At 72.9% G+C, this 57,462-nt stretch carries 53 protein-coding genes and 1 pseudogene (1 of these 54 running past the window's edge); 44 read left to right on the top strand and 10 right to left on the bottom strand.

All coding sequences use genetic code 11. From position 1 onward, the window contains the following. The 13 genes from ASD06_RS08225 to glmM form a co-directional block, all read left to right on the top strand. Positions 1–436 carry the 3' portion of a branched-chain amino acid ABC transporter permease gene (locus tag ASD06_RS08225; RefSeq protein ID WP_056675529.1) on the top strand. It extends 401 nt beyond the left edge of the window, so only the last 436 of its 837 coding nucleotides appear in the window; its start codon lies off the left edge, out of view; it ends in the stop codon at positions 434–436. A gap of 2 nt (positions 437–438) precedes the next feature. Continuing rightward, complete coding sequence (locus ASD06_RS08220) at positions 439–1,524, top strand: branched-chain amino acid ABC transporter permease (protein WP_056675527.1); 1,086 nt, start codon at positions 439–441, stop codon at positions 1,522–1,524. Beyond that, positions 1,479–2,105 carry a GntR family transcriptional regulator gene (locus tag ASD06_RS08215; protein WP_056675523.1) on the top strand — a complete coding sequence of 209 codons (627 nt, stop codon included), beginning with the start codon at positions 1,479–1,481 and terminating at the stop codon, positions 2,103–2,105. Before ASD06_RS08220 ends, ASD06_RS08215 begins: the two co-directional genes overlap by 46 nt. Positions 2,106–2,164: 59 nt before the next feature. Further along, positions 2,165–3,847, top strand: coding sequence for an ABC-F family ATP-binding cassette domain-containing protein (locus tag ASD06_RS08210; protein ID WP_056675522.1), 1,683 nt, complete (start codon positions 2,165–2,167; stop codon positions 3,845–3,847). After that, positions 3,844–4,326 (top strand): hypothetical protein, encoded by a 483-nt coding sequence (locus tag ASD06_RS08205; protein WP_056675519.1) that lies wholly within the window; start codon positions 3,844–3,846, stop codon positions 4,324–4,326. Before ASD06_RS08210 ends, ASD06_RS08205 begins: the two co-directional genes overlap by 4 nt. A 108-nt stretch (positions 4,327–4,434) precedes the next feature. Next, the gene (locus ASD06_RS08200; RefSeq protein WP_056675518.1) at positions 4,435–4,959 is read left to right on the top strand and encodes a hypothetical protein; all 525 of its coding nucleotides are present in this window, start codon (positions 4,435–4,437) and stop codon (positions 4,957–4,959) included. A 93-nt stretch (positions 4,960–5,052) separates the two neighbouring features. After that, entirely contained in the window at positions 5,053–10,863 is a 5,811-nt protein-coding gene (pulA, locus tag ASD06_RS08195) for a pullulanase-type alpha-1,6-glucosidase (RefSeq protein WP_056675515.1), read from the top strand. 4 nt (positions 10,864–10,867) lie between these two features. Next, complete coding sequence (locus ASD06_RS08190) at positions 10,868–11,404, top strand: GNAT family N-acetyltransferase (protein WP_056675513.1); 537 nt, start codon at positions 10,868–10,870, stop codon at positions 11,402–11,404. Positions 11,405–11,551: 147 nt separating this feature from the next. Then, positions 11,552–11,884, top strand: coding sequence for a putative quinol monooxygenase (locus tag ASD06_RS08185; protein ID WP_056675510.1), 333 nt, complete (start codon positions 11,552–11,554; stop codon positions 11,882–11,884). A 31-nt stretch (positions 11,885–11,915) separates the two neighbouring features. After that, on the top strand, positions 11,916–12,551 hold the full coding sequence (locus ASD06_RS08180) for a LysE family translocator (RefSeq protein ID WP_056675507.1): 636 nt from the start codon (positions 11,916–11,918) through the stop codon (positions 12,549–12,551). Between the two features lie 217 nt (positions 12,552–12,768). After that, complete coding sequence (rplM, locus tag ASD06_RS08175) at positions 12,769–13,212, top strand: 50S ribosomal protein L13 (protein ID WP_056675503.1); 444 nt, start codon at positions 12,769–12,771, stop codon at positions 13,210–13,212. Positions 13,213–13,263: 51 nt separating this feature from the next. After that, a complete protein-coding gene (rpsI, locus tag ASD06_RS08170; protein ID WP_056675501.1) occupies positions 13,264–13,761 on the top strand; it encodes a 30S ribosomal protein S9 in 498 nt (165 codons plus the stop codon). A gap of 107 nt (positions 13,762–13,868) precedes the next feature. Then, positions 13,869–15,224, top strand: a complete 1,356-nt coding sequence (gene glmM, locus ASD06_RS08165; protein WP_056675499.1) for a phosphoglucosamine mutase — start codon at positions 13,869–13,871, stop codon at positions 15,222–15,224. Here the strand turns inward: glmM and ASD06_RS08160 are convergent. Further along, the gene (locus ASD06_RS08160; protein ID WP_056675497.1) at positions 15,211–16,173 is read right to left on the bottom strand and encodes a DUF389 domain-containing protein; all 963 of its coding nucleotides are present in this window, start codon (positions 16,171–16,173) and stop codon (positions 15,211–15,213) included. The two genes, glmM and ASD06_RS08160, sit on opposite strands and share 14 nt — an antisense overlap. Positions 16,174–16,244: 71 nt before the next feature. Here ASD06_RS08160 and ASD06_RS08155 point away from each other — a divergent pair, with 71 nt between their 5' ends. Next, positions 16,245–17,276 carry a GNAT family N-acetyltransferase gene (locus ASD06_RS08155; RefSeq protein ID WP_056675494.1) on the top strand — a complete coding sequence of 344 codons (1,032 nt, stop codon included), beginning with the start codon at positions 16,245–16,247 and terminating at the stop codon, positions 17,274–17,276. A 78-nt stretch (positions 17,277–17,354) separates the two neighbouring features. Here the strand turns inward: ASD06_RS08155 and coaA are convergent, their stop codons facing one another. Next, positions 17,355–18,338 (bottom strand): type I pantothenate kinase, encoded by a 984-nt coding sequence (gene coaA / locus ASD06_RS08150; protein WP_056675491.1) that lies wholly within the window; start codon positions 18,336–18,338, stop codon positions 17,355–17,357. Between coaA and glmS the strand changes: the two genes are divergently transcribed. The 12 genes from glmS (at position 18,337) to ASD06_RS08090 (ending at position 29,655) form a co-directional block, all read left to right on the top strand. Further along, the gene (gene glmS, locus ASD06_RS08145; protein WP_056675489.1) at positions 18,337–20,193 is read left to right on the top strand and encodes a glutamine--fructose-6-phosphate transaminase (isomerizing); all 1,857 of its coding nucleotides are present in this window, start codon (positions 18,337–18,339) and stop codon (positions 20,191–20,193) included. The two genes, coaA and glmS, sit on opposite strands and share 2 nt — an antisense overlap. A 4-nt stretch (positions 20,194–20,197) precedes the next feature. After that, complete coding sequence (locus ASD06_RS08140; protein WP_056675487.1) at positions 20,198–20,551, top strand: holo-ACP synthase; 354 nt, start codon at positions 20,198–20,200, stop codon at positions 20,549–20,551. After that, a complete protein-coding gene (locus ASD06_RS08135; protein ID WP_056675484.1) occupies positions 20,548–22,014 on the top strand; it encodes an NAD(P)H-hydrate epimerase in 1,467 nt (488 codons plus the stop codon). The genes ASD06_RS08140 and ASD06_RS08135 overlap by 4 nt, the downstream gene beginning before the upstream one ends. A 28-nt stretch (positions 22,015–22,042) precedes the next feature. Beyond that, positions 22,043–23,206 (top strand): alanine racemase, encoded by a 1,164-nt coding sequence (gene alr / locus ASD06_RS08130; protein WP_056675481.1) that lies wholly within the window; start codon positions 22,043–22,045, stop codon positions 23,204–23,206. Between the two features lie 7 nt (positions 23,207–23,213). After that, positions 23,214–24,284, top strand: a complete 1,071-nt coding sequence (locus ASD06_RS08125; protein ID WP_056675478.1) for an alpha/beta fold hydrolase — start codon at positions 23,214–23,216, stop codon at positions 24,282–24,284. A gap of 121 nt (positions 24,285–24,405) precedes the next feature. Next, positions 24,406–25,035 carry a hypothetical protein gene (locus ASD06_RS08120; RefSeq protein WP_056675475.1) on the top strand — a complete coding sequence of 210 codons (630 nt, stop codon included), beginning with the start codon at positions 24,406–24,408 and terminating at the stop codon, positions 25,033–25,035. Next, positions 25,032–26,105, top strand: coding sequence for an SGNH/GDSL hydrolase family protein (locus ASD06_RS08115; protein ID WP_056675472.1), 1,074 nt, complete (start codon positions 25,032–25,034; stop codon positions 26,103–26,105). The genes ASD06_RS08120 and ASD06_RS08115 overlap by 4 nt, the downstream gene beginning before the upstream one ends. 45 nt (positions 26,106–26,150) lie before the next feature. Then, complete coding sequence (gene tsaE / locus ASD06_RS08110; RefSeq protein ID WP_056676382.1) at positions 26,151–26,648, top strand: tRNA (adenosine(37)-N6)-threonylcarbamoyltransferase complex ATPase subunit type 1 TsaE; 498 nt, start codon at positions 26,151–26,153, stop codon at positions 26,646–26,648. 5 nt (positions 26,649–26,653) lie between these two features. Then, on the top strand, positions 26,654–27,322 hold the full coding sequence (gene tsaB / locus ASD06_RS08105) for a tRNA (adenosine(37)-N6)-threonylcarbamoyltransferase complex dimerization subunit type 1 TsaB (protein ID WP_056676379.1): 669 nt from the start codon (positions 26,654–26,656) through the stop codon (positions 27,320–27,322). Continuing rightward, positions 27,319–27,777, top strand: coding sequence for a ribosomal protein S18-alanine N-acetyltransferase (rimI, locus tag ASD06_RS08100; RefSeq protein ID WP_056675470.1), 459 nt, complete (start codon positions 27,319–27,321; stop codon positions 27,775–27,777). The genes tsaB and rimI overlap by 4 nt, the downstream gene beginning before the upstream one ends. A gap of 18 nt (positions 27,778–27,795) precedes the next feature. Then, positions 27,796–28,842, top strand: a complete 1,047-nt coding sequence (gene tsaD, locus ASD06_RS08095; RefSeq protein WP_056675467.1) for a tRNA (adenosine(37)-N6)-threonylcarbamoyltransferase complex transferase subunit TsaD — start codon at positions 27,796–27,798, stop codon at positions 28,840–28,842. An 18-nt stretch (positions 28,843–28,860) separates the two neighbouring features. Then, a complete protein-coding gene (locus ASD06_RS08090; protein WP_056675464.1) occupies positions 28,861–29,655 on the top strand; it encodes an SDR family NAD(P)-dependent oxidoreductase in 795 nt (264 codons plus the stop codon). Between the two features lie 21 nt (positions 29,656–29,676). Here the strand turns inward: ASD06_RS08090 and ASD06_RS08085 are convergent, their stop codons facing one another. Continuing rightward, complete coding sequence (locus tag ASD06_RS08085) at positions 29,677–30,228, bottom strand: pentapeptide repeat-containing protein (protein WP_056675461.1); 552 nt, start codon at positions 30,226–30,228, stop codon at positions 29,677–29,679. Between the two features lie 21 nt (positions 30,229–30,249). Next, positions 30,250–30,732: an NUDIX domain-containing protein gene (locus tag ASD06_RS08080; protein WP_056675459.1), complete on the bottom strand. Its 483-nt coding sequence runs from the start codon at positions 30,730–30,732 to the stop codon at positions 30,250–30,252. A 155-nt stretch (positions 30,733–30,887) separates the two neighbouring features. Here ASD06_RS08080 and ASD06_RS08075 point away from each other — a divergent pair, with 155 nt between their 5' ends. From ASD06_RS08075 to ASD06_RS08065, 3 genes are all read left to right on the top strand, one after another. Beyond that, positions 30,888–31,388, top strand: coding sequence for a hypothetical protein (locus tag ASD06_RS08075; RefSeq protein WP_056675456.1), 501 nt, complete (start codon positions 30,888–30,890; stop codon positions 31,386–31,388). 72 nt (positions 31,389–31,460) lie between these two features. After that, complete coding sequence (hrpA, locus tag ASD06_RS08070; protein WP_056675452.1) at positions 31,461–35,249, top strand: ATP-dependent RNA helicase HrpA; 3,789 nt, start codon at positions 31,461–31,463, stop codon at positions 35,247–35,249. After that, positions 35,246–36,481, top strand: a complete 1,236-nt coding sequence (locus ASD06_RS08065; protein WP_056675451.1) for a trans-acting enoyl reductase family protein — start codon at positions 35,246–35,248, stop codon at positions 36,479–36,481. The genes hrpA and ASD06_RS08065 overlap by 4 nt, the downstream gene beginning before the upstream one ends. On the opposite strand, the gene ASD06_RS08060 is transcribed toward ASD06_RS08065, so the two are convergent. After that, the gene (locus ASD06_RS08060) at positions 36,471–37,961 is read right to left on the bottom strand and encodes an MFS transporter (protein ID WP_056675450.1); all 1,491 of its coding nucleotides are present in this window, start codon (positions 37,959–37,961) and stop codon (positions 36,471–36,473) included. The genes ASD06_RS08065 and ASD06_RS08060 overlap by 11 nt on opposite strands. A 194-nt stretch (positions 37,962–38,155) precedes the next feature. Between ASD06_RS08060 and ASD06_RS08055 the strand changes: the two genes are divergently transcribed. Further along, a complete protein-coding gene (locus ASD06_RS08055) occupies positions 38,156–39,448 on the top strand; it encodes an MFS transporter (protein WP_056675449.1) in 1,293 nt (430 codons plus the stop codon). Here ASD06_RS08055 and ASD06_RS08050 read toward each other — a convergent pair. Beyond that, positions 39,445–40,662, bottom strand: a complete 1,218-nt coding sequence (locus ASD06_RS08050) for a hypothetical protein (protein WP_056675447.1) — start codon at positions 40,660–40,662, stop codon at positions 39,445–39,447. The two genes, ASD06_RS08055 and ASD06_RS08050, sit on opposite strands and share 4 nt — an antisense overlap. A gap of 18 nt (positions 40,663–40,680) precedes the next feature. Next, positions 40,681–40,902, bottom strand: a complete 222-nt coding sequence (locus ASD06_RS08045) for a biotin/lipoyl-binding carrier protein (protein ID WP_056675445.1) — start codon at positions 40,900–40,902, stop codon at positions 40,681–40,683. A gap of 196 nt (positions 40,903–41,098) precedes the next feature. On the opposite strand from ASD06_RS08045, the gene groES reads away from it, so the two are divergent. Both groES and groL read left to right on the top strand, forming a co-directional pair. After that, on the top strand, positions 41,099–41,395 hold the full coding sequence (gene groES / locus ASD06_RS08040; RefSeq protein WP_056675443.1) for a co-chaperone GroES: 297 nt from the start codon (positions 41,099–41,101) through the stop codon (positions 41,393–41,395). A gap of 105 nt (positions 41,396–41,500) precedes the next feature. Then, positions 41,501–43,126 (top strand): chaperonin GroEL, encoded by a 1,626-nt coding sequence (gene groL, locus ASD06_RS08035; RefSeq protein ID WP_056675440.1) that lies wholly within the window; start codon positions 41,501–41,503, stop codon positions 43,124–43,126. 145 nt (positions 43,127–43,271) lie between these two features. On the opposite strand, the gene ASD06_RS08030 is transcribed toward groL, so the two are convergent. Then, positions 43,272–43,586, bottom strand: coding sequence for a WhiB family transcriptional regulator (locus ASD06_RS08030; RefSeq protein WP_056675439.1), 315 nt, complete (start codon positions 43,584–43,586; stop codon positions 43,272–43,274). 284 nt (positions 43,587–43,870) lie between these two features. Between ASD06_RS08030 and ASD06_RS08025 the strand changes: the two genes are divergently transcribed. From ASD06_RS08025 to ASD06_RS08000, 6 genes are all read left to right on the top strand, one after another. Continuing rightward, complete coding sequence (locus ASD06_RS08025) at positions 43,871–44,833, top strand: MerR family transcriptional regulator (protein WP_200941971.1); 963 nt, start codon at positions 43,871–43,873, stop codon at positions 44,831–44,833. Between the two features lie 123 nt (positions 44,834–44,956). Beyond that, complete coding sequence (locus ASD06_RS08020) at positions 44,957–45,571, top strand: response regulator transcription factor (protein WP_056675435.1); 615 nt, start codon at positions 44,957–44,959, stop codon at positions 45,569–45,571. A 58-nt stretch (positions 45,572–45,629) separates the two neighbouring features. Continuing rightward, complete coding sequence (gene shbA / locus ASD06_RS08015) at positions 45,630–46,241, top strand: RNA polymerase sigma factor ShbA (RefSeq protein ID WP_056675434.1); 612 nt, start codon at positions 45,630–45,632, stop codon at positions 46,239–46,241. Next, positions 46,238–47,347: a hypothetical protein gene (locus tag ASD06_RS08010; RefSeq protein WP_056675431.1), complete on the top strand. Its 1,110-nt coding sequence runs from the start codon at positions 46,238–46,240 to the stop codon at positions 47,345–47,347. The genes shbA and ASD06_RS08010 overlap by 4 nt, the downstream gene beginning before the upstream one ends. A gap of 37 nt (positions 47,348–47,384) precedes the next feature. Then, a complete protein-coding gene (gene guaB / locus ASD06_RS08005; protein ID WP_056675427.1) occupies positions 47,385–48,896 on the top strand; it encodes an IMP dehydrogenase in 1,512 nt (503 codons plus the stop codon). A 64-nt stretch (positions 48,897–48,960) separates the two neighbouring features. Then, positions 48,961–49,299 (top strand): hypothetical protein, encoded by a 339-nt coding sequence (locus tag ASD06_RS08000; protein ID WP_056675424.1) that lies wholly within the window; start codon positions 48,961–48,963, stop codon positions 49,297–49,299. A gap of 31 nt (positions 49,300–49,330) precedes the next feature. Here the strand turns inward: ASD06_RS08000 and ASD06_RS07995 are convergent, their stop codons facing one another. Continuing rightward, positions 49,331–50,593, bottom strand: coding sequence for an FAD-binding protein (locus ASD06_RS07995; protein WP_056675422.1), 1,263 nt, complete (start codon positions 50,591–50,593; stop codon positions 49,331–49,333). Positions 50,594–50,671: 78 nt separating this feature from the next. Continuing rightward, positions 50,672–50,947, bottom strand: a complete 276-nt coding sequence (locus ASD06_RS07990) for a hypothetical protein (RefSeq protein ID WP_157371591.1) — start codon at positions 50,945–50,947, stop codon at positions 50,672–50,674. A 239-nt stretch (positions 50,948–51,186) separates the two neighbouring features. Between ASD06_RS07990 and ASD06_RS07985 the strand changes: the two genes are divergently transcribed. From ASD06_RS07985 to ASD06_RS19140, 6 genes and pseudogenes are all read left to right on the top strand, one after another. Further along, on the top strand, positions 51,187–52,308 hold the full coding sequence (locus ASD06_RS07985; protein WP_056675416.1) for a GuaB3 family IMP dehydrogenase-related protein: 1,122 nt from the start codon (positions 51,187–51,189) through the stop codon (positions 52,306–52,308). A gap of 83 nt (positions 52,309–52,391) precedes the next feature. After that, positions 52,392–53,981, top strand: a complete 1,590-nt coding sequence (locus tag ASD06_RS07980) for a succinic semialdehyde dehydrogenase (RefSeq protein WP_056675412.1) — start codon at positions 52,392–52,394, stop codon at positions 53,979–53,981. Beyond that, complete coding sequence (locus ASD06_RS07975) at positions 53,978–55,756, top strand: FAD-dependent oxidoreductase (RefSeq protein ID WP_056675409.1); 1,779 nt, start codon at positions 53,978–53,980, stop codon at positions 55,754–55,756. Before ASD06_RS07980 ends, ASD06_RS07975 begins: the two co-directional genes overlap by 4 nt. Positions 55,757–55,766: 10 nt before the next feature. Continuing rightward, positions 55,767–56,717: an oxidoreductase gene (locus tag ASD06_RS07970; RefSeq protein WP_056675407.1), complete on the top strand. Its 951-nt coding sequence runs from the start codon at positions 55,767–55,769 to the stop codon at positions 56,715–56,717. 5 nt (positions 56,718–56,722) lie between these two features. Next, on the top strand, positions 56,723–57,007 hold the full coding sequence (locus ASD06_RS07965) for a DUF427 domain-containing protein (protein WP_056675404.1): 285 nt from the start codon (positions 56,723–56,725) through the stop codon (positions 57,005–57,007). A 98-nt stretch (positions 57,008–57,105) separates the two neighbouring features. Further along, a pseudogene (locus tag ASD06_RS19140) lies at positions 57,106–57,462 on the top strand (hypothetical protein); the annotation flags it as partial.

Below are 57,462 nucleotides of genomic sequence, written 5' to 3'. Positions count from 1 at the left end.
CACGGTGGTGGCCGTCGTCGTGCTGGCCAGCGTCGTCGCGGCCCTGCTCTTCGGTACCCGGACCGGCCGGCAGCTGCGGGCAGCCGCGGACAACCGCACCCTGGCCGCCGTCACGGGCGTCGACCTCAGGGTCGTCGGTCTGCTGACCTGGGGGCTGGGCGCCGCACTCGCGGGGATCGCTGGCGTCCTGCTCGCCGCCGACGGCCAGCTCACGCCCACCATGGGCTACCTGACGCTGTTCCCCATCATCGCCGCGGTGCTCATCACGGGCGGCCGCAACCCGTTCGCGGCGGCGCTCGGTGGGTTCGCGATCGGGCTCGCCAGTGAGCTCGCCGCCCGGTACGTCGGCAGCGCGTACAAGCCGGCCATGGCCATCGCCGTGCTGGCCGTCGCCCTGTACCTGTCCGCCACCCTCAGCAGGAAGGTGCGTGTGTAGTCGTGAGCCTGGACTTCCTGCTCAACGCCGCCGTGATGGTCGGGATCTACTACCTGCTCGCGTCCGGCCTCAACCTGCAGTACGGAGTCAGCGGGCTGCTCAACCTCGGCGTGCACGGCGTCTTCGCCCTGGGCGCATACGGCTACGCGCTGCTCACCCAGCCGCCTGGGTCGCTGACCGCATTCGCGCTCGGCCTTCCCTGGCCCCTCGCCGCGCTGGTCGCGGTCGTGCTGTGCGCCGCCGCGTCGGTGCTGCTGGTGCTGCCGGCGGCGGTGGTCGACTCACGCAGCCGCAACGCCTACCTGCTGCCGATCCTCATGCTCGCGGTGTCGGAGACGTTCGTCGTCGTGCTCTCGACCCGCAACGGCCTGGCCGGCGGCTTCGCCGGCCTGTTCGGCATCCCGCAGCCGCTCGCCGACCTCACCGCGACCATGCCGCCGGAGCGGGCGGCTGCCGTCTACCTCGGACTGGTGCTCGCGGTCGGCGTCGTCGTGACGCTCGCCGCCGGTGCCCTGGTCGGCTCGCCCTTCGGCCGGACGGCCAAGGCCGTGCGCGACGACGAGGTGGAGGTGCGCGCGCTCGGCCGTTCGCCCCTGCGCTTCCAGCTGGTCTGCGCCGGCATCGGCGGAGCGCTCATGGGGGCGGCCGGCGTGTTGTGGGCCGGGTACCTCACCACATTGCAACCGTCTGGCTTCACGATCAGCGAGACGCTCATCGTGCTCATCGCCGTCATCGCGGGCGGGCGCGGCAGCGTGGTGGGCTGCGTCCTCGGGTCGGTGCTCGTCTTCGGGGTGCTCGACCAGGCGACCCGGTTCCTGCCCTCCGCGATCACCACGGCGGTGCCAGGTGCCCGCCAGATCCTGCTCGGCGTCGTGCTCGTCCTGTTGCTGCGCTACCGGCCGGCCGGGCTGTGGCCGGAGCGTCCGCGACGTTTCCGCCGGGCCTGGGCCGCCGCGCCGCAGCGCGCCACGGCCGCAGCTGCCTGCGCCGACCGGCAAGATGGGGCGGGTCGAGCAGGTCACGAGGACGACGGGAGCCGCGGGTGGGGCGAGACAACGCCAGTGCCTACGAAGGCATCAGGGAGCTGATTCGCAGCGGCGCCTTCCAGGGTGGCCAGCCGCTGCGGGAGGCTTCGCTCGCCGAGCGTCTGGGGGTGTCGCGCACACCCGTCCGCGAGGCGCTGAGGCGGCTGGCTGCCGAGGGCATCGTCGAGCTGCGACCGAACCGCGGCGCGCGGCTGGTCGAGATCAACCCGGCCGACGTCGACGAGATCTTCACGCTGCGCGCCCTGCTTGAGCCGCACGCGGCGTGGCGGGCGGCGGCGCACGTGAGTGCGCAGGCGCTGGCCCGGCTGGGTGAGCTGGTCGAGCTCATGGACAGCGCGGTCGCCGCGGGGGAGTCAGCGCTCGACGAGCTGGCGGAGTACAACCAGGAGTTCCACCGCACGATCGTCGCCGAGGCGCACTCCCACCTGCTCGCCGACGCGCTCGCGGTGGTGGTGCGCGAACCGCTGGTGCACCGCACGTTCCACTCCTACAGCCAGGAGCAGCAGCGGCGCTCGCAGGCGCACCATCGCGAGCTGGTGGCGGCCCTGGCCGCCGGTAACTGCGACTGGGCGTCGGCCGTGATGCGCTCGCACATCGAGGCGGCCCGCAGCGTCTTCACCTGAGCCGCGGCAACGCGAAAAGCAGGTGCTCCGCGCCAGAGCCCACGCCACACTGGCTACTCGTGGGACACGTCGACGTCAACACCGTCAGCTTCCGTCTGCCGGACGGCAGGCCGCTGCTCGACGACGTCACCTTCCGCGTGGGCGACGGCGCCACGGTGGCGCTCATCGGCCCCAACGGCACGGGCAAGACGACGCTGCTGCGCATCATCGCCGGCGACCTCGACCCGCACGGGGGAGCGGTGACCCGCAGCGGTGGGCTCGGCGTCATGCGCCAGTTCGTCGGCCAGGTGCGCGACACCTCGACCGTGCGCGACCTGCTGCTCACGGTGGCGCCACCGCGCGTGCGAGTGGCGGCCCACGCGCTGGAGGCGGCCGAGCTGGCGATGATGGAGTCCGACGACGAGCCGACCCAGATGCGGTACGCCCAGGCCATCGCCGACTGGGCGGACGCCGGTGGGTACGACGCCGAGACGCTCTGGGACGTGTGCACCGTGGCCGCGCTCGGCGTGCCGTTCGAGAAGGCGCAGTGGCGCGAGGTGCGCACCTTGAGTGGTGGCGAGCAGAAGCGGCTGGTGCTCGAGGCCCTGCTGCGCGGCCCGGACGAGGTGCTGCTGCTCGACGAGCCCGACAACTACCTCGACGTGCCGGGCAAGCGGTGGCTGGAGGACCGGCTGCGCGAGACGCCGAAGACGGTGCTGCTCGTGAGCCACGACCGCGAGCTGCTCGACCGTGCGGCCGACCGGATCGCGACCCTGGAGCCGAGCGCGGCGGGCAGCACCGTGTGGGTGCACCCGGGCCGGTTCTCGACGTACCACGACGCGCGCCGCGAGCGGCTGGCCCGGCTCGAGGAGCTGCGGCGCCGCTGGGACGAGGAGCACCAGAAGCTCAAGGACCTCGTGCAGTACTACAAGAACAAGGCCGCCTACAACTCCGACATGTCGAGCCAGTACCACGCCGCTGAGAAGCGCCTGCAGCGCTTCCTCGACGAGGGGCCGCCCGAGGCGCTGCCTGCGCTGCAGAACGTCCGGATGCGGCTGCAGGGGGGCCGCACCGGCAAACGGGCGGTGATGTGCGAGCAGCTGGAGCTCACCGGCCTGATGCAGCCGTTCGACCTCGAGGTCTGGTACGGCGAACGGGTGGCCGTGCTGGGCTCGAACGGCTCGGGCAAGTCGCACTTCCTGCGGCTGCTCGCGGCCGGCGGCTCCGACCCGGACGCCGAGCACCGGCCGGTCGACGACATCGTCATCGCGCCGGTGGTGCACACCGGCCGGGCGCGGCTGGGCGCGCGGGTGCGCCCCGGCTGGTTCGCCCAGACCCACGAGCACCCGCGGCTGGTGGGCCGCACGCTGCTGGAGATCCTGCACCGCGGCGACGACCACCGCGACGGCCTGCCGCGTGAGCAGGCGGCCCGGGCCCTCGACCGCTACGAGCTGGCGCGCGCGGGGGAGCAGGTGTTCGAGTCGCTGAGCGGGGGCCAGCAGGCACGCTTCCAGATCCTGCTGCTCGAGCTCAGCGGGGCGACCCTGCTGCTGCTCGACGAGCCGACGGACAACCTCGACCTGCACTCGGCCGAGGCGCTCGAGGAGGGGCTCGCGTCGTTCGAGGGGACGGTGCTGGCCGTGACGCACGACCGCTGGTTCGCGCGCGGCTTCGACCGGTTCCTGGTGTTCGGAGCCGACGGGCGGGTCTACGAGTCACCGGAACCGGTGTGGGACGAGACGAGGGTGGTCAGACAACGATGAGCCAGACGCTGCAGGGGGGCCGGCCGCGGTCGAAGGAGCAGGTGCGCGGCGTGGTGGCGCGCGTGCTGCTCGTGACGGCGGTGGTGCTGGGAGTCGTGCGGGTGCTGCTGGCGCAGTACCGGCACGCCGACTTCGTCCAGGCCTACGGCGAGTTCAGGCACCTTGACATGACGACCTTCCTGGGTCAGGAGATCGCCAAGCGCGAGGTGCCCGGGCACGTCGACTCGGCCATCTTCAGCCTGCTCTGCGCCGGGCTGCTGATCCTGCCGCTGCTGCGCAAGGTGGTGGGCGGCCAGCCGTGGGCGCGCTTCGTCGCGCTGGCCCTCAGCGCGGCTGGTGGCCTCAACACGCTCGGGTCGGTCGCCGTCCCCTCACCGTGGTGGTACCACCTGCTCACCCTCGTCATGGTGGCGATGACCGCTGTGGTCGTGTGGCTGCTGTGGCGGGCGCCGGTCGAGTACGACTACCTGGCCCGCTGAGGCGGCGACCGGTGCAGAGGCTGGCGCGTCTCCGTTCGGTCACGATGTGGGGCGCGGTTCGGTCACGACCTCTGACGCGCGGCCGCGCGCCGTCCTAGCGTCACCAGGGTGCGCGACGTCCGCGACCTCGAGGTCGCGTCCGTGGGCGGCGGTGCGGACACCACCCCGGACGCGGTGCGTGCTGCCTGCGGTCTGCTGGTGCCCCTGGTCGCGCTGATGCTGCTGCGCGTGTGGATGGTCGGCTTCGAGTGGTCGGCGTTCGTGCGGGCCTACGGGACGGCGCACCGGCTCGACATGACCTCGCCGTCCGGCTGGGTGGTCGCCGAGCTGCGGACGCCGGGGCAGTGGGGCGTGGTCGTCGACCTCGCCACCGCGCTGGTCAGCGCCGGGCTCATGGTCGCGCTGGTGCGGCGCTGGTGGGGCGCCCGGGTGCTGCTGCTGGGTGCGACTGCGGCGGGAGGCATCGACGTCGTCGCCTCGCTCGCCTACCCCGTGCCGTGGTGGTTCCTCGTCGCGGGGGTGCTGACGGCGGCGACCGAGCTGGTGCTCGTCGTGCTGCTCTGCCGCCCGGCGACGTCGATGCACCTGCAGCCGGAACCGACATCGCTGAAAGAATTTGCAGAAAGTTGCTGAGGGGGCCTTCCATGCAGGGGTCGTGCAGGTCTAGGGTCGCGACGAACTGGACACCTCGGACGACGCCGTCCGCCCTGCTGGGAGAGCCCGCCCATGTCTGCACTGGCCCTTCGATCCGTGTCGTCCTCGAGGTCGCGTCGCCCCTGGGCGGCGGTGCTCGTCGCCGTGCTGGCGCTCGCGCTGCTCGCGGCGGCCCCCGCGCGGTCGGCCCGGGCGGCCGAGAGCCCGCTGCCGTCGTCCGTGACGCTGGTCGGCAGCCTGCAGAGCGAGCTGGGGTGCTCCGGCGACTGGCAGCCCGACTGCGCGAAGACGCACCTGGAGCGGGTCGGTGACACCCCCACGTTCGCGGGCCGCTTCACGCTGCCTGCGGGCAGCTACGAGCTCAAGGTCGCCCTCAACGACTCGTGGGACGAGAGCTACGGCCTGGACGGCGGCGGGGACAACATCCCGCTCGTGCTCGCCGGCCAGGCGACGCTCGACTTCACGTACGACCACACCACCCACCGCGTCGGCATCGCACCCACCGACCTGCCGGGGCCGGTCACCGCAGCCGACAAGCAGCTGGCGAGCGCGAGCCTGCGCGCCCCGCTGACCCGCGAGCGGTTCTACTTCGTGATGGCCGACCGCTTCGCCAACGGCGCCAAGGCCAACGACACCGGCGGGCTCACCGGTGGGCGGATGGAGACGGGCTTCGACCCCACCGACAAGGGCTTCTACCACGGTGGCGACCTCAAGGGCCTGACCAGCAAGCTCGACTACATCAAGGGCCTCGGCACGACGGCGATCTGGCTCACGCCGTCGTTCAAGAACCGTCCCGTGCAGGGCAGCGGCAGCGACGCCAGCGCCGGGTACCACGGCTACTGGATCACCGACTTCACCCAGATCGACCCGCACCTGGGCACCAACGCCGACATGAAGGCGCTCATCGCCGCTGCGCACGCCAAGGGCATGAAGGTCTTCTTCGACATCATCACCAACCACACCGCGGACGTCATCGACTACACCCAGCAGAAGTACTCGTACGTCAGCAAGGCGGATGCGCCGTACAAGGACGCGGCCGGCAACACCTTCGACGACAAGGACTACGCGGGCACCGACACGTTCCCGCAGCTGAACGCCCAGTCGTTCCCCTACACGCCGACGTTCCGATCCGAGGCCGACAAGACCGTCAAGGTGCCGGCGTGGCTGAACGACCCCACGAAGTACCACAACCGCGGTGACTCGACCTTCGCCGGCGAGAGCGCCGAGTACGGCGACTTCGTCGGGCTCGACGACCTGTTCACCGAGCAGCCCGCCGTGGTCAAGGGCATGACCGACATCTACACGCAGTGGGTCGACTTCGGCATCGACGGCTTCCGCATCGACACCGTCAAGCACGTCAACATGGAGTTCTGGCAGAAGTTCTCGCCGGCGATCCTGGCCCGCGCGAAGGCCGACGGCAACGACGACTTCTTCATGTTCGGCGAGGTGTACGACGCGCGCCCCTCGTTCATGTCGCAGTACACGACCACCGGCAGGCTGCCCGCCACGCTGGACTTCGGCTTCCAGGCCGCGGCCAAGGACTTCGCCGCCGGAAAGGCCACCACCGGTGTGCGTGACCTGTTCGTCGGCGACGACTACTACACCGACACCGACTCCAACGCGTACGAGCTGCCCACCTTCCTGGGCAACCACGACATGGGCCGCATCGCGATGATGCTCAAGGGTTCTGGGGTGCCGGCTGACGAGGTGCTGAAGCGTGACGAGCTCGCGCACCAGCTGATGTACCTCACCCGCGGCCAGCCGGTCGTCTACTACGGCGACGAGCAGGGCTTCGCCGGCGCCGGCGGCGACAAGGACGCGCGGCAGGACATGTTCGCCAGTCAGGTCGCCCAGTACAACAGCGAGGACGTCGTCGGCGGCCCGTCCGGGAGCCGTGACCGGTACGACACCAAGGCTCCCCTCTACCGTGCGATCCAGCAGGTGGCCGCCCTGCGTGCGGCGAACCCGGCACTCGCTGACGGCACGCAGGTGCACCGGTACGCGTCGTCGTCCGCGGGGATCTACGCGTTCAGCCGCGTCGACCGCCAGACCAAGGTCGAGTACCTCGTCGCGGCCAACAACGCGACCACGGCCAAGTCGGCCGAGGTGGCCACCTTCGTCGATCACGGCACCTTCAAGCCACTCGCCGGCTCGCGGGCGTCGTTGCGCACCAACAAGGAGGGCCGCGCGACCATCACCGTGCCGCCGCTGTCGGTGGCGGTATGGAAGGCGACCCGGCCGGTCGATCACCGCCGTGCCGCACCGGCTGTCTACCCCGCGTCGCCTCAGCCGGGGGCGGTTGTCGGGGGACGCACTGAGGTCGGGGTGTCGGTGCCCGACAACGCCCTGGCCGAGGTGACCTTCGGCTACCGACCGGTCGGAACGGCTGCGTGGCAGCGGATCGGCACCGACGACAACGCGCCGTACCGCGTCTTCCACGACACCACGGGCCTGGCCAAGGGCACGCTGGTCGAGTACCGAGCCGTGCTGCGCGACAGCAGTGGCAACTACTCGGCCACCTCCACCTACGGCATCGTCGGCACGCCGGCACCCAGCGGCGGCGGGGGCGGCGGTGGCGTCGGCCCGGTGACGCAGCCGGACGCCGTCAGTGTTCCGGGAAATCACAACAGCGAGATGGGCTGCACCGGTGGCGCGAACGCCGGCGACTGGATGCCGGACTGCCCGCAGGCCCAGCTGTCGCTCGACCCGAACGACCAGGTCTGGAAGGGCACGTACACGCTGCCCACCGGCTCGTACGCCTACAAGGCGGCGATCAACAAGAGCTGGGACGAGAACTACGGCGCCGGCGCGGTGAAGAACGGTTCCGACATCAGCTACACCGCGCCCGCCGGCCCGGTGACGTTCTACTACGACCACGCCACCCACTACGTCACCTCCGACGCCCAGGGCCCGATCGTCACGGTGCCGGGGTCCTTCCAGGCGGCCCTCGGCTGCTCGGGTGACTGGCAACCTGCGTGCATGCGGCCGTGGCTGCAGGACCCGGATGGCGACGGCGTGCTCACCTGGCGCACCGACCGCATTCCGGCGGGCCACTACGAGGCCAAGGTCACCCACGGGCTGACCTGGGACGAGAACTACGGCGCGGGCGGTGCGCCGGGCGGTGCCAACATCGGCTTCGACGTCCCGGGCGACGGTGTGGTGACGACGTTCTCGTACACGCTGGCGACGCACGTGCTCACGATCACCACGTCGCGCGCGGGTGCGGCGCCCGACCTCACGAAGGCCAAGGCGCACTGGGTGGCGCGCGACCTCATCGCGTGGCCGGCGAACGCTGTGCCCGCGGGCACCTCGCCCGAGCGGCTGCGGTGGCGGCTGCACTGGTCGGTAACCGGTGGCCTGGCGGTCGACGACGAGGCCGTGACCGGTGGGTCGTCCGCGGCGCTGACCTACGACCCCGCCGGGCTGCCGGCGGACGTGGTGGCGAAGGACCCGCAGCTGAAGGGCTTCCTCGCCCTGCGGCTGGCGCGCTCGTCCGCGCGCCAGGTGCCCACGATTCTCAAGGGCCAGGTCGCGGTCGCGCAGTACGACGACCTCGGTCGGCTCACTGACGCGACCGGCGTGCAGATCCCGCGGGTGCTCGACGACGTCTACGCCGGTGCGCGGAGCGAGCGGCTCGGCCTGAGCTGGCACGGCCGCGGGCCGACGTTCGCCGTGTGGGCACCGACGGCGACGGACGTCGACCTGCTGGTGTGGCGTGCTGGCCGTGAAAGCGGTGCGCCGCAACGCGTCCAGCTACGCGCGGATCACGACGGTGTGTGGTCGACCAGGGGGCGCCCCGACTGGCGGGGAGCTCAGTACCTCTACGACGTGACGGTCTACGCGCCGTCCACGCGGAAGGTCGAGCACAACCAGGTGACCGACCCGTACTCCCTGACGCTGACGCCCGACTCGAAGCGGTCGGTGGCCGTCGACCTCGATGACCCTGCGCTGCAACCGAAGCAGTGGCGCACGACGCCGTCGCCGAAGCTGGCCCAGAGCGTCGACTCCACCATCTACGAGCTGCACGTGCGCGACTTCTCGGTGAGTGACCCGAGCGTGCCGGCGGACCACCGCGGCACCTACCTGGCGTTCGCCGACGACGGTGCGGGCACCAAGCACTTGCGGGCGCTGGCGAAGGCCGGTCTCAACACCGTGCACCTGCTGCCGACGTTCGACATCACCTCGATCCCCGAGAAGCGCTCGGAGCAGAAGACGCCCGACTGCGACCTCGCCTCGATGCCGCCGGACTCCGAGCAGCAGCAGGCCTGCGTCACCGCCGTCGCGAAGGACGACGCCTTCAACTGGGGCTACGACCCGTACCACTGGATGGCGCCGGAGGGTTCGTACGCCACCGACCCGGACGGCGCCCCTCGCGTCGCGCAGTTCCGCACCATGGTGGGGGCGCTGCACGCCGACGGGCTGCGTGTGGTGCTCGACCAGGTGTTCAACCACACGTCCGCATCGGGTCAGGCCGACACGTCGGTGCTCGACAAGATCGTGCCCGGCTACTACCACCGGCTGAACGTCAGCACGGGTGAGGTCGAGACCTCGACCTGCTGCCAGAACGTCGCCACCGAGCACGCGATGGCCGAGAAGATGATGGTCGACGCGGTCGTCGTGTGGGCCCGCGACTACCGGGTCGACGGCTTCCGGTTCGACCTGATGGGCCACCACTCGCGCGCGAACATGCTGGCAGTTCGGCACGCGCTCGACGCGCTCACGCTGCGGCGCGACGGTGTCGACGGGCGCTCGATCTACCTCTACGGGGAGGGCTGGAACTTCGGGGAGGTCGCCAACAACGCGCGCTTCTACCAAGCCACGCAGGGCCAGCTCGGTGGCACGGGGATCGGCACGTTCAGCGACCGGCTGCGCGACGCCGTCCGCGGTGGCGGGCCGTTCGACGAGGACCCGCGCATCCAGGGCCTCGGCAGCGGCCTAGCCGGCGACCCCAACGGCGCAGCGGTGAACGGCGATGCGGCCCAGCAGGCGGCGACGCTGGCGCACGCCACTGACCTCGTCGAGCTCGGCATGGCCGGCAACCTGCGGGCCTACCGGTTCCGCGCGTCGTCCGGGGACGTCGTCCGCGGCGACCAGGTCGACTACAACGGCCAGCCCGCCGGGTACGCCGACCAGCCGGACGAGGTCATCAGCTACGTCGACGCACACGACAACGAGACGCTCTTCGACACGCTGACGTACAAGCTGCCGCAGAGCACGTCGATGGCCGACCGCGTGCGGATGAACACCGTCTCGCTCGCCACCACGGCGCTCGGCCAGTCGCCGTCGTTCTGGCACGCGGGCGCCGACCTGCTGCGGAGCAAGTCGTTGGACCGCAACAGCTTCGACTCGGGTGACTGGTTCAACCGGCTCGACTGGACCGGCGCGGACAACGGCTTCGGCCACGGGCTGCCGCCGAAGGCCGACAACGCCGCCAAGTGGGCGTACCAGAAGCCGCTGCTCGCCGACCCCGCGCTCAAGCCGACCGCGAACGACGTCGCCACGGCGTCGGCTGCTGCGGCCGACCTGCTGCGGCTGCGGTCGTCGTCCCCGCTGTTCACGCTGGGCTCGGCCGACCTCATCAACGCCAAGGTGGGCTTCCCGGTGTCGGGCACCAGTGAGGCGCATCCTGGTGTGATCGTGATGCGGATCGACGACAGCGTCGGCTCGGACGTCGACCCCGCGCTCAAGGGTCTGGTCGTGGTGCTCAACGCGAGCGCGTCCGCCGTCGACCAGAAGGTGCCTGGGCTCGACGGGCACGCGCTGGCCCTCTCGCCGGTGCAGGAGTCAGGCAGCGACCGGGTGGTCAAGACGGCCGCCTGGGACGCGACCTCCGGGTCGGCCAGCGTGCCGGCACGCACCGTGGCGGTGTTCGTGGAACGGTGACGGCGTGGAGGTCGTCATCGAGCCCGAGCACCCCACCGACCACGAGGCGATCGGCGACGTGGTGCGGGCGGCGTTCGTCGACGAGCCGAGCGTCGCGCGGCTGGTCGAGCTGATCCGGGCGTCACCGCAGTACCTGCCCGGGCTGGCCCTCGTGGCGCGCTACGGCGGGGAGGTGGTGGGTCACGTGATGATCAGCCGCGCCCAGCTGCTGGACGACGCGAGCGGCCGAACGCACGACGTCCTCACGCTGTCGCCCCTCGCCGTCGCGCCGGCGGTGCAGGGGCGCGGCATCGGCTCGGCGCTGGTGCGGGCGGTGCTCGCCCTCGCCGAGCGCCGTCCGGAACCGCTGGTGACGCTCGAGGGCAGCCCGCGGTACTACCCGCGCTTCGGCTTCCGCGACTGCCGCGACGTCGGCGTCGCCATCGACCTGCCGGACTGGGCGCCGCGCGAGGCGGGTCAGGTCTACCTGCTCCCGTCGTACTCGCCAGCGGTCCGGGGCAGGCTCGTCTACCCGCCGGCCTTCGACTCCTACGACGAATAGCACGACCTGCACCTCTTGCACCTCCTCGACCGCGGACGACGTCGCCACGGCGCCACGCGCCGCAGGCCCCAGGTGGCTCCGCGGTGCTTTCGGGGCCAGGATCCAGGCGGGCCCCGCTCGCTCCCTCACCAGATCCAGGAGGCACCCGTGATCCTCATCGTCGTGAAGTTCCCGATCCGGCCGGACCGGCAGAGCGAGTGGGAGGAGCTCTCGGCGTTCTACGCCGCGTCGGTCAACGCGGAGCCCGGCTGCCTGTTCTTCGAGTTCTCGCGCAGCGTCGACGACCCGCAGACCTACGTCACCGTCGAGGGGTTCCGGGACGCCGCGGCGGGCCAGGAGCACATGCAGCAGGCCCACGTGGCGCGCTTCATGTCCGAGATGCCGGACATCGTGTCGGCGCAGCCCCAGATCATCTACGTCGACGCGCAGGAGGTCAGCGGGTTCGGTCCGATGGGCGAGATCTCGCCGCGAGAAGGGTGAGGCCCGGCCGGGCCAGCTCTACCCTTCGGAGGTGACCAAGGCCGTCCTGGCGTTCAGCGCCGCTGCGGCGCTGCTCGTGGTGCTCCCCGGACCCGACACCATGGTGCTGCTGCGCTCGATCGTGCGCGACGGTCGGCCGCGGGCGGTCTGGACGGCGGCAGGGGGCCTCACCGGTCTGGTGATCTGGGTGTCGGTGGCCGCGCTCGGGCTGTCGGCGGTGGTGCGGGCGAGTGAGCTGGGGTACCTGGCCCTGCGGATCGCCGGTGGGCTCTACCTGCTGTGGCTCGGCGTGCAGAGCCTGCGCCGTCGTCCGCAGCAGGCTTCGGCGCTGGTCGTGGCTGACGCCGGTGCCGGCGCCAGGCTCGCAGCCGGTCGAGGGCGGGCGTACCTGACCGGGCTGCTGACCGACGTCCTCAACCCGAAGGTCGGCGCGTTCTTCGTGAGCTTCCTGCCGGCGTTCGTGCCGGTCGGTCACGCGGTCGGCGCCGGCTCCGCGGTTCTCGGGGGCGTCTACATCGCCGAGACGGCCGTCTACTACGTCGCCCTGCTGGCCGTGTCGGGCACCGTGGTCCGCTGGATGGGCACGCCCCGCGTGCGGCGGCGCCTCGACCGGCTCATGGGGCTGGTCTTCGTGGCCTTCGGCCTCCGGCTCATGACCGAGGCCTGAGCGCGACACCGCGCAGGGCTCGGGCCCGGCGGACGCCGTCCGGCCGCGTTTTGACCCCTGCCGAGCCCGGCGGGTACTCTGGGCTGTCGTCGTGCGGATCCGACGCGCCGTGTCCCAGGGGCATCTTCTCAGGGCTGGCGCCGGACCAGGAGCGCGACACCCCTTGCCAGCGGGCACCGACGTGCCTGACCACGTGACGAGAACGAAGGCTACGACCGTGCGTACGTACACCCCCAAGGCCGGTGAGGTCACCCGCCAGTGGCACGTCATCGACGCCACTGACGTCGTGCTCGGCCGTCTCGCGAGCCAGGTCGCCGTGCTGCTGCGCGGCAAGCACAAGCCGACGTTCGCGCCGCACGTCGACACCGGTGACTTCGTCGTCATCATCAACGCCGACAAGGTGGCGCTCACGGGCGCCAAGCTCGAGCAGAAGAAGGCGTACCGCCACTCCGGCTACCCGGGCGGCCTGCGCTCGCGCACCTACGCCGAGCTGCTGGAGCGCTTCCCCACCAAGGCGGTCGAGAAGGCCGTCAAGGGCATGCTGCCGAAGAACTCGCTGGCCGCCGCCCAGCTGAGCAAGCTGAAGGTCTACGCCGGCCCGGAGCACCCGCACCAGGCGCAGCAGCCGCAGCCGTTCGAGATCACCCAGGTCGCGCAGTAAGCCACGGCCGAACCGACCCACGCATCACTGACCAGGAGTTCGAGGAGAACCGTGGCTGAGCCCACCACCGAGATCGACGTCGACAGCATCGACGCCGACAACGCGCCGAGCAGCTACACCAGCGAGTCCACCGAGGCTCCCGCCCGCCGCGCCAGCGCGTCCGGCCCGGGTGCCGCGACCGGCCGCCGCAAGGAGGCTGTCGCCCGCGTGCGCATCGTGCCCGGCACCGGCCGCTGGACGATCAACGGCCGCGAGCTGGCGAACTACTTCCCCAACAAGGTGCACCAGCAGATCGTGAGCGAGCCCTTCAAGGTGCTCGAGCTCGACGGCGCCTTCGACGTCTTCGCGCGCGTGCACGGCGGTGGCCCCAGCGGCCAGGCCGGCGCCGTGCGCCTGGGCATCGCCCGCGCGCTCAACGAGGTGGACGCCGAGGCGAACCGCCCCGCGCTGAAGAAGGCCGGCTTCCTCACCCGTGACCCGCGCGCCATCGAGCGCAAGAAGGCCGGTCTGAAGAAGGCCCGCAAGGCTCCGCAGTACAGCAAGCGCTGATCCACGCGCGTCCGCTCGAGGACGCCACGAACGACGGCCCCGGGAGTACCGTTTCCCGGGGCCGTCGTCGTCGTGGCTGACGTTCCCCCCGACGAAAGGCAGCACCTGTGGCACGACTGTTCGGCACCGACGGGGTGCGCGGCGTCGCCAACCGCGACGTCACCGCCGAGCTGGCCCTCGACCTGTCGGTCGCGGCCGCTCACGTCCTCGCCGACATCGGCGCCTTCGCCGGCCACCGGCCCTTCGCCGTGGTCGGTCGCGATCCGCGCGCATCCGGGGAGTTCCTCAGCGCTGCCGTCGTGGCGGGGCTCGCCAGCGCTGGGATCGACGTCCTCGACGTCGGGGTGCTGCCGACACCGGCCGTCGCGTTCCTCACCGCTGCCCGCGGTGCCGACCTCGGCGTGATGCTCTCGGCGTCCCACAACGCCATGCCCGACAACGGGATCAAGTTCTTCGCCCGCGGCGGCCACAAGCTCGACGACGCCATCGAGGACGCCATCGAGAAGCGCCTGCGTGAATCCTGGGAGCGACCCACCGGCGCTGCCGTGGGGCGCGTACGCACCGACGTCCGGGCCGCCGACGACTACGTGGCCCACCTGCTCGCCGTCCTGCCGCACCGCCTCGACGGCCTGCACGTCGTCGTCGACTGCGCCCACGGCGCCGCGAGCGCCGTCGCGCCCCGCCTGCTGCGCGAGGCCGGCGCCCGGGTCGACGTCATCGGCGGCGAGCCGGACGGCCTCAACATCAACGACGGCTGCGGCTCGACGCACCTGGAGCCGCTGCAGGCGGCCGTGGTCGAGCACGGAGCCGACCTCGGTGTCGCCCTCGACGGCGACGCCGACCGCTGCCTCGCCGTCGACGCCCTCGGTGACGTGGTCGACGGCGACCAGATCATGGCGATCCTCGCCCTCGCCCTGCGCGAGCGCGGCGCCCTCGCCGGCGACACCCTCGTCGCCACGGTGATGAGCAACCTGGGCCTCATGCAGGCGATGCAGCGCGAGGGCATCACTGTCGAGCAGACCGCGGTGGGCGACCGCTACGTGCTCGAGCGCATGCGCCGCGGGGGGTTCTCGCTGGGTGGCGAGCAGTCGGGCCACGTCATCTTCACCGACCACGGCACCACGGGCGACGGTGTGCTCACCGCGCTCCTGCTGGCCTCGCGGGTCGCGCAGAGCGGCCGACCGCTGGCCGAGCTGGCGCAGGTGATGCAGCGCCTACCGCAGGTGATGGTCAACGTGCGCGACGTCGACAAGGCGCGGGCGGCGGACGACGGCGACGTCCTCGCCGCCGTGCAGGCCATCGAGAGCGAGCTGGCCGGCACCGGGCGGGTGCTGCTGCGTCCGTCGGGCACCGAGCCCCTCGTGCGCGTGATGGTGGAGGCCGGCGAGGCGGCGCAGGCCCAGGCGCTGGCCGATCGGCTGGCCGTCGTCGTCCGCGAGCGGCTGGCCCTCAGCGGCGAGTGACCTGACCCCGGCCGGCCACGTGGATCCGCAGTCCGGCCCGGCGCCACAGCACCCGCTGCACCAGCAGCGTGACCGCGCCGGCAAGCACCATGCCAGCGAGGTTGACGGCGAGCTGCGCCGAGGCACCGGCCATCTCCGCCGGCACCCACAGCGCCAGGGCGAGCGCGAGGTTGCCCGCGGCAGGCACCGTGGTGACGGAGATGAACACGCCGACCAGGGCGTTCGTGCGCCCCGCGGTGAGTGACAGCGTCCCCGCCACGCCGGCCAGCAGGGCCACGGTCACCGACCAGTGGTCGGGCTTCCAGATGAACCCGGTGAGGGGGCGCGGGCGGGTGAGCGAGGACGCGTCGACCCAGCCGATCGCTGCGGCCAGCAGCCCGCAGACCGCGGTGATGGCGATCGCGGCGACGAAGCCCTGCACCAGCAGGCGCACGCTGCCCCACACCAGGCGTCCTTCACGCAGCACCACGCCGAGCGCCAGCGCCGCGACCACCGCGAACTCCGGCCCCACGACCATCGCGCCCACGACGAGGATGGGGGAGTCGAGCACTACGGCGACGCCCGCGATGAGCGTGGCCAGGGTGAGGAACGCGTAGTACGTCCACGAGGGCCGCACCTGGTCGTAGGCGGTGTCGGTGACGAGGTCCCAGACCACGCCGTCGTCCGGGCTGCCAGGTGCGGCGCGCTCGGCGTCGCGGGCCGCCTGGGACGGCGAGGCGGCCACCTCCTGGATCGCGACGGTGCCGCCGTCGTCCAGGCCGAGCGCCCGCAGCCGCGCCAGGACGTCGCTCGCCGCCTCGCGCGCGACGTCGCACGACATCGCGTCACCCGCGGGATCACGGGACGCGCCGGGCAGCACCGTGACGTTGGTGACTCGCGGATCCTCCACGAGGAAGCGCTCCACCTCCTCACGGATGGACGCCGGCACGGCCAGTCGCAGGTGCAGCACGGGGCCATCTTGCCCGCATCGGCGCCGAAAACCCCGTGCGGGCGGCTGCAGTCCGCTGTCAGAGTCCAACCGTGCAGACCTCAGCCGCGCCCGACCTGCAGATCGTCGACCTCGACCCCCTCACCGATGACACCCTGCTCGACGCCTGGGTCGCCGTCGGCGTCGAGAGCAGCCGCCACGAGTTCGGTGACCGCCAGACGCGCTACTCGGCGCAGGAGATCCGCGCGCGCCAGCGTGAGGTGACCGACCGCCGGATCGAGCTGCTCGCGGCCCGCGTCGGCGAGGCGGTCGTGGGGCAGGTGACGCTCCACCTGCCGCTCAAGGACAACCTGCACTTCGCGCACGGTGACGTCACGGTGCACCCGGACTGGCGGCGGCGCGGCATCGGCAGCGCGCTGCTGGCCGAGGTCGAGCAGCGCGCTCGGCAGGCGGGTCGCACGTCGCTGTCGATCGAGAGCGAGGCCGCGGTCGGCCACGCCGACCCCGCCGAGTCCTTCGCACCGGCCCGCGGCTACCGGGCCGCGCTGGCCGACCTGCGCAGCGACCTCGACCTGCCGGACGACCTCGAGCCGCTGCTGCGCGACCTCGAGACCGATGCGCGGGCTCACTCGGCCGGCTACGACGTCCTCACCTGGTGGGACGGCGTGCCCGAGGAGTGGCTCGACCAGCGGGCCGTGCTGTCGGCGCGCATGTCGACCGACGCCCCGCTCGGCGACCTGGCCGTCGAGGAGGAGGTCTGGGACGCCGAGCGCGTGCGCGCGCTCTACCGCGTCGCCCGGGCGCAGGGCCGCCGGGTGGTCGAGACGGTCGCCGTGCACCGCGAGACCGGGCAGGCCGTCGCCTTCACCAACCTCGGCATCGCCGAGCACACCCCGCAGATGGCCTACCAGTGGGACACCCTGGTGCTGGCCGAGCACCGTGGCCACCGGCTCGGTCAGCTCGTGAAGGCCGCCAACCTGAGGGCGCTGCGCGCAGGGCTGCCCGAGGTGCGCCGGGTCGTGACCTGGAACGCCGAGTCCAACGCGCCCATGCTGCGGGTCAACCGCGCGCTGGGCTTCCAGCCCGTGGGCCGCATGGTCGAGTGGCAGAAGTCACTCACCTGACGCCGCTGCTTGCGCCATCCAAGCCGCGGCGCAAGCGCGCAAAGCGGTCTGGGTGGCGCAAAGCGGCCCGGCGGAAGCTCAGGACTTGCGCAGGCGCACGCGCGTGACGGCGTGGTCAGGGCCCTTGGTCAGCACGAGGGTGGCCCGGCCCCGCGTGGGCCGGACGTTCGCGACGAGGTTCGGCTCGTTGGTGCGCGCCCAGATCGCCAGGGCCGTCTCGACGGCCTCGTCGTCCGACAGCACGGCGTACCGGTGGAAGTACGACGACGGGTCGGCGAACGCCGTACGGCGCAGGCGCAGGAAGCGGTCGACGTACCAGCGGCGGACGTCGTCGGTCTTGGCATCGACGTAGACGGAGAAGTCGAAGAAGTCGCTCACCGCGACGCCGGCCCGTCCCTGGGCGTCGACCCGCGGCGGCTGCAGGACGTTGAGTCCCTCGACGATGAGGACGTCGGGCTGGTGCACCACCGCCTGCTCGCCCGGCACGATGTCGTAGGTGAGGTGGGAGTACACCGGCGCGCTCACCTCCGGCCGTCCGGACTTCACGGCGGCCACGAAGCGCAGCAGGGCCCGTCGGTCGTAGGACTCCGGAAAGCCCTTGCGGTGCAACAGGTCGCGTCGCTCGAGCTCGGCGTTCGGCAGCAGGAACCCGTCGGTCGTGACCAGCTCGACCTTCGGGGTCTCGGGCCACGTCGAGAGCAGGTCGCGCAGGAGCCGGGCGGTGGTCGACTTGCCCACCGCCACCGAGCCGGCGACGCCGATGACGAACGGCACGCGGGCCGCGCGCTCGCCCAGGAACTCCGACGTCACCCGGTGCAGCTGCCCGGCCCCGCGCACGTAGAGGTTGAGCAGCCGCGAGAGCGGCAGGTAGACGTCCTCGACCTCCCGCAGGTCGACCCGGTCGCCGAGGCCCTCGATGCGGTCGACGTCGGAGGCGCTCAGCGTCAGGGGCGTCTGAGCGCGGAGCGCGGCCCACGCCGCACGGTCGAGCTCGACGTACGGTGAGGGCAGGCTGGCGCCGTTGCCGTTGGCCACGACGGGCAAGGCTACCCTTGAGCCCATGTGCGGAATCGTCGGGTACACCGGTCCAGCAGGCGGCGTGGACGCCCTCGACGTCGTGCTCGAGGGGCTGCGGCGGATGGAGTACCGCGGCTACGACTCGGCGGGCGTCGTCATCCAGTCCGCGGACGGTCTGGCCACCGAGAAGCGGGCCGGCAAGCTCGCCAACCTCGAGAAGGCGCTGTCGGACCACCCGCTGCCGCCCGGAGTGACGGGCATCGGACACACCCGCTGGGCCACGCACGGCGCGCCGAACGACGAGAACGCGCACCCGCACCTCGGTGGTGGCGGGCGGCTGGCGCTGGTGCACAACGGGATCATCGAGAACTTCGCCGCGCTCAAGGCCGAGCTGGTCGCCGACGGTGTCGAGTTCGCCTCGCAGACCGACACCGAGGTCGCGGCGCACCTCGTGAGCCGCGCGTACGACGAGCTGGGCGACCTCACCGACGCCATGCGCGCCGTGTGCAACCGCCTCGAGGGCGCGTTCACGCTGCTCGCAGTGCACGCGGACGCCCCTGGCGTCGTCGTCGGCGCCCGCCGCAACTCCCCGCTCGTCGTCGGTCGCGGCCAGGGCGCGAACTTCCTGGGTTCGGACGTCGCCGCGTTCATCCAGCACACCCGCGAGGCGATCGAGCTCGGCCAGGACCAGGTCGTCACGATCACGCCCGACTCCATCGACATCGTGGACTTCGCCGGGCAGCCGGCGGTCACGAAGGAGTACCACGTCGACTGGGACGCCTCGGCCGCCGAGAAGGGTGGCTACCCGAACTTCATGATGAAGGAGATCGAGGAGCAGCCCCACGCCGTCGCCGACACCCTCCTCGGCCGCACGGACGCCGAGGGCCACCTCGTGCTCGACGAGCTGCGCATCCCGGAGCAGCTGCTGCGCGCGGTCGACAAGATCGTCGTCATCGCCTGCGGCACCGCGTCGTACGCCGGTCAGGTCGCCAAATACGCGATCGAGCACTGGTGCCGCGTGCCTTGCGAGGTCGAGCTCGCGAGCGAGTTCCGCTACCGCGACCCGGTGGTCAACGAGAAGACGCTCGTCGTGGCCATCTCGCAGTCCGGCGAGACCATGGACACCCTCATGGCCATGCGGCACGCCCGCGAGCAGGGGGCCAAGGTCGTCGCGATCTGCAACACCCACGGCTCGACCATCCCGCGGGAGGCCGACGCCGTGATCTACACCCACGCCGGCCCCGAGGTCGCCGTCGCCTCGACCAAGGCGTTCCTCGCCCAGATCACCGCCTGCTACCTGCTCGGCCTCTACCTCGCGCAGCTGCGCGGAAACAAGTTCGAGGACGAGGTGCGCGAGATGATGCACCAGCTCGCGCAGGTGCCCCAGCAGATCCAGCAGGTGCTCGACACCATCGAGCCGGTGCGGGCGCTCGGCCGCGAGATGGCCGACGCCAAGGTCGTGCTCTTCCTCGGCCGGCACGTCGGCTACCCCGTCGCCCTCGAGGGTGCGCTGAAGCTCAAGGAGCTCGCGTACATCCACGCCGAGGGCTTCGCCGCGGGTGAGCTGAAGCACGGCCCGATCGCGCTGATCGAGGAGGGGCTGCCGGTCTTCGTCGTCGTGCCCTCGCCGCGAGGACGCGACTCGCTGCACAGCAAGGTCGTGTCGAACATCCAGGAGATCCGGGCCCGCGGCGCCCGCACGATCGTCATCGCCGAGGAGGGCGACGACGACGTCGTGCCGTACGCCGACACGGTGATCCGGGTGCCGCAGACCCCCACGTTGCTCGCGCCGCTCGTCACCACCGTGCCGCTGCAGGTGTTCGCCTGCGAGCTCGCGATGGCCAAGGGCCACGACGTCGACCAGCCGCGCAACCTGGCCAAGTCGGTCACGGTCGAGTAGCGCCGTGATCGTGGGCGTCGGCATCGACGTCGTCGACATCGAGCGGTTCGGTCGCACGCTCGAGGCGACGCCGCGCTTGGGCGAGCGCCTGTTCACGCCGGGGGAGCGTGAGCTGCCGCTCGCTTCGCTGGCGGCTCGGTTCGCGGCCAAGGAGGCCCTGGCCAAGGCCCTCGGCGCGCCCGTCGGCCTGCACTGGCACGACGCCACGGTGGTGCGGCACGACTCCGGGCGCCCCGAGCTCGTCGTCACCGGCACCGTGCAGGCTCGCGCCGACGAGCTGGGGGTCGCGACCCTGCACCTGTCGATGTCGCACGACGCCGGTGTGGCCAGCGCGGTCGTGATCGCCGAGTCGCCATGATCCGCGCCCACCGCGTCGACGACGTCCGCCGAGCCGAGGCGGCGGCCTTGCGCCGCGTGCCCGACGGCGCGCTGATGCAGCGCGCCGCCGCGGCCCTCGCGACGGCAGTGGCCGGCGAGCTGGCGGCGTCGGGCCGCCCGGGTCGCAGCGGGGTGTACGGCGCCCGCGTCGTGCTGCTCGTCGGGCCGGGCTCGAACGGTGGTGACGCCCTGCACGCCGGAGCGCGGCTGGCCCGGCGCGGAGCGCGCGTCGACGCCGTGACGGTCGCCGACGCTGTCCACGCCGAGGGCGCCGGCGCCTTGCGGCGGGCCGGCGGCACCGCCGCGGCCGTCACCGGCGACGCGCTCGCTCAGCTGCTCGACCGGGCCGACGTCGTCGTCGACGGCGTCCTCGGTATCGGTGGGCGTCCGGGCCTCACCGGCGCGGCGGCCGAGGCGGTGCAGGCCATCCCACCGCACGCCACGGTGGTGGCGGTCGACCTGCCGAGCGGCGTGGGCCCGGACGACGGCAGCGTGCCAGGCGTCGCCGTCCGCGCCGACGTCACGGTGACCTTCGGCACTGCCAAGCCTGCGCTCCTGCTGCCTCCCGCAGCCCAGCACGCCGGGCGCCTGCACGTCGTCGACATCGGGCTGGAGCCGGCCGTCCTCGGCCCTGCGGCCGTCGCCCGCCTGGAGTCGACCGACCTGGCCGCTGCCTGGCCGTGGCCCGACGCGGGCGACGACAAGTACCGCCGCGGGGTGCTGGGTGTGGTGGCCGGCGGCTCGACGTACACGGGCGCGGCCGTGCTGGCCACCGGGGCCGCGGTGCGCTCCGGGGCGGGCATGGTGCGCTACATCGGCCCCCAGGCGCCCACCGACCTCGTCCGCTCGCACTGGCCCCAGGTCGTGCCGGGCGAGGGGCGCGTGCAGGCCTGGGCCGTCGGGTCGGGCGTCGACCCCGCCGACGACCAGCAGCGACCACACCTCGAGGCAGCGCTCGCCAGCGACCTGCCGTGCCTGGTCGACGCCGGTGCGCTCGAGCTGGTGCAGCGGCGCACCGCCCCCACGCTGCTCACGCCCCACGCCGGTGAGCTCGCCCGCCTGCTGAGCCGGCTGGAGGGCCGGGACTGCTCGCGCGCGCAGGTCGAGGCGGCGCCGCTCGAGCACGCGCGGCGCGCTGCCGACGCGCTCGGTGCCACCGTGCTGCTCAAGGGTGCGGTGACGCTCGTCGTCCCCCCGGACGGCGCCACCGTGCTCGCGCAGGACGACGGCCCGGCCTGGCTCGCCAGCGCGGGCTCGGGTGACGTGCTGGCCGGCCTCGCCGGCACGCTGCTCGCGGCCGGCGTGGAGCCCGCGCTCGCCGGCGCGGTGGCTGCCGCGGTGCACGGCCGGGCCGGCGCGCTGGCCAGCTCGGGAGGCCCGCTGGACGCCGTCCGGCTGCTCGACGAGCTTCCCGCTGCCGTGCGTGACCTCGCGCGCTGCTGAGACCGCGCGCTGCTGAGACACTGGGGGCATGAGCGACCCCACCGGCCCCGTGCTGCCTGCCGAGGCGGTCGTCGACCTGGGTGCGGTGCGGTCGAACGTCGCGGCCCTGCGTGAGCACGCCGCGTCGGCCGAGGTGATGGCCGTCGTGAAGGCCGACGCCTACGGCCACGGGCTGGTGCCCAGCGCTCGCGCCGCGCGGGCCGGCGGGGCCACCTGGCTGGGGGTCGCGCAGCTCGCCGAGGGTCTCGCGCTGCGCCGGGCCGGTGACACCGGGCGCCTGCTGTCGTGGCTGCACGTGCCCGGCGACGACTTCGGCGGTGCCCTCACGGCTGACATCGACCTCAGCGCCAGCGCACCCTGGGCGCTGGACGAGATCGCCGCCGCCGCCCGCGCCACCGGCGGCACCGCCCGCGTGCACCTGAAGATCGACACCGGCTTGTCGCGCGGTGGAGCGACGGCCGACCAGTGGACCGACCTGGTCGAGCACGCCCTGAGGCTGCAGGCCGAGGGCTGCCTGGAGGCCGTCGGCGTCTGGTCGCACCTGGCCTGGGCGGACGCGCCCCAGCACCCGACGGTCGCCCGGCAGCGGGAGGCGTTCGACGCGGCGCTCGAGATCGCGGGCCGGCGGGGGCTGACGCCCCAGGTGCGCCACCTCGCCAACTCCGCCGCGACGCTCACGAGCCCGGCGCTGCACTACGACCTGGTGCGCCCCGGCCTCGCCGTCTACGGCCTGTCTCCCGTGCCCGACCTCGGCTCGCCGGCGGACTTCGGGCTGCGTCCTGCGATGACGCTGCAGGGCCGCCTCGCGCTCGTGAAGGCCGTTCCTGCCGGGTCGGGCGTGTCGTACGGCCACGCGTACACGACCCCGGCTGACACCACGCTCGCGCTCGTGCCCCTGGGTTACGGCGACGGACTGCCCCGCGCTGCCTCGAACGTCGGTCCGCTGCAGGTCGCGGGCCGCCGGCACACCATCGCCGGCCGCGTCTGCATGGACCAGGTGGTCGTCGACCTCGGCGACCGGCCCGACGTCGCGCAGGTGCGCGCGGGCGACCCCGTCGTCGTGTTCGGAGACGCCGGGCGCGGCGAGCCGACCGCGCAGGACTGGGCCGAGGCCGTCGACACCATCTCCTACGAGATCGTCACGCGCATCGGCTCACGGGTGCCTCGCCGGTACGTGGAGGAGGAGTCGTGAGGTCGTCGTGAGGTCCCCCTCGAAGGCGCTCATCGGGGCGGGCGCGGGACTCGCCGCCGCCGGCGTCGGGGCGGCGCTGGGCCTGGCCGCCGAGCGCTGGACCGCAGGACGAGCCCGCCAGGCCGGCGTCGGCGAGGCGTACGGCAGCCTGCGCGGCGTGCCGCAGCGCGTGGTAGCCGACGACGGCACTCGCCTGTACGTCGAGGTCGACGAGCCCGAGCACTTCGGTGGCCGCGCGCCACGCCGCGGTTCCGACGAGGCCGTCACCGTCGTGTTCAGCCACGGCTTCTGCCTCAACCAGGACATCTGGCACTTCCAGCGTCAGTGGCTGCGCGGCCGGTTCCGGCTGGTCTTCTGGGACCAGCGCGGCCACGGACGTTCCGAGACCGGCCCGAGCGAGCACTACACGGTCGACCAGTGCGGCGCCGACCTGCGCGCCGTGATCGAGGCCACCACGCCGTCCGGGCCGCTCGTGCTCGTGGGCCACTCCATGGGCGGCATGACCGTCATGGCGCTGTCCGCTGAGCACCCCGACCTCGTGCGCGAGCGGGTGCTCGGTGCGGCGCTGGTGGCCACGAGCTCTGGTGGGCTCGGTGAGGTGAGCTGGGGCATGCACGAGTCCGTCGCCCGCCTGGCGCACCGGGTGGCCCCCGTCGCGCTGGTGGGGCTCACCCGGGCGCCGCGCCTGGTCGACCGCACCCGGCGCATCGGCAGCGACCTCGAGCAGCTCATGGTCAAGCGCTACTCCTACGCCTCCGACGTCCCGCCCGAGCTCGTGCGGTTCACCGCCGCGATGATCGCCGCGACGCCCATCGACGTCGTCTCCGGCTTCCTGCCGGGCTTCGACATCCACGACAAGGCCGAGGCGCTCGCCGTCCTCGACGGGATCGAGGCGCTGGTGCTCTCGGGGGCCGACGACCTGCTCACCCCGCCCGACCACAGCGAGGCCATCGTGCGCCGCCTCCCCGGAGCCGAGCACGTCGTGGTCCCCGACGCCGGGCACATGGTGATGCTCGAGCACCCCGACGTCGTCAACCTGCACCTCGGTGAGCTCCTGGAGCGCTCCACCCGCTCCTAGCGGCGACACGCCGCCCCGCCCACTCCTCGCGCGACACGCCGCCCCGCCCACCCGGATTTGGGCCCCCGAGTAGTCCCCTGGGCCCATCACGCCCGCGCCCGCGAGGACGACGCTCGGCGCCATGGTGCTCACATCGACCAGGTTCGTGCTCGCCGTCGGGGCGCTGGCCCTGACGCTGACGGCATGCGGCGTCGAGTCGTCCCCGGGCGTGCGGCCGGCGGCGGGCGTCACCGGCTCGCGACCCGCGCAGGCCCTGCTCGTGGCGGCGAGCGACCTACCGGAGGGGTTCCGCGACAGCGGCGGGCAGTCACCGGGCTACGCCCAGCAGGTGTGCGGCGTGGACCTCGAGCCGTCGCCACCGGTGCAGACCGCGGACGCGCGGTTCTCCCAGGGCCCGCTCGGGCCGTTCGTCGAGCAGCGCGTGCGCGTCTACGACGACGACTCGGCAGCGGCGATGATGGCGCGGCTGCGTCGAGCGCTCGCCGCGTGCGACCACTACGACCTGACGGCGAGCGCCACCGCGCCGGCGGCCAGCATCGACGTCGAGCCGCTTCGCCTGCCCGCGCTCGGTGAGGAGTCGCTCGCGTGGCGGCAGACGCCGCGCACGTCGCTGCCCGTCACGACCGACGTCGTGCTGATCCGCACGGGCCGCACCGTCGTGCTGGTGACGTCGTACGCGCTGAAGCAGGCACCGGACGGCGACACCGCCCGCGTCGCAGCGCAGGCCGCGGCGAAGCGCCTGTCGGCATGAGCTCGCAGCGCCTGCGCCGGGGTGAGCGCGGCGCCGGCACCGTCGAGTACGTCGGCATCTCGACGCTCCTCGCGGTGGTCGTGGCGCTGCTGCTGGTCACCCCGCTCGGTGACCGGGCGTCGTCCGTGCTGTCCCGAGCGGTCTGCCAGGTCACCGGCGGCAGCCACTGCGTGGCGACGGCGCTCGCCGACCCGTCGCTGTCGCCGTACGAGAAGGCGGTGGCCGGCCGCTACGTGGCCATGGGTGACAGCTTCTCGTCGGGGGAGGGAGCTGGGGCCTACGACCCGCCCACCGACCGGGACGACCGGGGGTTCGCCGACTGGATGGACTCGCACCTGTGGTGGCCGGGCGACCGCGAACCCAAGTACCACAACGGGTGTCACCGCTCTGGCAACGCCTACGGCGAGATCGTCGCCGGCTCGAACGACTTCGCCGGGGGCTCGAGCTTCGTGGCGTGCTCGGGTGCGGAGATCCACGAGCTCACCGAGCCCAACGGCGGCCAGAGCGACGAGGCGGCGCAGGAGGACGCCCTGGGCGACGACACGAGCCTGGTCACGTTCTCCATCGGCGGCAACGACATGGGGTTCGCCGACATCCTGTCGGACTGCGTGCTCGACGGTCTGACGTGCGAGGACAAGAACGAGGCGACGTTCCAGCAGCGGCTCGTGGCGAAGAAGCGCGAGCTCGAGGACACCTACCGCCGGATCCGCCAGAAGGCACCCAACGCCCGCATCATCGTCGTGGGATACCCGCGCCTGTTCCCCGCCGACCCGTCGAACAGCTACCGCAACCTGCTGTTCGCTGACGACCAGCGGTGGATGAACGCCAAGGCCGACGAGCTCGACGAGATGCTGCGGGCGGCGGCGCGCGACAGCGGCGCGAACGTGGAGTTCGTCGATCCTCGCGGGGCGTTCGCGGGGCACGGGATCGGCAGCGCCGACCCGTGGTTCAACGACCTGTCGTTCCAGGCCAACGGGTTCACGCCGGTCAACCCGGGCAGCTTCCACCCGAACGCGGCCGGCCAGCGGGCGCTGGCCCGGTTGGTGCAGGAGCAGCTGGGGCACCCGTAGCATGGCGCCGTGCACGCTGAGACCACCGTCGCCACGCGCGACGCCATGCACGCGCTCGGGCGGCGGCTCGCGGAGCTGCTGCGCGCCGGCGACCTCGTCGTGCTCACCGGCGACCTGGGGTCGGGCAAGACGACGCTCACCCAGGGGCTCGGCGAGGGCCTCGGGGTGCGAGGCCCAGTGACCTCGCCCACCTTCGTCATCGCGCGGGTGCATCCCAGCGAGGTCGACGGCCCACCCCTCGTGCACGTCGACGCCTACCGGCTCGGCTCGATCGCCGAGGTCGACGACCTCGACCTCGACGCCAGCCTCGAGGAGTGCGTCACCGTGGTCGAGTGGGGCCAGGGCCTGGTCGACGAGCTCGCCCCCGCCCGGTTGGAGGTGGCGATCACCCGGCCCCGCGGGGAGGCGCCGGCCGGTGCCGCGGCGCACGCGGACGACGACGGTGACGCCGAGCAGGAGGCGGCCGACGACGTCGACGAGCCCCGCACGGTCGTGGTCGACGGCGTCGGCGAGCGGTGGGACGGCGTGCGGTGGCAGGCGTGAGCGAGATGCTGCTGCTGGCCCTCGACACCGCCACGCCCGCGGTCACGGTGGCGTTGCACGACGGCGAGCGCGTGCTCGCCGAGGTGAGCGAGGTCGACGCCCGGCGGCACGCCGAGCTCCTCGCGCCCGGCATCGAGGCCGTGCTGGCCCAGGCGGGCGCGACCACGCGCGACCTCACGGCGGTCGCGGTCGGCACCGGTCCTGGACCGTTCACGGGCCTGCGTGTCGGGCTGGTCACCGCCCGCACCCTCGGTGCGACGTTGCAGGTGCCGGTGCACGGCGTGTGCACGCTCGACGTCCTGGCGAGCCAGGCCGTTGCCGACGGCGTCGTGGTCGACGGTGAGTTCGTGGTCGCCACCGACGCGCGCCGGCGGGAGGTGTACTGGGCGCGATACTCCGCGACATCACCTGGGGCACAGCGGATCTCGGGCCCCGAGGTCGCGCTGCCCGCCGACGTCCCTGACGGCTCCGCGCCCGTCGTGGGTCGCGGAGCCGACCTCTACCCGGACGCCCTCGGTGCCCGAGTCGGTCCCGCCGACCCGTCGGCTGGGGCCATGGCCGCGCTCGTCGTCCGCCTCCTGCAGGCAGGCGCCGACCTCAGCGACACCGCGCCGCTCTACCTGCGTCGGCCCGACGTCCACGAGGGCGGCGCTCGCAAGAGCGTCCTGGGATGACGCTCACGCTGGACCCCATGCGCTGGTGGCACGTCGAACCGGCGCTGCCGCTCGAGATCGACCTGTTCGGTGCCGAGGCGTGGTCGGCGGAGACGTGGTGGGCCGAGCTCGCCGCGCCCGGCCGCCACTACCTGGTCGCCCACGACGACGCCGGTGCGCTCGTGGGCTACGCCGGCCTGTTGGTCAACGGCGCCGACGCCGACGTCATGACGATCGCGGTCTCGAACGCCGCGCAGGGCCACGGCTACGGCGGCGTCCTGATGCGCGGGCTGCTGGACGTCGCCGCCGAGCGGGGCGCCCGGCAGGTGCTGCTCGAGGTGCGGGCCGACAACGTCCCGGCCCAGCGGCTGTACGAGCGGCACGGGTTCAAGCGGATCGCCGTGCGGCGCGGCTACTACCGGACCGCCGACGGATCGGTCGACGCCTGGGTCATGCGCCGTCGTGGCGACGGATAACCTGCGGGGGTGAGCCAAGTGTCCGACGAGCCCCTGGTGCTCGGTGTCGAGACGTCGTGCGACGAGACCGGTGTGGGCATCGTGCGCGGCGAGACGCTGCTGGTCGACGCCGTCGCGAGCAGCGTCGAGGAGCACGCGCGCTTCGGCGGTGTCGTGCCGGAGGTCGCGAGCCGGGCCCACCTGGAGGCGATGGCCCCCACCATCGAGCGCGCGTGCCAGCAAGCCGGCGTCCGGCTCGACGACGTCGATGCCATCGCCGTCACGAGCGGGCCCGGCCTCATGGGCGCTCTGCTGGTCGGTGTGGCCGCCGCGAAGTCGCTGGCGCTGGCCCTCGGCAAGCCGTTGTACGGCGTGAACCACCTCGCCGCGCACGTGGCCGTCGACCAGCTCGAGCACGGGTCGCTGCCTGAGCCCACGATGGCGCTGCTCGTCTCCGGCGGTCACTCGTCGCTGCTGCTCGTGCCCGACGTCACGCACGACATCCGGCCGCTCGGGTCGACGATCGACGACGCCGCCGGAGAGGCGTTCGACAAGGTGGCGCGGCTGCTCGGCCTGCCGTTCCCTGGTGGCCCGCACATCGATCGCGTCGCCCGCGAGGGGCAGGTCGACGCCATCGCCTTCCCGCGCGGGCTCACCCGGCCCCGCGACCTGGAGCGCCACCGCTACGACTTCTCCTTCTCTGGCCTGAAGACGGCGGTGGCTCGCTGGGTCGAGAGCCGCGAGGCCGCCGGTGAGCCGGTGCCGGTGGCCGACGTGGCCGCGAGCTTCCAGGAGGCCGTCGCCGACGTGCTCACCCGCAAGGCCGTCGCGGCCTGCCGGGCCGAGGGCGTCGACGCGCTGCTCATCGGCGGTGGGGTCGCGGCCAACTCGCGGCTGCGCGCGATGGCGCAGGAACGCTGCGACGCCGCCGGCGTCCAGCTGCGCGTGCCGCGCCCGGGCCTGTGCACCGACAACGGCGCGATGGTCGCCGCGCTCGGTGCGCAGATGGTGCGTCGGGGCCGCACGCCGTCGTCGCTGTCGCTGCCGGCGGACTCGTCCATGCCGGTCACGACCGTGCTGGCCTGACGGCGTGGTCGTGGTCCGGTGAGCCCGCTGCCGACGTCCCTGACGCTCGAGGGCCGCGTCGCGCTCGTCACGGGCGCCGGCAGTGCCCAGGGCATCGGCTCGGCCGCCGCGCGGCTGCTGGGTGAGCTCGGCGCCGCGGTGCTGGTGTGCGCGACGTCGGACCGCGTGCACGAACGCGTGGCCGAGCTCGGCGACCTCGGCGTCGACGCCGCCGGGTTCGTCGGCGACCTCACCGTCCAGGCCACCGCGGCGGCTGCTCTCGCGGCCGCCGAGCAGCGGTGGGGACGCGTCGACGTGCTGGTCAACAACGCGGGCATGACGTCGGCGAGCGACCCCGACTTCGAGTCCGGCTCGGTGCTGACGATGTCCGCCGACACCTGGCACGCCTCGTTGCGCCGCAACCTCGACACGGCGTTCTTCATGACCCGAGCCGCCGTGCCCGCGATGGCCGAGCGCGGCTGGGGTCGGGTGGTCATGGTGGGCAGCCTCACCGGGCCGGTGATGGCCACCGCCGGCGACGTCGCCTACGCCACCGCCAAGGCCGCGCTCGTCGGGCTCACCCGGGCTGCCGCGCTGGACGTCGCGGCCCGCGGCGTCACGGTCAACACCGTGGCACCCGGGTGGGTCGCGACCGCCTCGCAGAGCGCCGAGGAGGCCGCGCAGGGGCGCTCGGTGCCCCTGGGGCGCAGCGCCCGGCCCGACGAGGTCGCCAGTGCCGTCGCCTGGCTGGCCTCGCCCGGGGCGTCGTACGTCACCGGCCAGGTCGTCGTCGTGGACGGCGGCAACAGCGTCGCCGAGGCCCGCGGGCTCTGACGGCGCGCCCCTGCCGGGCGGCTACTCCCCGCGCACGTCGACGCCGAGGGCGGTGGCCAGCGTGATCGCCTGGCTCAGGTCGATCACGGTGCCGCGCAGCTCGACTCCGGTGGGGTCGATGCCGTCGATCGCGCTGCCCCGCAGGTCGGCGCGGCTCAGGTCGGCGCCATCGAGGACCGCGCCCGAGAGGTCGACGTCGCGCAGCGACGCCTCCTGCAGCTGGGCCAGGCTGAGGTCGGCCTCGCGCAGGCGCACGCCGTCGAAGGAGCACTTGCGCAGGTCGGCTCCGCGCAGCACGCAGAACGACCAGTTGCCCCCCTCGACGGTGAACGGGCCGAACGTGCAGCCCTCGAACCGGCTGCCGACCAGCTTGCAGCGCTCGAACCGCGTGTCGAAGAACCCGCACGACGCGAAGGTGCAGTTGACGAAGGCGCACTCGCTCAGCACCGCGGCGCTGAACCGCACGCCGCGGAACGCGCAGTCGGTGAACTGCGCGCCGCGGATGTCTGCCTCGGTGAAGTCGTCGTCGAGGAACCGCTCACCCTCGAAGCGCTGGCCCGACAAGTCGTCCACGACGGCGACCCTACCGGCTCGTCAGGGCGGGTCGGCCGACCCGCGCAGCAGCTCGAGCAGCAGGTCGAGGAGCGGTCGCTGGCCCTTCACCAGCAGGGGGCGCGCGGTCTCAAGGTCCATCCAGGCGGCCCGGTCGATCTCCGGAAAGTGCATCAGCTGCCCCGACTTCGGCGGCCACTCGAGCGAGAACGTGCCGGGTTGCAGCGCGGTGACGTCGAGGTCACCCTCGAGCGCCCAGACCGAGAGCCGCTTGCCGCTGGGCTGGCGCAGCTCGCCGAGCCCGCGCAGCCGGCCGTTCGGCACCGGCAGGCCGAGCTCCTCGACGAACTCGCGCCGGGCCGCGGTCTCGGCGTCCTCGTCCTCGTCGTACTCGCCCTTGGGGATCGACCAGGCGCCCTGGTCGCGGTGGGCCCAGAACGGGCCGCCCATGTGGCCGATCAGCACCTCGAGGGCGCGGCCGGTGCCGTAGCGGTAGAGCAGGATCCCCGCGCTTCTCGTCGCCACTCGACACCTCCCCGCCGTACGACCCACCGACCGGCTGGCCGAACCCTGACACTCCTCGAACATCGAGCCAACGGGTGCCCAACACCGGCTCCCTACCGTCGATCGTGCCAGTCAGGGGGACGTCGTGTCGCGACGTCCGACAACCAGGAGGAACCATGCGTCGCATCGTGCTCGCGGTCTCGCTCGCCACCGTGGCGGTCACCGGCACCGCACTCGCCGTACCCGCACTCGCCAGCCCGTCGTCGTCCACCATGGCCAGCAGCGTGCGGTCCGCCGACACCGCCACGGCCGCTGCGACGACCGGGCTGACGCCCGAGCAGCAGCAGGAGCTCGACGACTTCCTCGCCGCGCACCCGCGGGTGGCGGAGGCGCTCGTGAAGCGGATCGAGCAGTGGAAGACGTTCGCGCAGGCTCACCCCGACCTCGTCGCCGAGCTCAAGAAGGTCGCGGCGCTGCCTGCCGACCAGCGGCACACCGAGCTGACGGCGTGGCTGAAGGACCACCCGGACGACGCCAAGGCCTGGCACCAGTTCCGTCAGCAGGTGCGTCAGGAGCGCCACGACCGCCGCGAGCAGCGGCGCGAGCGGCGCCAGGAGCGCCGCTCGTCGAGCACCAGCCCGTCGAGCACCAGCCCGTCGAGCACCACCTCGAGCTGACCGGACGCCGGCCCGACCGCCGGGGGGTCGGGCCGGCGCCCCGTGCGCGCAAACGGCTTGCCTGCCGCACCTATGGTGGAGGCCGTGCGACATCAGCGACGGGACGCCGGGCGCCGCCGCAGGGGGCTGACGCCGCAGCAGGTGGAGGCGCGCCGCGCGAGCGTCCCGGCGATCACCTACCCGGATCTGCCGGTCAGCGCGGTGCGCGACGACATCGCCGTCGCCATCCGCGACCACCAAGTGGTGATCGTCGCGGGGGAGACCGGCTCGGGCAAGACCACGCAGCTGCCCAAGATCTGTCTCGAGCTCGGACGCGGCGTCGAGGGCACGATCGGGCACACGCAGCCGCGCCGGATCGCCGCCCGCACGGTCGCCGAGCGCATCGCCGAGGAGCTCGGCACGCCGGTGGGTGAGCTCGTCGGCTGGAGCGTGCGCTTCACCGACCGCACCAGCGCGCAGTCGCTCGTGCGGGTGATGACCGACGGCATCCTGCTCGCCGAGATCCAGCGCGACCGCCTGCTCTCGCGCTACGACACCCTCATCATCGACGAGGCCCACGAGCGCAGCCTCAACGTCGACTTCCTGCTCGGGTACCTCAAGCAGCTGCTGCCGAAGCGCCCGGACCTCAAGGTCATCATCACCTCGGCGACGATCGACCCCGAGCGGTTCTCCCAGCACTTCGGCGGTGCGCCCATCCTGGAGGTGTCGGGTCGCACGTACCCCGTCGAGGTGCGCTACCGCCCGGTGATCGACCCGGACGACCCCGACCCCGACCCCGACCGCGACCAGGTGCAGGCGGTCTGCGACGCGGTGGTCGAGCTGTCGCGCGAGGGGGACGGCGACGTCCTGGTGTTCCTCTCGGGGGAGCGCGAGATCCGCGACACCGCGGAGGCGTTGCGAGCCCTCGACCTGCGCCGCACCGAGGTGCTGCCGCTGTACGCGCGCCTGTCGTCGGCCGAGCAGCACCGCGTGTTCGAGCCGCACAGCGGACGCCGCGTGGTGCTGGCCACGAACGTCGCCGAGACCTCGCTCACCGTGCCGGGAGTCCGGTACGTCGTCGACACCGGCACCGCCCGGATCTCGCGCTACAGCAGGCGGTTGAAGGTGCAGCGCCTGCCGATCGAGCCGATCTCGCAGGCCTCGGCCAACCAGCGAGCGGGTCGCTGCGGCCGGGTCGCGGACGGCATCTGCATCCGCCTCTACAGCGAGGACGACTACGAGTCGCGGCCGCGGTTCACCGACCCCGAGATCCTGCGCACCAACCTCGCCTCGGTGATCCTGCAGATGACGGCGATCGGCCTGGGCGACATCGCGGCGTTCCCCTTCGTCGAGCCCCCCGACCGGCGCAGCGTCCGCGACGGCGTCCAGCTGCTGCACGAGCTCGGGGCCATCGACGCCGAGGGTGACGACCGCCGGCTCACGCGCGTCGGCCGCCAGCTCGCGCAGCTGCCGCTCGACCCGCGACTGGCCCGCATGGTGCTGCAGGGCGATCGCGAGGGCTGCCTGCGCGAGGTGCTCGTCGTCGCTGCAGCGCTGTCGATCCAGGACCCGCGCGAGCGCCCCGCGGATGCGCAGGCCCAGGCGGACCAGCAGCACGCGCGGTTCCGCGACCCGACGTCGGACTTCGTCACCTGGCTCAACCTCTGGAACTACCTGCGCGAGCAGCAGAAGGCGCTGTCGGGCAGCGCTTTTCGTCGCATGTGCAAGGCGGAGTACCTGCACTACCTGCGCGTGCGCGAGTGGCAGGACGTGCACTCCCAGCTCAAGCAGGTGGTCAAGCAGCTGGGGCTCGAGCGCTCGAGCAGCCCCACGGACGCCGATGCGCTGCACCGCGCGATGCTCGCCGGCCTGCTCTCGCACGTCGGCCTGCGGGACGCCGCCACGCGCGACTACCTCGGGGCCCGCGGTGCGCGCTTCGCGATCTGGCCCGGCTCGTCGGTGGCGCGCAAGCCACCGCAGTACGTCATGGCGGCCGAGCTCGTCGAGACGTCCCGGCTGTGGGGGCGCACCGTGGCGAAGATCGAGCCCGAGTGGGCCGAAGTGCTGGCGCCGCACCTGATCTCGCGCACCTTCAGTGAGCCGCACTGGAGCTCCAAGCGCGCCGCGGTGATGGCCCGTGAGCGGGTCACGCTGTACGGCGTCCCGCTCGTCGCCGACCGCCTCGTCGGGTACAGCAAGGTCGACCCTGAGCTGTCGCGCGAGCTGTTCATCCGGCACGCGCTCGTCGAGGGCGACTGGCGCACGCACCACCGCTTCTTCGCCGCGAACCGCGAGCTGCTGCAGGACGTCGAGGCGCTCGAGCAGCGGGCCCGACGTCGCGACCTGCTCGTCGACGACCAGGTGCTGTTCGACTTCTACGACGCCAGGATCCCGGCCGACGTCGTGTCCGGGCGACACTTCGACGGGTGGTGGAAGAAGGCGCGGCGTGAGCAGCCGGAGCTGCTGACCTTCACCCCCGACCTGCTGGTGCGCGACGACGCCGAGGCGGTCAGCGACGAGGACTACCCGACCACCTGGGTGGTGGCGGACGCCGAGCTGCCCGTGACCTACCAGTTCGAGCCGGGCACCGCGGCCGACGGCGTCACCGTGCACGTGCCGCTGCCGGTACTGGGCCGGTTGCGGCCCGAGCCCTTCGAGTGGCAGATCCCGGGCCTGCGGCACGAGCTCGTGACCCAGCTGATCCGCAGCCTGCCGAAAGCCGTGCGGCGCAGCCTGATCCCCGCACCCGACCGCGCCGCCGACGTCCTGCGGCACGTCGCCCCGAGCGACGGCCCGCTGCTGGAGGTGCTCAGCGACACCCTGCACCGGCTGACGGGAACGCACGTCGACCTCGAGGACTGGGCTCCGGAGTCCGTCCCCGGCCACCTGCGCGTCACGTTCCGCATCGAGGACCCGGACGGCCGGGTGCTGGGGGAGGGCAAGGACCTGCGCGAGCTGCAGCAGCGGCTACGACCCAAGCTGCGGGAGGTGATCGCCAGGGCGCCCGACAGCATCGAGCGAGAAGGCCTGCGGCAGTGGGACGTCGGCGCGCTCCCGAGCACCCACCGGACCGTCGCTGACGGTCACGTGGTCGAGGGGTTCCCGGCCCTGGTCGACACCGGTGACAGCGTGGCGCTGCGGGTGCTCACGACAGCCGACGAGGCGGCCGCCCACCACGCCGGGGGCGTGCGCCGGTTGCTGCGCCTCGCCGTCCCGTCGCCCGTGCCATTCGTGCTCGCCAAGCTGAGCAACGGGCAGAAGCTGGTGCTCAGCCGCGCGCGGCACGCCACCGCGACCGAGCTCGTCGAGGACTGCACCGACGCCACGGTCGACCTGCTGGTCGACCGCCAGGGGGGCGCGGCGACGGTCCGCACTGCCGAACGCTTCGCCGAGGTGCTGGCCGCCGTCCGCGCTGGTCTGGACGCGCAGACGCTCGACGTGGTCCAGCGCGTCGAGCGGGTGCTGGCGGCGGCCTACGACGTCGAGTCGCGGGTCAAGGGCACGACGTCGCTGCCCCTCCTGCCGTCGCTCACCGACCTGCAGGCGCACCTCGACCGCCTCATCCGGCCGCGCTTCGTGACGTCGGCCGGCGCGGAGCGGCTGCCGGACCTGCTGCGGTACGTGCAGGCCATGGCAGTGCGCCTCGACCGCCTGCCTGACGACCCGGTGCGCGACCGCAACGCCATGGCCCAGGTGCAGATGGCCCAGGACGAGCTGGACGACGCGCTCGCCCGGGTGCCGAGAGGACGTGCGCCCAGCCAGGCGCTGCTCGACGTCCGGTGGATGATCGAGGAGCTGCGTGTCAGCCTGTTCGCCCCCACGATGCGGACGGCGCACCCGGTGTCGGTGCAGCGCGTCCACCGTGCGATCGTCGCCGCATGAGCGCTGACCGCGACCACGCCCGCGAGCTCGACGTCGTCGTCTACGGAGCCACGGGCTTCGTCGGGCGCCTCGTGGCACAGCACCTGGCCGACCACGCGCCCGACGGCCTGAGGATCGCCCTGGGCGGCCGCTCGCTGGAGCGACTGGAGGGGGTGCGACGCGGGCTGGGTGAGCGCGCGTCCGGCTGGCCGCTGCTCGTCGCCGACAGCGCCGACCGCGCCGCGCTCGACGGGCTCGCCGCCCGGACGCGTGTCGTCGCCACCACCGTCGGCCCCTACGCGCGCTACGGGCTCCCGCTCGCCGAGGCCTGCGCCGCGGCGGGCACCCACTACGCCGACCTGACCGGTGAGGTGCTGTTCGTCCGAGACTGCATCGACGCCTGCGACGAGGCGGCCCGCGCGACGGGAGCCCGCATCGTCAACGCCTGCGGTTACGACTCGATCCCGTCTGACCTCGCGGTGCTGCAGCTGCACGAGCGCGTGGTCGCGGACGGCGCCGGCGAGCTGGCCCACTGCACCCTCGTCGCGACGGCCAAGGGCGGCTTCAGCGGCGGCACCATCGACTCCGCCCGAGCGCAGGTCGACGCCGTGCAGCGTGATCCGCGGCGGCGTCGGGTGCTGGTCGACCCGTACGCCCTCAGCCCCGACCGCGCCGCCGAGCCCGACCTCGGTGACGAGCGGGACACCTTCGACGTGTTCCGCAACGACACGCTCGGCGGCTGGCTGGGTCCGTTCGTCATGGCCAGCTTCAACACGCGGATCGTCAGGCGCAGCAACGCGTTGCAGCACTGGGCTTACGGGCGCGGCTTCCGCTACCGAGAGCTCTCGGCCTACGGGCGCGGGACGGCGGCCCGGGCCACCGCGACCGCCGTCACAATCGGCCTCGGTCTGGGCTTGAAGGCGTTGGCCAGCAAGCGTCTGCGCCCGCTCGTCGACCGCCTGCTCCCTGCGCCAGGGGAGGGGCCGAGCGACGACCAACGGGCGGCCGGTCGCTTCCGCATGCGTGTCCACGCGACGACCACCACCGGTGCCCGCTACGTCTCCACCGTTGCGGCGCAAGGCGATCCGGGGTACGCCGCGACGGCCGTGATGCTCGGCGAGGCAGCGGTCGCGCTAGCGGTCGGCGAGGGCCTGCCGTCGGCGTCCGGTGTGCTGACACCGGCCACCGGGATCGGCATGGCCCTCGCCGACCGCCTGCGCGAACGGGGTTTCGAGCTGTCCGTCAGCCGGTAGCCCGGGGTCGGTGGGTGACCGCCGAGAGCGGCGACGCGACGTCCTCGAGGGACTTGCCCTCGGCGTTGACGCCCAGCACGACCTCGATGACCCCGCCGATCACCATGATGGCCGCGGCGATGAGGTAGCCGACGAACAGCTTGCCGGGGTTGTCGCCCTTGCCGATGAGCGAGCCGTAGAACACCGGCCCGATGGCGCCGAAGGTCTGCGCGATGGCGAAGAAGACAGCGATCGCCTTGGCCCGCACCTCCTGCGGGAAGATCTCGCTGACGGTGAGGTACGCGGCGCTGGCACCGGCGGAGGCGAAGAAGAAGATGACGCACCAGCAGATGGTCTGCGTGATCGCGTTGAGCATGCCGGCGTTGAACGCCCACGCGGTGATTGCGAGCAGGACGCCAGACAGGATGTAGGTGCCCGCGATCATCTTGCGGCGACCGAGGCTGTCGAACAGGTGGCCGATCGTCAGCGGCCCGATGAGGTTCCCCACCGCGAAGGCGATCAGGTACAGCGGCGCATCCGCCTTGTTGACGCCGTAGAAGGTCGTGAGCACGAGGGTGTATGTGAAGAAGATCGCGTTGTAGAGGAACGACTGCGTGATCATCAGCGCGGCCCCGAGCGTCGAGCGTCCGGGGTACTGCTTGAACAGCACTCGCACCAGCGACAGGTACCCGTGGTCGTCGGCCGGCTTGATGTCGATGGCCTTGGAGTCGTCGACCTTCTCGAGGGTCTGCCCGGACTCCTCGACCTCGCGCTCGATGACGCCGATGTTCTCCTCGGCCTCGTCCTCACGGCCGTGCATGATCAGCCAGCGCGGGCTCTCGGGCAGGTGGCGACGCAGCCCCCAGATGCACGCGCCGATGACCGGGCCGAGCAGGAAGCCGATCCGCCAGCCGAGGTTGATGTCGATCTGGTTCAGCAGGATGAAGGTGCCCAGCGTGCCGAGGATCGCACCGCCCCAGTACGTGCCGTTGACCGCGATGTCGACGCGTCCGCGGTACTTCGCCGGCATCATCTCGTCGATGGCCGAGTTGATCGCGGCGTACTCACCACCGATGCCGCTGCCCGCGATGAACCGCGTGACGTAGAGGAACACCAGGCCCAGGCCGTCACCGCTCCAGGTGAACGCCGTCAGCGCGTTGCCCACGAGGTACACGCCGAGGGTCACGACGAAGAGGTTCTTGCGGCCCAGCTTGTCCGACAGCCGCCCGAAGAAAAGCGCGCCGAACACCTCACCCAGCAGGTAGACCGTCGCGATGGCCCCGACCTGGGCGGCCGTCATGCCCAGCGAGTCCTTGTCCTGCAGCACCGGGCCGATCGCGCCGGCGATGGTGATCTCGATGCCGTCGAGCACCCAGGCGGTACCCAGGGCGATCACCATCCGGGTGTGGAACGGCGCCCAGTTCAGCCGGTCGATGCGGGCGGGGATGAGGCTCCGGATCGTCCCCGATGAGTCGGATCTGGTGTCCAACGTGTCACTCATGGCGACTCCTTGCCGGTCGTCGACCAGATGCGCTGCCCGGGGGCTCCGCTCGGCCGCTTTTGCCACGTTTGGCGAACGTCGGAAAGTTACGCCGGGTGCAGCCATCTCGCCCGTTGAACCAGCTGGCGTCCGGCCGAGCGCGTGGCCAGCAAATAGTTTGACGTCGAGATACCTCCTCGCCCACCCTGGACGTCATGTCCGCCAGCACCCCGCCCGCCGAAGAGGCAGAGACCGTCCCGGCGGCGGTGCCCGAGCGGCTCACCCGCCGCGGCATCCCGCGCGATGCGAACCTGCGCGTCCTGGCGGGCGCGACGCTCGTCAACACCGCCGGCAACGGCGCGATGATGACGACGTTCGCGCTCTACTTCACGCACAAGATCGGCCTCGCGGCGACGCAGGTGGGCCTCGCGCTGTCGGTGGCCGCGCTGTGCGGCATGCTCGCGCAGGTGCCGATGGGTCACCTCGGCGACGTGCGTGGCCCGCGCGAGGTGCTGAGCGCCCTGACCGCGGCGAGCGGCGTCACCGCGCTCGGCCTGCTGGTCACCCACAACCTGCTGGTGCTCTGCCTCGTCCTGGGCGTGCAGGCCGTGTTCGACCGCGGCGCGGGCGCCGTGCGCAACGGCTTCATCGCCCGGATCGCCGAGGGCGGCCGCGGCGTGGAGTTCAAGGCCTACCTGCGGGCCGTCACCAACGTCGGCATCTCGTTCGGCGCGCTGCTCGGCGGCCTCGCCCTCGCGATCGACCAGACCTGGGCCTACCTGGGCGTCTTCGCGCTCGACGCCGTGACCTTCCTCGCCACCTCGGTGGCCGTGCGCCGCCTGCCGCACCTCGAGCCCGCTCCAGCCCGCGCGCAGGGGGCCCCGCGCCTGCAGGTGCTGCGCGACGTCCCCTTCGTGGTCGTGTCGTTGCTGACGGGGATCTTCGCGATCCACTTCCTCGTGATGGAGCTGGCGATCCCGCTGTGGATCGCCGGCCACACCAGCGCGCCGAACTCACTCGTCGCCGTCGTCCTGCTCGTCAACACCGTCTCGGTCGCCCTGCTGCAGGTGCGGCTGTCGCGCGGCGCGACGTCGGTGCCGACGTCCGCGCGGGCGCTCGCCTTCGCGGGGGCGTGGATCCTCGTGGGCTTCACCCTCATCGCCTTCGCCGACGGCCAGGCGGTCTGGGTCTCGGTGCTGCTCGTGCTCGCCGGGGCCGGCGTCCACGTGGTCGGCGAGATGGTGGGTTCGGGCGGCCAGTGGGGCCTGCAGATGGGGCTCGCACCGCGCGACCGGCAGGGCCAGTACCAGGGCTTCGCCGGCATGAGCTTCTCGCTGTCGAACATCGTCGGGCCGCCGCTGATCGCGCTGCTGTGCATCAACTGGGGGACGCCGGGGTGGATCGTGCTCGGCGCCGTGATCCTCGCCGCGGGTCTGCTGAGCGTCCCGGTGTCGGCGTGGGCGCTGCGCACCCGGGAGCGCTACGGCGTCCTGTCGTACACCGGCTAGGGCAGGGGGCGCAGGAAGAGCACGTGCGGCCGCCCGGCCACGCGAGTGAGCGCGATGGTCGCTTCACCGGCGCCGTGCAGGCGCAGCTGGCGGCGCAGCTGGGCGGGGTCGATGGCGCTCCCGCGCTTCTTGATGGTCAGCGTGCCGACGCCGCGGTCGCGCAGCGCCGCCCGCAGCGCCTTGAGGTGGAACGGCATGACGTCCTCGACCGCGTACGAGTGCACGAGCGGTGACGCGGCCGGCTGGTCGGTGGTGAGGTAGGCGATCGTGGGGTCGATGAGCCGCGCGCCGAGCTGTGCGGCGACCTCGCCCACCAGCCCGGCGCGGATCACGGCGCCGTCGGGCTCGTGCAGGTAGGTCCCGACGGCGCCGGACGCCGGGCGGCCGGCCTCGGGGTCACCGAGCACCTCGTGGGTCGCGCCGGCGCCGTCGAGCACCAGCGCGCTGCGCGCGACGCCCTCGCGGGCGAGCGGCCCGCACCACAGCGCGCACTCGACGACGTCGCCGCCCACCGACACCCACTGCGCCTCGGCGCCGTCGGGCAGCAGACGGTGCGCGATGCCCGGCGCGAGCTTGGCCCCGGTGGCGGGAAAGTACTGGGCCACCTCGAGCACGAACGAGTACGGCGGTGAGAAGGCTTCGGGGTCGAAGGTGCGCTTCGAGCGCCCACCCGGCCCAGGTGCCGCCGTCCGGCGGGCCGGGTCGAGCCACACGCCGTCACCCGGCTCGAGCATCGCCGGCAGGTCGAGGGTCGTGACGTCGTGGCAGCGCACCTCGACGTCGGCCCAGTGCCGCAGGTTGACCGTGGCGAAGGCCGCGGTGAGCTCGTCGGCGTCGATCGCGAGCACCGGCAGCCCGAGGGCGGCGAAGGCCATGGCGTCCGAGCCGAGGCCGCAGCCGAGGTCGGCCACCCGGCGCACCCCGGCGCCCACGAACCGTCTCGCGTGGTGCGCGGCGACCGCGAGCCGCGTCGCCTGCTCGAGCCCGTCGGGCGTCAGCAGCATGGCGTCGGCGAACGGCCCGAGCTTGTCGTGGCCCTTGGCGCGCAGCCGCGACTGGGTCAGCGCCGCGGCGACCAGGCCGGGGTCGTGGCCCTCGCTGCGCAGCCGCTCGCCGAGCGCGATCGCGGACTGCTCGTCGTACGGCGGCAAGGACTCCAGCAGCGCCCAGCCCTCAGGCGTGAGCAGCGAGCGCATCGCGGTGAGGTCAGTCATGCAGCAGGACGACCCCGGCTACTTGGTGTCGACGACGACGATCAGGTCGCCCTCGTTGACGACGTCACCCTCGGCGACGCCGACCTCCGCGATGGTGCCGGCCCACTCGGTCTCGACCGGGATCTCCATCTTCATCGACTCCAGCAGCACCACCATGTCACCGGCCGCCACCTCGTCACCTGGTGCGACGAGCACGTTGATGACGTTGGCCACGAGCTCGGCCTCGACGCGCTGCCTCATCGACCCTCCGGGATCTGCTCGGCCGCGATCTGGCACTCAGGTTGACCGAGTGCTAACGCGCGGCATAGATTCTTCTTGGCACTCTCCCCGTGAGTGTGCCAGATCGTGAGCCCCGCTCCGACCCCCGCGACGGCGGTGCGACGGCCCACACCGCCAATCGTTCATCCGCGACATTCCCGAAGGGGGAGGTCAGCAAGTGTCGGTCAGCATCAAGCCGCTCGAGGACCGCATCGTGGTCAAGGCTCTCGAGGCCGAGCAGACGACGGCCTCCGGGCTGGTTATCCCGGACACCGCGAAGGAGAAGCCCCAGGAGGGCGAGGTCCTCGCCATCGGCCCGGGCCGCATCGACGACAACGGCCAGCGCGTGCCGCTCGACGTCAAGGTCGGCGACAAGGTCATCTACAGCAAGTACGGCGGCACCGAGGTCAAGTACGCCGGCGAGGAGTTCCTCATCCTCTCGGCGCGCGACGTCCTCGCGGTCGTCGAGAAGTAACCCCGCGGGCCTCGAGCCCGCTCAGCAACCGCCCCGGCGGCCCGGATCGCCGGTGCCCCCGGGGCGGTTGCTCTTCACCCCCCTGCGAAAGGCACCAGACTTCACATGGCCAAGACCCTGGAGTTCGACGACTCCGCCCGCAAGTCGCTCGAGCGCGGTGTCGACGCGCTCGCCAACGCCGTCAAGGTGACCCTCGGCCCGAAGGGCCGCAACGTCGTCATCAGCAAGGCGTGGGGCGCCCCGACGATCACCAACGACGGCGTCACCATCGCCCGTGAGGTGGAGCTCGAGGACCCCTACGAGAACCTCGGCGCGCAGCTCGCCAAGGAGGTCGCCACCAAGACCAACGACGTCGCCGGTGACGGCACGACGACCGCGACGGTGCTCGCCCAGGCGATGGTGCACGAGGGCCTGCGCAACGTCGCGGCGGGTGCGGCCCCGGCCGAGCTCAAGCGCGGCATGGACGCGGCCGTCGAGGCGGTCAGCGAGGCGCTGCTCAAGGCGGCGCGCGACGTCGACGGCAAGGACGACATCGCCCACGTCGCCACCATCTCGGCGCAGGACCGCGGCATCGGCGAGCTCATCGCCGAGGCCTTCGACAAGGTCGGCAAGGACGGCGTCATCACCGTCGAGGAGTCCTCGACCACCGCGATGGAGCTCGACTTCACCGAGGGCATGCAGTTCGACAAGGGCTACCTGTCGCCGTACTTCGTCACCGACGCCGAGCGCATGGAGGCCGTGCTCGAGGACGCCTACGTCCTCATCCACCAGGCCAAGATCTCCTCGGTGCAGGACCTCCTGCCGCTGCTCGAGAAGGTCGTCCAGACCGGCAAGCCGCTGTTCGTCGTGGCCGAGGACGTCGAGGGCGAGGCGCTGTCGACGATCGTCGTCAACAAGATCCGCGGCACGTTCAACGCCGTGGCCGTCAAGGCTCCCGGCTTCGGCGACCGCCGCAAGGCCATGCTCGGCGACATCGCCGTGCTCACCGGCGGCGAGGTCATCAGCGAGGAGCTCGGCCTCAAGCTCGACCAGGTCGGCCTCGAGCAGCTCGGCCGCGCCCGCCGCGTCGTGGTCACCAAGGACGACACCACGATCGTCGAGGGTGCCGGCGACGCCGACCAGGTGCAGGGCCGGATCAACCAGATCCGCGCCGAGATCGAGCGCACCGACAGCGACTGGGACCGCGAGAAGCTCCAGGAGCGCCTCGCCAAGCTCTCGGGCGGCGTGTGCGTCATCAAGGTCGGCGCCCACACCGAGGTCGAGCTCAAGGAGAAGAAGCACCGCATCGAGGACGCCGTCTCCGCGACGCGCGCCGCGATCGAGGAGGGCATCGTCAGCGGCGGTGGCTCCGCGCTGATCCAGGCCTCCACCGTGCTGGACGGCGGGCTGGACCGATCCGGCGACCAGGCCACCGGCGTCGCCATCGTCCGCAAGGCCACGGCCGAGCCGCTGCGCTGGATCGCCGAGAACGCCGGCCTCGAGGGCTACGTCGTCGTCGAGAAGGTGCGCGAGCTCCCCGCGGGCCACGGCCTGAACGCCGCCACCGGCGTGTACGGCGACCTGCTGGCCGAGGGCGTCATCGACCCGGTCAAGGTCACCCGCTCGGCGCTGCGCAACGCCGCGTCGATCGCCTCCATGGTGCTCACCACCGACACCCTGGTGGTCGAGAAGAAGGAGGAGGCCCCCGAGGCCGCCGGCGGCCACGGCCACGGCCACGGCCACGGGCACTGACCGCCCCGGCACACGACAGCGGCCCGGCACCCCTCGAGGGGTGCCGGGCCGCTGTGCTGCGTCTGCTGCTGCGTTTGCTGCTGCGTCTGCGGTTGCGTCTGCTGCTGCGTCGGCGGGGCTGGTCCGGAGCCGGCTGGCAGTGCGGCTAGACCGCCACCTCGGCCGAGGCCAGGCGGCGCGCCGTCTTGTGCTGGGCGTAGTACGCCTCGCGCTCGTCCTCGGTCATGCCACCCCACACGCCGTAGGGCTCACGTACCTTCAGGGCGTGCTGTCGGCACTGCTCCATCACCGGGCAGGTCGCGCACACGGCCTTGGCCGCTTCGTCGCGACGACGGCGGGCCGGGCCGCGCTCACCCTCGGGGTGGAAGAAGACAGCCGGGTCGACCCGACGGCACGCGCCGTCGTACTGCCACTCCCACAGGTCGGCGATGGGGCCAGGGAGCCGGGAGATCTCTGCCATGTCGTTCCTCCGTCGAAAGCGGATTATCGCCAGCCGCAGACCGCCCACTGCTCGAGCGGTGAAACGAATGCTGAAGCGCTTGTTGAACCACCTGTGAAGCGGTTCATGGATGAACTTAGTACCGCGCCAGCCTTGATTCAAGTCCCTTGATCATGAAAGTTGCCGGACCCCTCGGCCGCGAGCACGAATCGAGTCAGGAATTGGTCGAGTTGGCGCGATCGGGTAGCGCTGGGAGGCCCCGTGCGCACACAATGACCACGTGAGCGATGGCGTGCGTGATGGGCGTGAGTGAGCAGCAGCGAGCCGAGGTGCCCGCGTCGGCGGCGGACGGCCCGACCCTGACCGTGGCGGCTGTCGCGCGCCGGCTCGGCGTCGCACCGGCCACCCTGCGCACGTGGGCCCGCCGCTACGGGCTCGGTCCGTCGAGCCACACCGCCGGCTCGCACCGTCGCTACACGGCCGCTGACCTCGCGCGCCTCGTGGTCATGCGCCGGCTCACCCACGAGGGCCTGTCGCCCGCGCAGGCGGCGCAGTACGCCCTGTCGAACGAGAGCGCGGCCGCCGAGGTCGACGACAACCTGCTCGACCTGCTGGGCGACACCCCCGCCCGCGCCGGTGGCGGACGCGTCGTCCCCCTGCCCGAGGCCTCACCCGCCGTCCGCGGCCTCGCTCGCGCCTCCATGACCCTGGACGCCCACGGCATCAGCGAGGTGCTGCGGCGCCAGGTGCGCACGCAGGGCGTGATCCGCACCTGGGAGGCGCTCGCGTCCCCCGTGCTGATCGGCCTCGGTGAGCGGTTCGCCACCACCGGCGACGGCATCGAGGTCGAGCACATCTTCAGCGAGTGCCTCATGGGCGTCCTGCGGGCCACCACCGAGAGCCTGGAGCGCCCCCGCAACACCGCGCAGGTGCTCCTGGCCTGCGTGGGTGAGGAGCAGCACAGCCTTCCGCTGCACGCGCTCGCCGCCGCCCTCGCCGAGCGCGGCGTGCTCGCCCGCCAGCTCGGCCACCGCGTACCGTCGTCCGCCCTGCTGTCGGCCGTGCGGCGCAGCGGGCCGGCCGTCGTCGTCCTCTACGCCTCGATGCCGGTGGTCGACCAGGACCTGCTCGGCGAGGTCGACCGCGTGCGGCCCAAGCCGCGCGTGCTCGTCGGAGGGCCCGGGTGGGGCCGCAACGTCCCGGCCACGGTGACCCGGGTGGAGTCGCTCAGCGACACGGTCGAAGAGGTCATCGCCTCCATCCTGTGACCGCGCCCCTGCCCCGAGCCAGCTGCTAAGGCCCGGGCGCCTGCGTGCCGATGGACACCTCGAGCGCGGCGGACGTCGCCGCCGATCGGGTGAACCCGGCTGGTACCAGGGAAGGACGTGGGGATGGCGACCGTGCTGGTCTGCGACGACTCACCGCTCGCGCGGGAGACGCTGCGCCGCTGCGTGGCCACCATCCCCGGCGTGACGCGCGTGCTGGCCGCCGCGAGCGGCGAGGAGGTCATCGCCCGCTGGCCCGTCGAGCGACCCTCCCTCGTGCTCATGGACGTACGCATGCCCGGGATCGGCGGCACCGAGGCCACCCGCCGGCTGATCGCGCTGCACCCCGAGGCCAACGTGCTCATGACCACCGTGGCCGAGGACCTCGACGGCGTCGCCCGGGCGATCACCTCCGGCGCCCGCGGGTACGTCATGAAGGACGCCTCCCGCGAGGAGCTCGCCGCGACCATCGTGCAGTCGCTGTCGGACGTCGCAGGGCGACGTCGCGCCGACGTGGCCGTGGCGCTGCCCGGTGGCGGCGTGCAGCCCGTGCTGACCGAGCGCGAGCTGCAGGTGCTCACCGGCATGAGCCGCGGCCGCTCCAACGCCGAGATCGGCAAGGAGCTGTACCTGTCGGAGGACACCGTCAAGACCCACGCCCGCCGGCTGTTCCGCAAGATGGGCGCGGCCGACCGCGCCCAGGCGGTGGCGGTCGGCTTCCGCTGGGGCCTGGTCCACTGACGGCGGTATCGTCGGCGCGGTCAGGAGCCCGGCGGCTCACGGACGCTCGGGGTGGTGCATGGACGAGGCGCACGAGGTAACACCGGTGGCGCGAGCCGCGATAGCACCGGTGGAGTCCGAAGTCGACCTGAGGGTGCTGGCCGCTCGCGCGGTCGCGGGGGATGCGCGAGCCACCGAGCAGCTCCTGGTCGACGTGCGCCGCCTGGTGCACCGGTACGCGAGGTCACGCCTCGGTCGGTACCGGGGGGCTGAGGACGCCGCCGACGACGCGGCGCAGGAGGTGTGCATCGCCGTGCTGTCCGCGCTCCCGCGTTACCGCGACCAGGGTTCGCCCTTCGAGGCGTTCGTCTACGGCATCGCGTCGCGCAAGGTGGCCGACGTCCAGCGGGCGGCCATGCGCCGTCCGCAGCCGACCGACGACGTGCCGGACGGCGTCGACCCGCGTCCGGGCCCCGAGGACCTCGCGCTGCTGGCCTCGGACGCCGAACGCGCCCGTGCCCTGCTGGCCCAGCTGCCCGAGACCCAGCGCGAGATCCTCACGCTGCGCGTCGCCGCCGGGTGGTCGGCCGACGAGACCGCGCGCGCTCTCGGGATGAGCCCCGGGGCGGTGCGCGTCGCGCAGCACCGAGCCCTGGGCCGGCTGCGCCAGCTGGCCGGTGAGGCGTCATGACACCGCCCCGCTCCCTCGACGCCGTCCGGCGCGACGACGAGCTGCTCGACCGGCTCAGCGCGCGAGCCGACGCAGCGCCCGACCTGCCCGGCGACGACCCGGCGCTGCGGCTGCTCGTCGCGCTGGCGGCGGACGTCGACCGCGACCTTCCGGCCGACGTCGACTCCGTGGCCGTCGAGGCCCTCACCGCGGCCGTCGCGGTGCGCGGCCGGGCGGCCGAGGCTGTGTCCGGCGCCCCCGCGGTGTCGGTGGTGCGCGAGCTGCCCCGCCGTCGCCGCGTCGTGGCCGTGCGCCGGGGCGGTGCCGTCGTCGCCGGTCTCGCGCTGGTGCTCACGAGTGCGGGTGTGGCCGCGGCGGTCACGGGCGACCCCGCTGGCGCCTTCGGCCTGCGCGCGGTCAGCTCGTTCATCGACCAGGTGACCCACCGGCACGCCCCAGACCCCGCCTCAGACCCCGCCTCAGACCCCGCCTCAGACCACGCGCCTGCGCACTCCACAGGCCCCGCCCCGGCTGCGAGCGAGCTGCGGCGGCGCCTGCAGGCCACCGAGCGGCTCGCCGTCGTCGACCCGACGGTCGTGGCGACGCTCGAGGCGCAGGCGCGCCAGCTACCCGAGCAGGGTGGGCCCGAGGTGCAGGCGGCGCTCGCGCGGCTGCGGCAGCGACTGCAGGGCGCCACCAGCTGGCCGGGCTCCTCGGCCGGCGTGGACCAGCCCGGAGGCCAGGGGTCCGGAGGCACCGGCGCCCCCGAGGGCTCCGGCCGCCCCGATTCGTCGCGGCCCACCCACGGGCCCGAGCACTCCGCGACGAGCGTGCCGAGCGCACCCGGCAGCCACGGCAAGGAGTCCAGCCGGCCCACGCACGGGGCCGGCGCGTCGTCCGGTGGCTCGCAGAGCTCGCACGGCAAGGGCTCGCAGCGCGGCGGCTCGACGACCGGCTCGGGCAGCGTCGCGCCGCTGGTGGGTTCCTCGAGCGGCACGGGCCACGGCCAGGGCGGCGGCCAGGGCGGCCAGGGCGGCCAGGGCGGTCACGCAGACCACGGCGAAGGCCAGGGTGGCCACGGCGGCGGCCAGGGCGGGCGCGGCGGGACGGCCGTGCAGCCCGGGTAGGCTGGAGTATCTGCCCCGCTGCGCGAGAGAGGCCTGCATGAGCCACGAAGGCATCGTCGTCCCCGACAAGTTCGCTGCCCTCGGGCTCACGTTCGACGACGTGCTGCTGCTGCCGCAGGAGAGCGACGTCATCCCGTCGGACGCCGACACCTCGACGCGGGTCTCCAAGCGCATCAGCGTGCGCATGCCGCTGATCTCCTCGCCCATGGACACCGTCACCGAGGCGCGCATGGCCATCGCCATGGCCCGCCAGGGTGGGCTCGGTGTGCTGCACCGCAACCTGTCGATCGACGACCAGGCGGGCCAGGTCGACCTCGTCAAGCGGTCCGAAGCGGGCATGGTCACCCACCCCGTGACGACCGGCCCCGACGCGACTCTGGCGCAGGTCGACGCGCTCTGCGGCCGGTACCGCGTCTCCGGTCTGCCGGTGGTCGACGACGACGGCCTGCTGCTGGGCATCGTCACCAACCGCGACCTGCGCTTCGAGAGCGACCTGAGCCGTCGCGTGCGCGACGTCATGACGCCGATGCCGCTGGTCACCGCACCCGTGGGCACCTCACCCGACGACGCCATGGCGTTGCTCGCCCAGCACAAGGTCGAGAAGCTGCCGCTGGTCGACGACGCCGGTCGCCTGCGCGGCCTGATCACCGTGAAGGACTTCGCCAAGTCCGAGAAGTACCCCAACGCCACCAAGGACGACAGCGGCCGGCTGCGGGTGGCGGCGGCCGTCGGGTTCCACGGCGACGCCTGGAAGCGCGCGATGGCGCTGATCGACGCCGGCGCCGACCTCATCGTGGTCGACACCGCCCACGGGCACTCGCGCGGCGTGATCGAGATGGTCGCCCAGCTCAAGTCCGACCCGGTGGCCAAGCACGTCGACGTCATCGGCGGCAGCGTCGCCACCCGGGCGGCCGCTCAGGCGCTCGTGGATGCCGGGGCCGACGGCGTGCGGGTCGGGGTCGGCCCGGGCTCGATCTGCACCACGCGGGTGGTGTCGGGCATCGGCGTCCCGCAGGTGACGGCCATCTACGAGGCGTCGCTGGCCACCAAGCCGGCGGGCGTCCCGCTCATCGGTGACGGCGGCCTGCAGTACTCCGGCGACATCGCCAAGGCCATCGTGGCGGGGGCCGACACCGTGATGCTCGGCTCGCTGCTCGCGGGCGTCGACGAGAGCCCCGGCGCGCTGGTGTTCATCAACGGCAAGCAGTACAAGACCTACCGCGGCATGGGTTCGCTCGGCGCGATGCAGTCGCGCGGCGCCTCGCGGTCGTTCTCCAAGGACCGCTACTTCCAGGCCGACGTGCAGGCCGACGACGAGCTCATCCCCGAGGGCGTCGAGGGCCAGGTGCCCTACCGCGGCCCGCTGCAGAGCGTGGCCTTCCAGCTCGTCGGAGGCCTGCGGCAGTCGATGTGGTACACCGGCTCGCGCACGATCGAGGAGCTGCAGCGCAACGGCCGCTTCATCCGGATCACCGCGGCCGGCCTGAAGGAGTCGCACCCGCACGACATCCAGATGACCGTCGAGGCCCCCAACTACACCGGCCGCTGACCGTGCGCTGAGCGCGGCCATCGCCCGAGTTGCGGTGCGCGGCGGGGGTGCCACGGTGGGAGGCATGAGCGACGAGGAGCTGAAGGGCTACCAGGCCGACGCGACGAAGAACACGGGAGTGCCCTCGGCCACCGTGCCCGGCGCGCCGGTCGAGGTGCACGGCGGTCACCTGAAGGACGACGAGCGGTCCGACGGCACGTACGTCGACGGCAACGTCGACGAGCGCGGGGTCGACGCCACGGGGCCGAGCCAGGCCGAGATCGCCGAGGGCAGCCTCGACGAGGCCGTGGGCACCGACATGTCGCCGCGCACCGACGGTCGCGGCCAGGAGCAGCCGGACGCCGTGCAGCTGGCGGCCGACGCCACCGTGCCGGACGACGAGCACCCCGGCGCGCAGCACTGACCGGTCGCTGGGCGAGGAGTCGAGACGTCCGCTACCTCGCAAGGCCCAGCGCGGCGCGGACGAACGCGTTGGCGAAGGTCCCGGCCGGGTCCCACTCGCGCGCCAGCGCCGCCGCCGCCTCCACCTGCGGGTAGCGCTCGCGCACCTGCTCGAGCGGGGTGACGAACACCTTGCCCCAGTGGGGTCGTGGCTCGAACGGCGTGAGCGCGCGCTCCAGCTCGCCCAGGGCTGCGCGCACCGCCGGAACGTCCGGTACCCAGGTGAAGTGCAGGGCCACGCTGTCGCGGCCGCTCGCCATGCTGAGCCACAGGTCGTCCGCGGCCACGCTGCGCACCTCGGCGATCTGCACCAGCGGCGCGAGCCGGTCCGCCAGGGCCCGCACGACGCTCCAGGCCTCGGCCGCGTGCTCACGCCCGACGAGGAACTCCGACTGCAGCTCCGCGCCGCGGCTGCTCGGCGGGACGTCGAGCCGAAAGTGCGGCAGCCGCAGGTGCCACGGCCCGGGTTCGCCCTGCTGCGTCGTCCCTTCGGGCGGCTGGCCGGGCACCGGATGGTGCTGCGTGGTGGCGAGCCGGCCGCCGTGCCACGTCGGGTCGGGCGCAGGCACGTCGCCGCCGTCCGGGGCCCGGCGCTTGAGCCACGCGCTGCGGAAGCGGGGCGAGCGCAGGTCGCTGAAGAGGCTGACGCTGTAGGCGTCGGCGAGCGCCGCGGTGACGTCGTCGGGACGAAGCGGCACGTCCTCGTAGACGTCCTGCCGCAGCTGGTACGACGGCTCCACGTCGAGCGTGAGGGCGACGACGGGACCGAGCGCTCCCAGGCTCACGACGGCGCCCGGGAAGCCGGCGTCGCCGCGCTGGAGGGTGCGCAGCTCGCCGTCACCCGTGACGACGTCGACGGCGCGCACGGCGGCGGCGAGGCAGCGGTTGGCGTGCCCGGAGCCGTGCGTCCCGGTGGCGCAGGCGCCGGCGACCGAGATGTGCGGCAACGAGCCGAGGTTGGGCAACGCGAAGCCCGCCGCCTCCAGCTGGGGCACCAGCTCGCCGTAGCGCAGGCTGCCGGTGACCCGGGCGGTCGCGGTGGCGGCGTCCACCGTGACGGACGTCGGCAGCGCCTCGAGCGACACGAGCGTGCCGCCGGTGCACACGATGTCGCTGAATGAGTGCCGGGTGCCGACCACCCGCACCGATGGTGAGCGACTCACCACCTCGGCCAGCTCGTCGACGGATGTCGGTCGCTGCACGACGTCTGGCCCGTACGCGACGTTGCCCGCCCAGTTGCGCTCCGTGCCTGTCACCGGGCGAGCCTAGCCAGGACGCCGGCCAGGCGGCCGGCCACCGCACGTCGAGCGCCTCACGGTGGCCGGCGGTGCCGGCTAGCGCGGGCTGCGCCGGCGCACGACCAGCGTCACCACGGCGGCCACGAGGACGATCGCCGCTGAGGCCGCCGACCACTGCGCCTCGCTGATGAGGTGGCCGGCCTGGAGGGCGGTGATGGCGGCGAGTGCCCCGAGGCCGGGGATGGCTCCCAGGAGCCGCGTGCGTCCAACGCCTCGGGCAAGCACGAGCGCCCCCAGACCCGTCGCCGCCGCGCAGCCCACCACGAGCACGGCCGTGAGGGCGACCCCGACCATCAGCAGCTCCAGAGCCACGGGATCGGCCCGCCCACCCAGGGCTTCTTGACGGCGACGGTGGGGACCGCAGCGGCGGCGGCCACCACGGCACGAGCGGGGATCTTCATGGCTTCTGCCCATCTGTCGACTCAGGAGCGCGGTGTCCGCTCCGCGGGCGAGGCTTCCTGACAAGCGACACGTCCGACCATTGCCTCATCGCAACCTCGTATGGGGGTCGGGTCGCTGGCCCGGTGCTGCGGCCCCGGTAGCCTGGCGACGTGAGCGAGATCGAGATCGGCCGCGGCAAGCGCGGGCGCCGCGCGTACTCCTTCGACGACGTCGCGGTGGTGCCGAGCCGGCGCACCCGAGACCCCGAGGAGGTCTCGGTGGCCTGGCAGATCGACGCCTACCGCTTCGACCTGCCGGTGATCTCGGCGCCGATGGACTCGGTGATGTCGCCGGCCACGGCCATCGCGCTGGGCCGGCTCGGCGGCCTGGGCGTGCTCGACCTGGAGGGTCTGTGGACCCGCTACGAGGACCCCGAGCCGCTGCTGGCCGAGATCGCCGCGCTCGACGAGTCGACCGCCACGCGCCGCATGCAGGAGATCTACGCCGCTGAGATCAACCCCGACCTCGTGACCGAGCGGCTGCGCGAGGTGCGCGACTCGGGCGTCACCGTGGCCGGGGCGCTCAGCCCGCAACGCACCCAGCAGCTGTGGAAGACCGTCGTCGACGCCGGCGTCGACCTGTTCGTCATCCGCGGCACCACGGTGAGCGCCGAGCACGTGTCGGGGCACGCCGAGCCGCTCAACCTCAAGCGCTTCATCTACGAGCTGGACGTGCCGGTCATCGTGGGCGGCTGCGCCACCTACACCGCGGCGCTGCACCTCATGCGCACCGGTGCCGCGGGCGTGCTCGTCGGCTTCGGCGGGGGAGCGGCGCACACCACCCGCACGACGCTGGGCGTGCACGTGCCCATGGCGAGCGCGGTGGCCGACGTCGCCGCCGCCCGCCGCGACTACATGGACGAGTCCGGCGGCCGCTACGTGCACGTGATCGCCGACGGCGGCATGGGGCGCTCCGGTGACGTCGTGAAGGCGGTGGCCTGCGGTGCGGACGCCGTGATGCTCGGCGCGGCGCTCGCGCGCGCCGTCGAGGCGCCGGGCCGCGGCTGGCACTGGGGCCCGGAGGCGCACCACCCTCAGCTGCCGCGTGGCGAGCGGGTGTCTGTGGGCACTCTGGGCTCGTTGCAGGAGATCCTCGAGGGCCCGGGACGCTTCGCCGACGGCAAGACCAACCTCGTGGGCGCGCTGCGCCGGGCGATGGCCACCTGCGGCTACAGCGACCTCAAGGAGTTCCAGCGGGTCGAGGTCATCGTCGCGCCGTACACCCCCGCCTGAGTCGCGGCGTTCGCGGGCGCCGGCCCGTGACCTGAGTTACTCGCGGGTAGCCAGGGGGTTGAGCCGCCGCTTACGCTGACGGCATGTCCGACACCATCGCGGACCCCGAGACCGACGCCACGGCCACGTACGCGGTCGACCCGGCGCTCGCTCGGCGTCTCACGCAGCGGATCGTGGCCTCGCCGCGCGCCGAGACCTACGCCCCCGTGGCGCCGGCCACGGGCGCGCCGGTGGCCGTCATCCCGACGTCCACGCCGGACGACGTGCAGGTCGCGGTCGACGCGGCCCGCGCGGCGCAGCGCAGCTGGGCGCGGCGTGACCTCGCCGACCGGGCGCGGCGCTTCCTCGACCTGCACGACCGCGTGCTCGACGCCCAGAGCGACCTGCTCGACCTGATCCAGATCGAGAACGGCAAGGCGCGGGCGCACGCCTTCGAGGAGGTGCTCGACGTCGCGATGGTGGCGCGGCACTACGCGCGCCGGGCGTCGTCGTACCTCAAGCCGCGACGGCGGCAGGGGGCGTTCCCCGTGCTGTCGCAGTCGGTCGAGAGCCACCTGCCCAAGGGCGTCGTCGGCATCATCGCGCCCTGGAACTACCCGCTGACGCTGTCGGTGAGCGACGCGATCCCGGCGCTCATCGCCGGCAACGCCGTCGTGCTCAAGCCGGACTCCCAGACCGTCCTCACCGCGCTGCGGGCGCTCGAGCTGTTCCGCGACGCCGGTGTGCCCGAGGGGCTGGTGCAGGTCGTGGTGGGCGAGGGGCCGGTCGTCGGCGCCGAGCTCGTGCAGCGCACCGACTACGTCTGCTTCACCGGGTCGACCCACACCGGGCGGCTGGTGGCGCGCGAGGCGGCCAGCCGGCTGGTGGGCGCGAGCCTGGAGCTGGGCGGCAAGAACGCCCTCTACGTCGCCGAGGACGCCGACCTCGACCGCGCCGCCGAGGGCGCCGTGCGCGCGTGCTTCGCGAGCACCGGGCAGCTGTGCATCTCGATCGAGCGGCTGCTCGTGCACGAGGAGGTCGCTGACGCCTTCCTCGACCGCTTCCTCGGCCGGGTGCGCGCGCTGCGCCTCGGCCCGGCGATGGACTACAGCGTCGACCTGGGGACGCTCACCTCGCAGCGCCAGCTGGACGCCGTCCGCCGGCACGTCGACGACGCCGTGGCCCGCGGGGCCAAGGTGCTGGCGGGCGGCCGGGCGCGACCGGACCTCGGCCCCTTCTTCTACGAGCCCACGGTGCTCGACGGCGTCACACCGCAGATGACCTGCTACGGCGAGGAGACGTTCGGTCCGGTGGTGTCGGTGCGCCGGGTCAGCGGCGACGACGAGGCCGTGCGCCTCGCGAACGAGGGCGAGTACGGCCTCAACGCGAGCATCTGGACCCGCGACGTCGCGCGCGGCCGCCGCATCGCGGCCCGGCTCTACGCCGGCACGGTGAACGTCAACGAGGCGTACGCCGCGGCCTGGGCGAGCGTGGGCGCTCCCATGGGGGGCATGCGGGCGAGCGGTCTGGGGCGCCGGCACGGCGCTGAGGGCATCGTGAAGTACACCGAGTCGCAGAACGTCACAGTCCAGCGGCTGCTCGGCTTCGGGCCACCGCTCGGTCTCGGCTACGAGCGGTGGGCGCAGGTGCTCACGGTGCTCGTGCGGCTGCTCAAGCGCGTGGGGGTGCGGTGAGGCACCCGGTCGAGGAGCGCCTCGACCACGACGTCGACCAAGACGTCGTCGTCATCGGCTCCGGCTTCGGCGGGTCGGTGTCCGCACTGCGCCTGGCCGAGAAGGGGTACGACGTCCTCGTGCTCGAGGCCGGACGCCGGTTCGCCGACGACGAGCTGGCCAAGACCTCCTGGGACCTGCGCCGCTTCCTGTGGGCGCCGCGCCTGGGCTGCTTCGGCGTCCAGCGCATCCACCGCCTGCCGGACGTCGTCCTGCTGGCCGGTGCGGGCGTGGGCGGCGGTTCACTCAACTACGCCAACACCCTCTACGTGCCGCCGAAGCCCTTCTTCGACGACCCGCAGTGGGCCGCGATCACCGACTGGGCCGACGAGCTGACGCCGCACTACGACCAGGCGACGCGCATGCTCGGCGTGGTCACGAACCCGTGCGAGGGGCCCGTCGAGGAGGTCATGCGCGCGGTGGCCGACGAGATGGGCGTCGGTCACACGTTCGCCAAGACGCCGGTGGGCGTGTTCTTCGGCGAGCCCGGGCGCCGCGTGCCCGACCCGTACTTCGGGGGAGCGGGCCCCGACCGCACCGGCTGCACGCAGTGCGGCAACTGCATGGTCGGCTGCCGGGTCGGCGCCAAGAACACGCTGGTGAAGAACTACCTGGCGCTCGCGGAGGGGCTGGGAGTGCGCGTCGAGCCGCTGCGCACGGTGGTCGACGTCCGCCCGCTCGACCCGGCGGACCCGGCGGCGGGCTGGGCCGTCACCACCGAGCGCACCGGCGCGTGGGCGCGCAAGGACCGTCGCACCACGACGGCGCGCGACGTCGTCCTCGCCGCAGGCACGTGGGGCACCCAGCGCCTGCTGCACCGGATGCGCGCCGAGGGCGTGCTGCCGAGGCTGTCGAGCCGGCTCGGTGTGCTGACCCGTACCAACTCCGAGGCGCTGCTGGGTGCGATGACGCACCACGTGCCCGAGATCGACCTGACGCGCGGCGTCGCGATCACGTCGTCGTTCTTCCCGCAGCCGGACACCCACGTCGAGAACTGCCGGTACGGCAAGGGATCCAACGCGATGGGGCTGCTCGCGACGATCCTCGTCGACGGTGGCGGCAGGGTGCCGCGGTGGGTGAAGTTCCTGGGGCGGGCGGTGCGCCACCCGGAGGTGTTCGCGCGGTCGCTGTCGGCCCGCAGCTTCAGCGAGCGCACGATCATCGGCCTGGTCATGCAGACCGTCGACAACTCCATCACGGTGTCGCCGCGCCGCCACCGGTTGCTCGGCCGGCTCGGGTTCTCGCGCGTCGGCCTGACGTCGGGCCAGGGGCACGGCAATCCCAACCCCACGTGGATCCCCGCGGGCCACGACGCCGTGCGGCGCCTGGCGCGCCGGCTCGAGGAGCGCACCGGGCAGCGGGCCGAGGCGGGCGGTGCGCTGGGCGACCTCGGCAACGTGCCGATGACCGCGCACTTCCTCGGCGGGTGCGTCATCAGCGACTCGCCCGACCGCGGAGTCGTCGACGCCTATCACCGGGTGCACGGCTACCCCGGGCTGCACGTCGTCGACGGGTCCACGATCTCGGCGAACCTCGGCGTCAACCCCTCGCTCACCATCACGGCGCAGGCCGAGCGCGCGATGTCGCTGTGGCCCAACCGGGGCGACGCCGACCCGCGCCCGGCCCCGGGTGCGCCGTACGAGCGCGTGGCCGCCGTCCCACCGCGGACGCCGGCCGTGCCCGCCTCAGCGCCGGGAGCGTTGCGTTGGGCGAGCGCACCGGCCGCTCAGCAGTGAACATGGTGGGGTGAACGCGAACCGCTGGACGCCGTCCGACCTGCCCGACCTCACCGGCCGCACTGCCCTCGTCACCGGGGCCAACAGCGGTATCGGCTTGCAGACCGTCGTCGAGCTGGCGCGGCGCGGTGCGCACGTGCTGCTGGCCTGCCGCGACGCGGTGCGGGGCGACGAGGCGCTGGGCCAGGTGCGGGTGCAGGTGCCGGGTGCGAAGGCGGACCTCTTCGAGCTCGACCTCGCCGACCTGTCGTCGGTGCGCCAGTGCGCGGCGCACGTGCTCGCGACCTACCCGGTGGTCGACATCCTCGTCAACAACGCCGGCGTGATGGCGCCGCGCCGTCGCCGGGTGAGCGCTGACGGGCACGAGCTGCAGATCGCCACGAACCACCTCGGTCACTTCGCGTTCACCGGCGAGCTGATGCCCGCGCTCGGCGCGGCGCGGGTCGTCACGGTGTCGAGCAACGCGCACCGCATGGGGCGCATCGACTTCGACGACCTCGACAGCGAGCGGTCGTACCGGCCGTGGGCGGCGTACGGGCAGAGCAAGCTGGCGAACCTGCTGTTCGCCATGCAGCTGCAGCGGCTGGTCGACGAGGCCGGGCTGTCGCTCGTGAGCGTGGCCGCCCACCCCGGGTACGCCGCCACCGAGCTGATGCGCAACGGTCCGCTCGGCAAGGGGCTGCTCGGCGCGGTGGTCGACCGCGTCTCGCGGCTCGTCGCCCAGCCGGCCGAGAGGGGGTCGTGGCCCTCGCTCTACGCGGCCGCGATGCCGGACGTCGTCGGCGCGGAGTACTTCGGGCCGGATGCCTGGGGTGGCTGGCGCGGGCACCCCGCTCGGACGTCGGCCGCGCAGCCCGCGTACGACGCCGACCTGGCGGCCGCGCTGTGGCAGCGCTCGCAGGAGATCACCGGAGTGCACTACGACTTCGGTGCGGCACGCGCGCGGCTGGACGAGAGGTAGGAGCTGTGGCCCGAGCGACCTGGAACGGTCTGACCATCGCCGAGAGCGACGACACGGTCGTCGTCGAGGGCAACCACTACTTTCCACGGTCGGCGCTGCGCGACGACGTCGTGCGCCAGAGCGACACTCACACCGTGTGCCCGTGGAAGGGCACGGCGTCGTACTACTCGCTCGAGCACGACGGCGCGGTGAGCAAGGACGCGGTCTGGTACTACCCGGAGCCCAAGCAGGCTGCAGCCGAGATCGCGGACCGGGTGGCGTTCTGGAAGGACGTCGTCGTCGAGGGGTAGCGCGGGGCGTTATCCACAAGTTGTCACAGCAACGGTCGTTGTCCACAGACCCATTGCGGGACAGCGCGGCTGTCGGTGGTGGTGCGTAGGTTTGTCGCATGACGAATCGGGCGGACGGCGGCGGCGCACTCGCGCTGGACGTCGTGCTGTCCGACCTCGACGACGCCCTGGACCGCCTGTCCGCGCTGCCGTTGTGGCAGCTGCCCAACCCGGCGTTGAAGACCGTGGCGGCCGCGCTGGACCGGGCTCGGCGCCGCAGCGAGGGCCAGACCCTGCGCGTGCTAGGTGAAGTCGACGGTCGCGGGATCCCCGGGCAGGACGGCACCCGGACGGCCGGTGCGTGGCTGCGTTCGGTGGTGGCGGACCTCAAGCCGGGGCAGGCCGCCGGGCTGGGCAAGCGCGCCGAGCGCCTCTACCGGTCCGCTCTGTCGGTCGAGCTGGCCCCGACACGGGCC

Origin of the sequence: Angustibacter sp. Root456 (assembly GCF_001426435.1) — a bacterium.
In the GTDB taxonomy this organism is placed as follows: Bacteria; Actinomycetota; Actinomycetes; order Actinomycetales; family Angustibacteraceae; genus Angustibacter.
This window is presented reverse-complemented; position numbering and strand designations above follow the sequence as displayed.

Excerpts from the sequence above, each read along its gene's own strand:
- ASD06_RS08045 (WP_056675445.1), bottom strand. The coding sequence starts at position 40,902 with ATGAGGCAGCGCGTCGAGGCCGAGCTCGTGGCCAACGTCATCAACGTG.
- ASD06_RS08010 (WP_056675431.1), top strand. The coding sequence starts at position 46,238 with ATGACACCGCCCCGCTCCCTCGACGCCGTCCGGCGCGACGACGAGCTG.
- ASD06_RS08115 (WP_056675472.1), top strand. The coding sequence starts at position 25,032 with ATGAGCTCGCAGCGCCTGCGCCGGGGTGAGCGCGGCGCCGGCACCGTC.
- ASD06_RS08205 (WP_056675519.1), top strand. The coding sequence starts at position 3,844 with ATGAGCCAGACGCTGCAGGGGGGCCGGCCGCGGTCGAAGGAGCAGGTG.
- ASD06_RS08050 (WP_056675447.1), bottom strand. The coding sequence starts at position 40,662 with ATGACTGACCTCACCGCGATGCGCTCGCTGCTCACGCCTGAGGGCTGG.
- groL (WP_056675440.1), top strand. The coding sequence starts at position 41,501 with ATGGCCAAGACCCTGGAGTTCGACGACTCCGCCCGCAAGTCGCTCGAG.
- ASD06_RS08065 (WP_056675451.1), top strand. The coding sequence starts at position 35,246 with ATGAGCGCTGACCGCGACCACGCCCGCGAGCTCGACGTCGTCGTCTAC.
- glmS (WP_056675489.1), top strand. The coding sequence starts at position 18,337 with ATGTGCGGAATCGTCGGGTACACCGGTCCAGCAGGCGGCGTGGACGCC.
- ASD06_RS08055 (WP_056675449.1), top strand. The coding sequence starts at position 38,156 with ATGTCCGCCAGCACCCCGCCCGCCGAAGAGGCAGAGACCGTCCCGGCG.
- tsaE (WP_056676382.1), top strand. The coding sequence starts at position 26,151 with ATGCACGCGCTCGGGCGGCGGCTCGCGGAGCTGCTGCGCGCCGGCGAC.
- ASD06_RS08135 (WP_056675484.1), top strand. The coding sequence starts at position 20,548 with ATGATCCGCGCCCACCGCGTCGACGACGTCCGCCGAGCCGAGGCGGCG.
- alr (WP_056675481.1), top strand. The coding sequence starts at position 22,043 with ATGAGCGACCCCACCGGCCCCGTGCTGCCTGCCGAGGCGGTCGTCGAC.
- ASD06_RS08075 (WP_056675456.1), top strand. The coding sequence starts at position 30,888 with ATGCGTCGCATCGTGCTCGCGGTCTCGCTCGCCACCGTGGCGGTCACC.
- hrpA (WP_056675452.1), top strand. The coding sequence starts at position 31,461 with ATGGTGGAGGCCGTGCGACATCAGCGACGGGACGCCGGGCGCCGCCGC.
- ASD06_RS08030 (WP_056675439.1), bottom strand. The coding sequence starts at position 43,586 with ATGGCAGAGATCTCCCGGCTCCCTGGCCCCATCGCCGACCTGTGGGAG.
- pulA (WP_056675515.1), top strand. The coding sequence starts at position 5,053 with ATGTCTGCACTGGCCCTTCGATCCGTGTCGTCCTCGAGGTCGCGTCGC.
- ASD06_RS08060 (WP_056675450.1), bottom strand. The coding sequence starts at position 37,961 with ATGAGTGACACGTTGGACACCAGATCCGACTCATCGGGGACGATCCGG.
- ASD06_RS08000 (WP_056675424.1), top strand. The coding sequence starts at position 48,961 with ATGAGCGACGAGGAGCTGAAGGGCTACCAGGCCGACGCGACGAAGAAC.
- ASD06_RS08120 (WP_056675475.1), top strand. The coding sequence starts at position 24,406 with ATGGTGCTCACATCGACCAGGTTCGTGCTCGCCGTCGGGGCGCTGGCC.
- rimI (WP_056675470.1), top strand. The coding sequence starts at position 27,319 with ATGACGCTCACGCTGGACCCCATGCGCTGGTGGCACGTCGAACCGGCG.
- guaB (WP_056675427.1), top strand. The coding sequence starts at position 47,385 with ATGAGCCACGAAGGCATCGTCGTCCCCGACAAGTTCGCTGCCCTCGGG.
- ASD06_RS08020 (WP_056675435.1), top strand. The coding sequence starts at position 44,957 with ATGGCGACCGTGCTGGTCTGCGACGACTCACCGCTCGCGCGGGAGACG.
- tsaB (WP_056676379.1), top strand. The coding sequence starts at position 26,654 with ATGCTGCTGCTGGCCCTCGACACCGCCACGCCCGCGGTCACGGTGGCG.
- coaA (WP_056675491.1), bottom strand. The coding sequence starts at position 18,338 with ATGGGCTCAAGGGTAGCCTTGCCCGTCGTGGCCAACGGCAACGGCGCC.
- shbA (WP_056675434.1), top strand. The coding sequence starts at position 45,630 with ATGGACGAGGCGCACGAGGTAACACCGGTGGCGCGAGCCGCGATAGCA.
- ASD06_RS07980 (WP_056675412.1), top strand. The coding sequence starts at position 52,392 with ATGTCCGACACCATCGCGGACCCCGAGACCGACGCCACGGCCACGTAC.